The 55,325-nt window shown below is 65.9% G+C and carries 54 protein-coding genes and 1 pseudogene (1 of these 55 cut by a window edge); 30 read left to right on the plus strand and 25 right to left on the minus strand.

Translation table 11 applies throughout. The annotated features are described in order from the left end of the window. A protein-coding gene (locus tag ACFTSA_RS01535) for a hypothetical protein (protein ID WP_377948975.1) crosses the window boundary here: on the plus strand, window positions 1–619 show its 3' end. It extends 713 nt beyond the left edge of the window; only the last 619 of its 1,332 coding nucleotides appear in the window; the start codon falls outside the window, past its left edge; it ends in the stop codon at window positions 617–619. Between the two features lie 14 nt (window positions 620–633). On the opposite strand, the gene rox is transcribed toward ACFTSA_RS01535, so the two are convergent. After that, complete coding sequence (rox, locus tag ACFTSA_RS01540) at window positions 634–2,070, minus strand: rifampin monooxygenase (protein ID WP_377948977.1); 1,437 nt, start codon at window positions 2,068–2,070, stop codon at window positions 634–636. Window positions 2,071–2,224: 154 nt separating this feature from the next. Between rox and ACFTSA_RS01545 the strand changes: the two genes are divergently transcribed. The 3 genes from ACFTSA_RS01545 to ACFTSA_RS01555 all read left to right on the plus strand — a co-directional run bounded on the left by ACFTSA_RS01545 (window position 2,225) and on the right by ACFTSA_RS01555 (window position 4,173). Next, a complete protein-coding gene (locus ACFTSA_RS01545; RefSeq protein WP_377948979.1) occupies window positions 2,225–2,821 on the plus strand; it encodes a TetR/AcrR family transcriptional regulator in 597 nt (198 codons plus the stop codon). Between the two features lie 81 nt (window positions 2,822–2,902). Then, complete coding sequence (locus ACFTSA_RS01550; RefSeq protein WP_377948980.1) at window positions 2,903–3,547, plus strand: LysE family translocator; 645 nt, start codon at window positions 2,903–2,905, stop codon at window positions 3,545–3,547. Between the two features lie 137 nt (window positions 3,548–3,684). Continuing rightward, a complete protein-coding gene (locus ACFTSA_RS01555; protein ID WP_377948981.1) occupies window positions 3,685–4,173 on the plus strand; it encodes an Lrp/AsnC family transcriptional regulator in 489 nt (162 codons plus the stop codon). A gap of 81 nt (window positions 4,174–4,254) precedes the next feature. Here the strand turns inward: ACFTSA_RS01555 and ACFTSA_RS01560 are convergent, their stop codons facing one another. Both ACFTSA_RS01560 and ACFTSA_RS01565 read right to left on the minus strand, forming a co-directional pair. Next, window positions 4,255–5,676 carry an aldehyde dehydrogenase family protein gene (locus ACFTSA_RS01560; RefSeq protein WP_377948986.1) on the minus strand — a complete coding sequence of 474 codons (1,422 nt, stop codon included), beginning with the start codon at window positions 5,674–5,676 and terminating at the stop codon, window positions 4,255–4,257. After that, window positions 5,669–6,718: a homoserine dehydrogenase gene (locus ACFTSA_RS01565; protein WP_377948988.1), complete on the minus strand. Its 1,050-nt coding sequence runs from the start codon at window positions 6,716–6,718 to the stop codon at window positions 5,669–5,671. Before ACFTSA_RS01565 ends, ACFTSA_RS01560 begins: the two co-directional genes overlap by 8 nt. A gap of 301 nt (window positions 6,719–7,019) precedes the next feature. On the opposite strand from ACFTSA_RS01565, the gene ACFTSA_RS01570 reads away from it, so the two are divergent. Both ACFTSA_RS01570 and ACFTSA_RS01575 read left to right on the plus strand, forming a co-directional pair. Beyond that, window positions 7,020–8,459, plus strand: coding sequence for an amino acid permease (locus ACFTSA_RS01570; protein ID WP_377948990.1), 1,440 nt, complete (start codon window positions 7,020–7,022; stop codon window positions 8,457–8,459). A 123-nt stretch (window positions 8,460–8,582) separates the two neighbouring features. After that, a complete protein-coding gene (locus ACFTSA_RS01575; RefSeq protein WP_377948992.1) occupies window positions 8,583–9,398 on the plus strand; it encodes an IclR family transcriptional regulator in 816 nt (271 codons plus the stop codon). Here the strand turns inward: ACFTSA_RS01575 and ACFTSA_RS01580 are convergent. The 3 genes from ACFTSA_RS01580 to ACFTSA_RS01590 all read right to left on the minus strand — a co-directional run bounded on the left by ACFTSA_RS01580 (window position 9,391) and on the right by ACFTSA_RS01590 (window position 11,428). Beyond that, the gene (locus ACFTSA_RS01580; protein WP_377948995.1) at window positions 9,391–10,170 is read right to left on the minus strand and encodes an IclR family transcriptional regulator; all 780 of its coding nucleotides are present in this window, start codon (window positions 10,168–10,170) and stop codon (window positions 9,391–9,393) included. The two genes, ACFTSA_RS01575 and ACFTSA_RS01580, sit on opposite strands and share 8 nt — an antisense overlap. 71 nt (window positions 10,171–10,241) lie before the next feature. Further along, a complete protein-coding gene (locus ACFTSA_RS01585; protein ID WP_377948998.1) occupies window positions 10,242–10,994 on the minus strand; it encodes a cyclase family protein in 753 nt (250 codons plus the stop codon). Then, window positions 10,991–11,428 carry a hypothetical protein gene (locus ACFTSA_RS01590; protein ID WP_377949000.1) on the minus strand — a complete coding sequence of 146 codons (438 nt, stop codon included), beginning with the start codon at window positions 11,426–11,428 and terminating at the stop codon, window positions 10,991–10,993. Before ACFTSA_RS01590 ends, ACFTSA_RS01585 begins: the two co-directional genes overlap by 4 nt. Window positions 11,429–11,578: 150 nt before the next feature. Between ACFTSA_RS01590 and mmuM the strand changes: the two genes are divergently transcribed. Then, window positions 11,579–12,532 carry a homocysteine S-methyltransferase gene (gene mmuM, locus ACFTSA_RS01595; RefSeq protein ID WP_377949807.1) on the plus strand — a complete coding sequence of 318 codons (954 nt, stop codon included), beginning with the start codon at window positions 11,579–11,581 and terminating at the stop codon, window positions 12,530–12,532. Between the two features lie 14 nt (window positions 12,533–12,546). On the opposite strand, the gene ACFTSA_RS01600 is transcribed toward mmuM, so the two are convergent. Beyond that, entirely contained in the window at window positions 12,547–12,972 is a 426-nt protein-coding gene (locus tag ACFTSA_RS01600) for a hypothetical protein (RefSeq protein ID WP_377949001.1), read from the minus strand. Between the two features lie 160 nt (window positions 12,973–13,132). Here ACFTSA_RS01600 and ACFTSA_RS01605 point away from each other — a divergent pair, with 160 nt between their 5' ends. Beyond that, window positions 13,133–14,062 (plus strand): ABC transporter ATP-binding protein, encoded by a 930-nt coding sequence (locus ACFTSA_RS01605; protein ID WP_377949003.1) that lies wholly within the window; start codon window positions 13,133–13,135, stop codon window positions 14,060–14,062. A gap of 4 nt (window positions 14,063–14,066) precedes the next feature. Further along, window positions 14,067–15,314 (plus strand): ABC transporter permease, encoded by a 1,248-nt coding sequence (locus ACFTSA_RS01610; RefSeq protein WP_377949005.1) that lies wholly within the window; start codon window positions 14,067–14,069, stop codon window positions 15,312–15,314. Window positions 15,315–15,346: 32 nt separating this feature from the next. Here the strand turns inward: ACFTSA_RS01610 and ACFTSA_RS01615 are convergent, their stop codons facing one another. The 3 genes from ACFTSA_RS01615 to ACFTSA_RS01625 all read right to left on the minus strand — a co-directional run bounded on the left by ACFTSA_RS01615 (window position 15,347) and on the right by ACFTSA_RS01625 (window position 21,448). After that, window positions 15,347–17,536, minus strand: coding sequence for a multicopper oxidase family protein (locus ACFTSA_RS01615; RefSeq protein ID WP_377949007.1), 2,190 nt, complete (start codon window positions 17,534–17,536; stop codon window positions 15,347–15,349). A 317-nt stretch (window positions 17,537–17,853) separates the two neighbouring features. After that, entirely contained in the window at window positions 17,854–18,096 is a 243-nt protein-coding gene (locus ACFTSA_RS01620; protein ID WP_377949009.1) for a hypothetical protein, read from the minus strand. Between the two features lie 136 nt (window positions 18,097–18,232). Further along, window positions 18,233–21,448 (minus strand): bifunctional cytochrome P450/NADPH--P450 reductase, encoded by a 3,216-nt coding sequence (locus ACFTSA_RS01625; protein ID WP_377949011.1) that lies wholly within the window; start codon window positions 21,446–21,448, stop codon window positions 18,233–18,235. 539 nt (window positions 21,449–21,987) lie between these two features. Between ACFTSA_RS01625 and ACFTSA_RS01630 the strand changes: the two genes are divergently transcribed. Next, window positions 21,988–23,715: a peptidoglycan DD-metalloendopeptidase family protein gene (locus tag ACFTSA_RS01630; RefSeq protein WP_377949014.1), complete on the plus strand. Its 1,728-nt coding sequence runs from the start codon at window positions 21,988–21,990 to the stop codon at window positions 23,713–23,715. A gap of 9 nt (window positions 23,716–23,724) precedes the next feature. On the opposite strand, the gene map is transcribed toward ACFTSA_RS01630, so the two are convergent. Further along, window positions 23,725–24,501 (minus strand): type I methionyl aminopeptidase, encoded by a 777-nt coding sequence (gene map, locus ACFTSA_RS01635; RefSeq protein ID WP_377949017.1) that lies wholly within the window; start codon window positions 24,499–24,501, stop codon window positions 23,725–23,727. Between the two features lie 67 nt (window positions 24,502–24,568). Here map and ACFTSA_RS01640 point away from each other — a divergent pair, with 67 nt between their 5' ends. Beyond that, a complete protein-coding gene (locus ACFTSA_RS01640) occupies window positions 24,569–24,871 on the plus strand; it encodes a helix-turn-helix domain-containing protein (protein ID WP_377949020.1) in 303 nt (100 codons plus the stop codon). Between the two features lie 97 nt (window positions 24,872–24,968). On the opposite strand, the gene ACFTSA_RS01645 is transcribed toward ACFTSA_RS01640, so the two are convergent. The 3 genes from ACFTSA_RS01645 to ACFTSA_RS01655 form a co-directional block, all read right to left on the minus strand. Further along, window positions 24,969–25,847, minus strand: coding sequence for an IclR family transcriptional regulator (locus ACFTSA_RS01645; RefSeq protein WP_377949022.1), 879 nt, complete (start codon window positions 25,845–25,847; stop codon window positions 24,969–24,971). Between the two features lie 173 nt (window positions 25,848–26,020). Next, window positions 26,021–27,292 (minus strand): aminopeptidase P family protein, encoded by a 1,272-nt coding sequence (locus tag ACFTSA_RS01650; RefSeq protein WP_377949024.1) that lies wholly within the window; start codon window positions 27,290–27,292, stop codon window positions 26,021–26,023. A gap of 33 nt (window positions 27,293–27,325) precedes the next feature. Further along, window positions 27,326–28,681 carry an MFS transporter gene (locus ACFTSA_RS01655; protein ID WP_377949026.1) on the minus strand — a complete coding sequence of 452 codons (1,356 nt, stop codon included), beginning with the start codon at window positions 28,679–28,681 and terminating at the stop codon, window positions 27,326–27,328. Window positions 28,682–29,158: 477 nt separating this feature from the next. Here ACFTSA_RS01655 and ACFTSA_RS01660 point away from each other — a divergent pair, with 477 nt between their 5' ends. Further along, window positions 29,159–29,716: an NADPH-dependent FMN reductase gene (locus ACFTSA_RS01660; RefSeq protein WP_377949028.1), complete on the plus strand. Its 558-nt coding sequence runs from the start codon at window positions 29,159–29,161 to the stop codon at window positions 29,714–29,716. A gap of 28 nt (window positions 29,717–29,744) precedes the next feature. Here the strand turns inward: ACFTSA_RS01660 and ACFTSA_RS01665 are convergent, their stop codons facing one another. Beyond that, window positions 29,745–30,296 (minus strand): dihydrofolate reductase family protein, encoded by a 552-nt coding sequence (locus ACFTSA_RS01665; RefSeq protein ID WP_377949031.1) that lies wholly within the window; start codon window positions 30,294–30,296, stop codon window positions 29,745–29,747. Window positions 30,297–30,438: 142 nt separating this feature from the next. Here ACFTSA_RS01665 and ACFTSA_RS01670 point away from each other — a divergent pair, with 142 nt between their 5' ends. From ACFTSA_RS01670 to ACFTSA_RS01680, 3 genes are all read left to right on the plus strand, one after another. Further along, window positions 30,439–30,708, plus strand: coding sequence for a hypothetical protein (locus ACFTSA_RS01670; protein ID WP_377949033.1), 270 nt, complete (start codon window positions 30,439–30,441; stop codon window positions 30,706–30,708). A gap of 71 nt (window positions 30,709–30,779) precedes the next feature. Next, window positions 30,780–31,238, plus strand: coding sequence for a hypothetical protein (locus ACFTSA_RS01675; RefSeq protein WP_377949035.1), 459 nt, complete (start codon window positions 30,780–30,782; stop codon window positions 31,236–31,238). A 209-nt stretch (window positions 31,239–31,447) separates the two neighbouring features. Further along, on the plus strand, window positions 31,448–31,774 hold the full coding sequence (locus ACFTSA_RS01680) for a YciI family protein (protein ID WP_377949808.1): 327 nt from the start codon (window positions 31,448–31,450) through the stop codon (window positions 31,772–31,774). A gap of 192 nt (window positions 31,775–31,966) precedes the next feature. Here the strand turns inward: ACFTSA_RS01680 and ACFTSA_RS01685 are convergent, their stop codons facing one another. Next, window positions 31,967–32,224, minus strand: a complete 258-nt coding sequence (locus tag ACFTSA_RS01685; protein ID WP_377949037.1) for a hypothetical protein — start codon at window positions 32,222–32,224, stop codon at window positions 31,967–31,969. Window positions 32,225–32,349: 125 nt separating this feature from the next. On the opposite strand from ACFTSA_RS01685, the gene ACFTSA_RS01690 reads away from it, so the two are divergent. From ACFTSA_RS01690 to ACFTSA_RS01710, 5 genes are all read left to right on the plus strand, one after another. Further along, window positions 32,350–32,679 (plus strand): PadR family transcriptional regulator, encoded by a 330-nt coding sequence (locus ACFTSA_RS01690; RefSeq protein ID WP_377949040.1) that lies wholly within the window; start codon window positions 32,350–32,352, stop codon window positions 32,677–32,679. A 2-nt stretch (window positions 32,680–32,681) separates the two neighbouring features. Beyond that, window positions 32,682–33,053 carry a DUF1048 domain-containing protein gene (locus tag ACFTSA_RS01695; protein ID WP_377949042.1) on the plus strand — a complete coding sequence of 124 codons (372 nt, stop codon included), beginning with the start codon at window positions 32,682–32,684 and terminating at the stop codon, window positions 33,051–33,053. Then, window positions 33,050–33,919: an ABC transporter ATP-binding protein gene (locus tag ACFTSA_RS01700; RefSeq protein ID WP_377949045.1), complete on the plus strand. Its 870-nt coding sequence runs from the start codon at window positions 33,050–33,052 to the stop codon at window positions 33,917–33,919. The genes ACFTSA_RS01695 and ACFTSA_RS01700 overlap by 4 nt, the downstream gene beginning before the upstream one ends. After that, entirely contained in the window at window positions 33,919–34,680 is a 762-nt protein-coding gene (locus ACFTSA_RS01705) for an ABC transporter permease (protein ID WP_377949048.1), read from the plus strand. Before ACFTSA_RS01700 ends, ACFTSA_RS01705 begins: the two co-directional genes overlap by 1 nt. Window positions 34,681–34,770: 90 nt before the next feature. Beyond that, window positions 34,771–35,349 (plus strand): AAA family ATPase, encoded by a 579-nt coding sequence (locus ACFTSA_RS01710; protein ID WP_377949050.1) that lies wholly within the window; start codon window positions 34,771–34,773, stop codon window positions 35,347–35,349. Window positions 35,350–35,397: 48 nt separating this feature from the next. On the opposite strand, the gene ACFTSA_RS01715 is transcribed toward ACFTSA_RS01710, so the two are convergent. Together ACFTSA_RS01715 and ACFTSA_RS01720 are read right to left on the minus strand one after the other, a co-directional pair. Further along, a complete protein-coding gene (locus ACFTSA_RS01715) occupies window positions 35,398–36,093 on the minus strand; it encodes a maleylpyruvate isomerase family mycothiol-dependent enzyme (protein ID WP_377949053.1) in 696 nt (231 codons plus the stop codon). A 556-nt stretch (window positions 36,094–36,649) separates the two neighbouring features. Then, window positions 36,650–38,197, minus strand: coding sequence for a PucR family transcriptional regulator (locus ACFTSA_RS01720; protein ID WP_377949056.1), 1,548 nt, complete (start codon window positions 38,195–38,197; stop codon window positions 36,650–36,652). Window positions 38,198–38,331: 134 nt separating this feature from the next. On the opposite strand from ACFTSA_RS01720, the gene ACFTSA_RS01725 reads away from it, so the two are divergent. The 7 genes and pseudogenes from ACFTSA_RS01725 to ACFTSA_RS01755 all read left to right on the plus strand — a co-directional run bounded on the left by ACFTSA_RS01725 (window position 38,332) and on the right by ACFTSA_RS01755 (window position 43,453). After that, on the plus strand, window positions 38,332–39,864 hold the full coding sequence (locus tag ACFTSA_RS01725) for a purine-cytosine permease family protein (RefSeq protein ID WP_377949059.1): 1,533 nt from the start codon (window positions 38,332–38,334) through the stop codon (window positions 39,862–39,864). 47 nt (window positions 39,865–39,911) lie between these two features. Further along, a complete protein-coding gene (locus ACFTSA_RS01730) occupies window positions 39,912–40,865 on the plus strand; it encodes a polysaccharide deacetylase (RefSeq protein WP_377949062.1) in 954 nt (317 codons plus the stop codon). Window positions 40,866–41,107: 242 nt separating this feature from the next. After that, on the plus strand, window positions 41,108–41,314 hold the full coding sequence (locus ACFTSA_RS01735; protein ID WP_377949065.1) for a hypothetical protein: 207 nt from the start codon (window positions 41,108–41,110) through the stop codon (window positions 41,312–41,314). Between the two features lie 150 nt (window positions 41,315–41,464). Beyond that, window positions 41,465–42,202, plus strand: a complete 738-nt coding sequence (locus ACFTSA_RS01740) for a DedA family protein (RefSeq protein WP_377949067.1) — start codon at window positions 41,465–41,467, stop codon at window positions 42,200–42,202. A gap of 161 nt (window positions 42,203–42,363) precedes the next feature. Next, a pseudogene (locus tag ACFTSA_RS01745) lies at window positions 42,364–42,420 on the plus strand (hypothetical protein); the annotation flags it as partial. 58 nt (window positions 42,421–42,478) lie between these two features. Continuing rightward, entirely contained in the window at window positions 42,479–42,760 is a 282-nt protein-coding gene (locus ACFTSA_RS01750) for a hypothetical protein (protein WP_377949069.1), read from the plus strand. Window positions 42,761–42,778: 18 nt separating this feature from the next. Beyond that, on the plus strand, window positions 42,779–43,453 hold the full coding sequence (locus ACFTSA_RS01755; protein ID WP_377949072.1) for a DUF1345 domain-containing protein: 675 nt from the start codon (window positions 42,779–42,781) through the stop codon (window positions 43,451–43,453). Window positions 43,454–43,531: 78 nt separating this feature from the next. On the opposite strand, the gene ACFTSA_RS01760 is transcribed toward ACFTSA_RS01755, so the two are convergent. The 5 genes from ACFTSA_RS01760 to ACFTSA_RS01780 all read right to left on the minus strand — a co-directional run bounded on the left by ACFTSA_RS01760 (window position 43,532) and on the right by ACFTSA_RS01780 (window position 48,838). Further along, window positions 43,532–44,587: a glycoside hydrolase family 3 N-terminal domain-containing protein gene (locus tag ACFTSA_RS01760; RefSeq protein WP_377949075.1), complete on the minus strand. Its 1,056-nt coding sequence runs from the start codon at window positions 44,585–44,587 to the stop codon at window positions 43,532–43,534. Between the two features lie 684 nt (window positions 44,588–45,271). Further along, entirely contained in the window at window positions 45,272–45,448 is a 177-nt protein-coding gene (locus ACFTSA_RS01765; RefSeq protein ID WP_331573156.1) for a CsbD family protein, read from the minus strand. Window positions 45,449–45,552: 104 nt separating this feature from the next. Continuing rightward, window positions 45,553–47,025, minus strand: a complete 1,473-nt coding sequence (locus ACFTSA_RS01770; RefSeq protein WP_377949077.1) for a PepSY-associated TM helix domain-containing protein — start codon at window positions 47,023–47,025, stop codon at window positions 45,553–45,555. 312 nt (window positions 47,026–47,337) lie between these two features. Beyond that, a complete protein-coding gene (locus ACFTSA_RS01775) occupies window positions 47,338–48,108 on the minus strand; it encodes a YcnI family protein (protein WP_377949080.1) in 771 nt (256 codons plus the stop codon). Between the two features lie 115 nt (window positions 48,109–48,223). After that, complete coding sequence (locus tag ACFTSA_RS01780) at window positions 48,224–48,838, minus strand: hypothetical protein (RefSeq protein WP_377949083.1); 615 nt, start codon at window positions 48,836–48,838, stop codon at window positions 48,224–48,226. Window positions 48,839–49,229: 391 nt separating this feature from the next. Between ACFTSA_RS01780 and ACFTSA_RS01785 the strand changes: the two genes are divergently transcribed. Next, window positions 49,230–49,517: a hypothetical protein gene (locus tag ACFTSA_RS01785; protein WP_377949086.1), complete on the plus strand. Its 288-nt coding sequence runs from the start codon at window positions 49,230–49,232 to the stop codon at window positions 49,515–49,517. A 24-nt stretch (window positions 49,518–49,541) separates the two neighbouring features. Here ACFTSA_RS01785 and ACFTSA_RS01790 read toward each other — a convergent pair whose 3' ends face one another. Both ACFTSA_RS01790 and ACFTSA_RS01795 read right to left on the minus strand, forming a co-directional pair. Continuing rightward, entirely contained in the window at window positions 49,542–50,234 is a 693-nt protein-coding gene (locus tag ACFTSA_RS01790) for a potassium channel family protein (protein ID WP_377949088.1), read from the minus strand. Then, window positions 50,227–51,687 (minus strand): TrkH family potassium uptake protein, encoded by a 1,461-nt coding sequence (locus ACFTSA_RS01795; RefSeq protein ID WP_377949091.1) that lies wholly within the window; start codon window positions 51,685–51,687, stop codon window positions 50,227–50,229. The genes ACFTSA_RS01790 and ACFTSA_RS01795 overlap by 8 nt, the downstream gene beginning before the upstream one ends. Window positions 51,688–52,093: 406 nt before the next feature. Here ACFTSA_RS01795 and ACFTSA_RS01800 point away from each other — a divergent pair, with 406 nt between their 5' ends. After that, window positions 52,094–54,073, plus strand: coding sequence for an amino acid transporter (locus ACFTSA_RS01800; RefSeq protein ID WP_377949094.1), 1,980 nt, complete (start codon window positions 52,094–52,096; stop codon window positions 54,071–54,073). 371 nt (window positions 54,074–54,444) lie between these two features. Further along, entirely contained in the window at window positions 54,445–55,284 is an 840-nt protein-coding gene (locus tag ACFTSA_RS01805) for a phosphatidylinositol-specific phospholipase C/glycerophosphodiester phosphodiesterase family protein (protein WP_377949096.1), read from the plus strand. Window positions 55,285–55,325: the final 41 nt, after the last annotated feature.

The raw sequence follows: 55,325 nt of genomic DNA on the forward strand, positions 1-55,325 counted from the left end.
CGGCGCCATCGAAATCTTCAACGGCAACCGGAACAACATCCACCACAACATCGCACTGGACAACAACAGCTTCTCCGAAATCGGACGCTCATCCGGAACGGCCGACGGGAACACCTACCGCTACAACCTCGTCCGTTCAACCTGCGGCACCCTCTGCGCCCAGGCCAAAGGCTTCATCGCCCGCGGCCCCAGCACCAGCTTCGGACCCACCAACGGCACCGTCATCGAGTTCAACACCGTCTACCTGAACGGCCCCCAGTCGCAGGCCGTGGTCTGCCACGCCCAATGCCCCTCCTCGACAGTCATCAGGGGGAACGTCCTGGTAGGCGTCAAGAACTCACTCTGGATCAACGGCACCGGCTGGACCGAGAAAGAAAACGTGTTTACCGGGCCTGTCAACGTCACCCCGAGCCCGACGTCGCGGCGGGTGCCTTCCGTGGGTTTCGTGACCACGGGAACCGACTTCCACCTCACCGCCGGCAGCGCCGCCGTTGACCTCACGTCCTCGAGCACCGCCGCCCTGGACCTGGACGGCCGGCCTGTGCCTCAGGACGGCAACTGCAACGGCACGGCCACGGCCGACGCCGGAGCCTACGAATACGACTCGCCGAACTGCTGACGCCCCATTACGCGTCAGCTGGCGGCGCCCTCGGAGGCGGCGCCGAACCATCGCTTCAGGTGGCGGAACAGGTCTTCCTGTTCGTCGCCGATCCAGGCGACGTGGCCATCCGGCCGGAGCAGGACCGCGGGTGCGTCCAGTTCGTCGCTGCCATCCGCAACGAGATCCACGCGGTCAGTCCACCCCGCCGCGGACAGTTTGCCGGTCTGGTCAAGCAGGAGCCCTCGGCCTTCACGGGTGAGTTCGTAGAGGCGGCCCCGCGACAGCGGGATGTCGCGGAGGCGCCTGCCGAGCAGTGCTGGCCCCTCGCCGAGGTCGTACCGGACCCCGATCGAACTGATCCTTTCGGCCAGAAACCGGCTGACGTCGTCGAACTCCATCAGCTCAGCGAGCAGGCGGCGCATGGCCTGGGGGCCGGGCTCGGGTGAGATCAGTTCGCTCTGGGCGCGGGTGATGGTCAGGACATCGGCGGCGACCGGGTGGCGCTCGCTGAAGTAGGTGTCCAGCAGCCCGTCCGGCGCCCAGCCCTTGACCTCGGCGGCGAGCTTCCAGCCGAGGTTGAAGGAGTCCTGGATGCCGAGGTTCAGCCCCTGCCCTCCCAGCGGCGGGTGGATGTGCGCCGCGTCGCCGGCGAGGAACACCCGGCCTGCGCGGTATTGCTCGGCCAACCGGGTGGCGTCGCTGAACCGGGTTATCCAGCGCGGTGAGTGGACGCCGAAGTCGGTGCCGGCGTGGGCGCGCAGCTGCGTCCGGAGCTCCTCGAGGGTGGGCGGGACCGAGCGGTCCTCGGCCACGGTGGCCGCCGGCACGACGGCGCGGAACAGGCCGTTCCCGGCCGGGCCGACGCCGAACCCCCTGTGCGTCTTGCGCACTTCGTTTACGACGGCGGCCAGCTCGTCCGGGGGAGTGGTCACCTCCATCTCGCTGTGGATCCACTCAGTCGTGGCGGGGTCGCCGGGGAAGCCGATGCCGAGCTGCCGCCGCACCAGGCTGCGTCCGCCGTCGCAGCCGACCAGCCAGCTTGCGCGGAGCCGGGTGCCGTCGGCTTCGACGGTCACGCCGTCGTCGTCCTGCTCGAAGCCCGTCACCTCACAGCCGCGGCGGACTTCCGCTCCGAGTTCGACGGCGTGCTCCGCCAGCAGGCGGTCAGTGACCGGTTGCGGGATGCCGAGGATGTAGGCGTGGGCGGTGTCCAGGTCCGCCGGCAGCGGTTTGTCGATTCCGGCGAAGCGCCCGACGCCGGGATACTGCTGCCCGGCCGCGAGGAACCGGTCCAGCAGCCCGCGCTGGTCCATGATCTCGATGCTGCGCGGGTGCAGGCCGAGCGAGCGGACGGCCTGGGTCGGCTCCGCGTCCTTCTCCAGCACGAGCACGTCCACGCCGTGCAGCCGCAGCTCGCTGGCCAGCATCATCCCAGTCGGGCCGCCGCCGCTAATGATTACGTCAAACATGTGAGAACCCCAATCCAAAAGTCGCCGCGGCCAACCATTCTTGCGGAGGGGAGGGGCCTTGCGGCAAGCCCCCTGCCGACCTATATTCTGAAAATGGCAGGGCCGGACAGACCCGTCTGTCTTGTTTCCAAGCTGTTCGTTGTAATATCCGGTTGTGGACACCTCAGATTGGACCGAGCAGCCAGGGCGCCCTGCAGCGGGCAGTCCGCCGGAGAGGATCCTTGCCGTCGCCTACGAACTGTTCGCCCGGCGCGGGATCCGTGATGTGGGGGTCGACGAGCTGATCCGTGCCTCAGGGGTGGCCAAGGCCACCTTCTACAGGCACTTCCACTCCAAGGACGACGTCGTCCTGGCATTCCTCGAGCAGTGGTACCGGGAACGCACAGCCGCGATCGAGGACGCCATCGCCCGGCGCGGAAGCCGCGGAGAGGCGGCCATGCTGACTATCTTCGACGTCTTCGACGACTGGTTCCGCCAAGGCGCGGCCCAGGTCAGCTCCTTCCTGCACGTGATGATGGAAATGGGCCCCGACCACCCCCTCGGGAAAGCGAGCATCCAGTACCTGGAGAAGACCCGGGAGCAGATCGCCGACCTCGCAAAAGCTGCCGGCCTCGACAACCCATACGACTTCGCCTGGTCCATCCACATCCTGATCAAGGGAGCCATCGTGGCCGCAGCCGAAGGGGACCCCCGTGCCGCTGCCCGCGCCAAGGACATGGCCACCCTGCTCGTGGGCAGCCACCAGAAGTAGCCAGGGCTGCGCCACCGCCCATGGTTCCTCCGGGCGGACGGACTTTCGTGAAGAAAGCACCCATCAGGGATAATCGTCCCCATGACCCTCGCTTCGCTCGCTGCCTTCGCCGGACTGTGCCTCATTCTGTCCCTGACGCCCGGACCGGACACGTTCCTGGTGCTGCGCATTGCGTTGAACCGGCCCAGCGCGGGGATTGCTGCCGCTGCGGGCTCGGCGGTGGCAGCCATCGGATGGGCGGGCCTTGTCGGCGTCGGCCTGGCCGCGATCCTGGAACAGTCCGCGGAGGTGTTCCGCTGGCTCAAGATCGCGGGCGGCCTCTACCTGCTGTACCTGGGTATTTCCTCGTTCCTGAAGACCCGGAAGGCCGCCAAAAACGGCATGGCAGCGGACGGCAAAGAAGGTAGCACGCTTCGCTACAGCAACCTCGCCGGCTTCGGCGCGGGGGCGCTGTCCACGCTGCTCAACCCCAAAGTCGGCCTGTTCTACCTGGCTGTAGTTCCGCAGTTCATCCCGCAGGGCGGCGACACCATGGGCACCGCGATGATCCTCGGCGCGGTGGAGGCAGTCATCGGTTTCGCCTACCTGGCCGTCGTCGCGCTCATTGCTTACAAGGCGATGGGGTGGCTGCGGCGCCCAAAGGTGAGCACCGGCGTCGAACGCGTCAGCAGCGGCATTGTTGCCGCCCTCGGCGCCGGCGTCATCGCCTCCGGCGCGAGCAGCTAATCCCCGCCATTTAGAATCAGCGGAAGCATGGCCGCCGAGGAAGACGCGACAGCGGCCACTGGATGTGACCATCATTTTTTCTCGGGGCTTTCGGTCCTGGAACTGGATTTTGCCCGGGGTGCCCGGGACGGATTGCTTTGAAAGATGAGGATCGAGTGAATCTTGATCGGATAGATCAGCGGATCCTTGCGGAGCTCACGAGGAACGCGCGCGTGAGTCATGCCGAACTGGCGACCAAAGTCTTGCTCTCACGCAATGCCGTGCGCCAGCGGGTGGACCGGATGGAACGGCAAGGGTATATCCAGGGATATACCGTGGTCGGCGGTACGCCCGGACAAGGACCCGTTTCGGCGTTCCTGATGGTCTACAGGAAAGACCGGGTGCGGGGCTCGGACGTTATCACCGTTTTGCGGTCAATTCCGGAAGTGGTGCTGTGCGACGTCGTGAGCGGTGAATTTGATCTTCTGGTGCGTCTCGAAGCGCGGTCTTTGGAGAGGATCCAGGAGATCTGGGAGCAAATCGCTGCCCTTCCGGGAGTCACGGACACCGTGACGGCCATGACGCTGTCCAGCGTTATCAGGCGCGGCGCCGGGGCCGCCACCGAGGGCGCCAGCGCCACGGAGTAGCTGCTTCAGGAGCCCTGAGCCCTTCCTCCAAGGTTGCGGCTCTTCGTCCAAGGTTGCGGCGAAGGCAGCGAATGCGGGTCGTCATGGTTTCGTGTTCTTGATACAGACAACCTTCGGCTGTGTCATCTCCTCGTAGGCGAAATGGACGCCCTCCCTGCCCATGCTTCCGTATTTGGAACCCCCGAACGGCATGCCGTCGAAGCGGTAGTCCGAAGATTCATTGATCATGACGCCGCCTGCCTCGATTCGGCGGGCCGCTTCCATAGCGTTGCCCAGGGAATTCGTGAAGATGCCTGCGTGAAGGCTGAAGTCGATGGCGTTTGCGACGTCGATGGCATCTTCGAAGCTGTTGAAGGCATGAAGCATGACCACGGGCCCGAACACTTCCTCCTTCCACAGTCTGCTGTCCGCCGGAACTCCCTCCAGTACGGTCGGCTGAAGCACGTTTCCGTCGGTGACGTTGCCCGCGAGAAGGACGGCACCGGCGTCGATCGATTCATCCAGCTTGGACTGCAACTCGCCCAACGCCGCAGGGCTGATCATCGGCCCGACGTCTGTCCGCTCGTCCGACGGGTCGCCGACAACCAAACGTGCCGTCGCCGCCAGGAACCGCTCGCGGAACTCGCCGTACAAGGGCCTGGCCACGAGGACCCGCTGCACCCCCACGCAGTTCTGGCCGGCTGCCCAGAACGCTCCTGAGACGCAGGATTCCACGGCGTCGTCCAGGTCGGCGTCATCCAGCACAATGACAGGAGCATTCCCGCCGAGGTCCATGGACAGCTTCTTCAGGCCAGCCGAACGTGCGATGCTCTCACCTGTGGCGAACCCGCCGGTGAAGGACACCATGCGTACGTCCCTGGACCTGATGATAGTTTCGGCCACCTGCCGGTCTCCATGGACAACGGTGAGGACCCCGGGCGGAAGTCCGGCGTCGACGAGGGTGTCGGTGAGCAGTTGCGCCGACAGGGGAGTGAGCGCTGAGGGCTTGAGGACGACGGCGTTTCCTCCTGCGATGGCTGGGCCCACCTTGTGTGCCACCAGGTTGAGAGGGTCGTTGAAGGGCGTGATCGCCGCAATGATGCCGAGCGGTTCCCGCGAGTACCACCCGGTGCGGTCTTCCGAGCCTTCGTAAGAGTCAAAGGGGATGACCTCGCCGGCGTTTCTGCGAGCCTCGGCCGCGGACAAACGGAGGGTGTTGACCGCGCGCAGCACTTCCTTCCGCGCCTGCCGGATGGTCTTTCCGGACTCCGCCACGATGGTCCGGGCAAATTCTTCGCTTCGTTGCTCAATGTCCGCCGCGGCAGTGTCGAGGATTTTCCCACGTGCATTGCGGGACAAATCCCGGGCCTTCCGCGCACCGGCCCGGGCAACCTCGAGCACGGCTTCGCCGGCGAGGGCATCGGTCAGCGGAACCGCACCGACCACCCTGCCGTCGTAGGGGCTTGTCACGTCACGGAACTGCGTCAGCACCGCTTCCGCGGCGCAAAGCGTGGATTCAGACATGCGCGGCTGCCCCTGCCTTGGCTGCGTGCATCGCGATGATGTCGGAGAGCAGGGCGTAGGCGGTTTCCACACGGCCGGCTCCCGGTCCTGAGACCGTGACTGGGCCAAGGAGGTCTGTGTCGAAGGAGGCGGCGTTCGTGGCGCCTGAAATCCCGGCGAGTCCATGGTCGAGGGGGAGGGCTGTAGGTGCTACGCCGGCGGTCACGGTTCCATCAGGATTTCGCCGTGCCGAACCGACGAGCTTCCAGCGGCGTCCCTCCTGGCTTGCCTTCCGGAGATCTTCCCGAGTGACCGTCGAGATCCCCTTGCGCTGGACGTCCTTGAGCTCGATGCCCGCTTCGAGCAGTTCGTTGGCCAGGATCAGGACCTTGAGCTGGACGTCGTAGCCTTCGATGTCTGCGGCGGGGTTTGCTTCGGCGTAACCGAGTGCCTGTGCTTCCTGGATGGCTGCCTCGAAGTCAAGTCCCGCCTCCATTCGCCCGAGCACGTAGTTGCTGGTGCCGTTGAGGATGCCTTCGAACGCGTTCAGCTTCAGGCCCGCGAACATCTTCTTCGCCAAACGAATGACTGGCGTGCCGCTCATCACGGCTCCTTCAAACTCGAAGTGCACACCATTCTGTTCGGCCAGCGAAGTCAGCTCGGCCCCACGCAGGGCGACCGGGCCCTTGTTCGTGGTGCAGACGCTCTTGCCGGACTCGAGTGCCCAGCGTACGTGCGAGACTGCGGGCTCGCCGTCGTCGGGATTCGTGAAGGTGGCTTCGCAGATGATGTCGGCCGTGCAGGTGCGGATGACTGACTCATTGTTGGTGTCGGCAGACCCGCCGTGCTCGGCGAACGTTTCGCTGCCGGCCAGGTTCAGGGCCAGGGGGAGGTCAACGCCTTCGGGCCGAACGAGGGATCCGAGCCGGAGGTCGGTGATGGCAACGACCCGCAGGCCGAAGCCCAGCTCGGAATTAAGTGCCTCGCCGCGGGCCGCGATCAGTTCCGCCAGGGTCCTGTTGACGCCGCCAAAGCCGATCAGCGCAATGTCGTAGGTGGTCATGGTGCTCCTTCAATCAGTTACATCGGTCCTCCAATGTTCACCGCGTTCCATGTCAGCCAGGGCATGTGATTCCGACCGAAAAACAGGGCGAATCGACCATCCGCATGCCGATTCGACATGTAGCGGAAAAGAAGTATGCGTGCAACATATGCATGTTTAAATGTTTTTAATGACTAAATGGATCCACTTCGTGTTACCTTCATCACTACCCCGAAAGCAGCCCCGGCCATCCGGTGGCCCCGCTGCCCAATACATTGGGCCCATTTCTCATCTGACCTGACCCACCCAACTGGGAGACACCATGGAACCCTCACAGTCCGTCACGCTTGAACCACAACCCGCCGGCCCGCCGTTGGCCGAATCCGGGCTCCGCCGGTCCATGGGACCGCGGCATCTGGTCATGATTGCCATGGGCGGCGTGATCGGCTCCGGGCTCTTCCTGAGTTCGGGCTATACGATCTCCCAGGCGGGGCCGCTCGGTGCGGTGATCGCCTATCTGATCGGTTCCTTCGTTGTGTACCTCGTGATGGCTTGCCTCGGTGAACTAGCCATCGCGTACCCGGTCTCAGGCGCCTTTCACATCTACGCTGCACGGTCGATTGGCCCCGCCACGGGTTTTGCGACGGCCTGGCTCTATTGGCTCTGCTGGGCTGTGGCAATCGGCTCTGAATTCACAGCCGCCGGGCTCCTGATGCAGCGATGGTTTCCCAGCATAGACGTATGGGTCTGGTGCGTCGTTTTCGCGGCGATACTGTTCGTATCCAACGCAATTTCTTCGAGGTTCTTCGGCGAATCAGAGTTTTGGTTCTCCATCATCAAGGTCGGCACCATCATCGTCCTGATCGTGCTCGGCGGCGCTGCCCTCGTCGGTTTCCACCCCTTGGCCGCCTCGGGCAACCACCCGTTCCTGTTCGAGAATTTCAATACACCCGGCGGTCTCTTCCCGAACGGCTTCACCGGTGTCCTCATTACTGCGCTGGCCGTGTTCTACGCCTTTTCCGGTTCTGAGCTCATCGGCGTGGCTGCTGGCGAAACGGCTGATCCGGCCACCAGCATCCCGAAGGCGATGCGGACCACGGTTTTCCGCTTGCTGATCTTCTTTGTGGGCGCAATTGCCGTCATCGCCGCAACCCTCCCGTTTGACCAGGTCGGAGTGGATCAGAGCCCGTTCGTCAGCGTCTTTTCATCGATCGGTATTCCGTTCGCCGCGGACATCATGAACTTCGTCATCATTACCGCTCTCCTTTCCGCGGGCAACAGTGGCCTGTACTCCTGCGCACGGATGCTCTACTCCCTTTCGGAGGAAGGGCATGCTCCGCGGGCGTTCCGCAAACTGACCCGTCGCGGAATCCCCATGATCGCTCTGTCCGTCAGTATGCTGGGTGGACTGGCTTCGCTCATCAGCAGCGTCGTTGCGCCGGAAACGGTATACCTCGCCCTTGTCTCGGTGGCGGGATTCGCCGTCGTCGGGGTCTGGATGTCAATCACCGCCTCACACTTCTTCCACCGAAGGTCCTTCGTCAAGAACGGCGGCAACGTCGCTGCTCTTTCTTACAGGGCCCCGCTCTACCCGCTGGTGCCCATCCTGGCGTTCTCGCTCTGCGTCATTTCGCTGATCGGCATCGCCTTTGACCCCAACCAGGTGGCCGCCCTCTACTTCGGAGTTCCCTTCGTCGGTGCCTGCTACGCCTTCTTCTATTTCAAGTACGGGCGCGGGGCCCGCGCCGCCGAGCTGGCCTAGCTGCATCTTCTCGTCAGCTTCGCGGCCTGGGGGCGTTCGTCTTCCGGCCGCGAAGATGACGGATGAACCGCACTGAGGACATGTGAGAATAGGCGTGGTTATCCGGAGGAAGGAGCGATGACAATGGATTCTTCCTCGGAAGCGTCGTCCATGGCACAGGGACTTCGGATTGTGCGGCTGGTCGCGGACCGGGAGAAGCGGGGCAGGCGGCTTCTCGGCGTTTCCCAACTTGCCACCGAACTCCAGATGGAACAGAGCCGTGTATCCCGGCTGACCCAGGAACTGTGTGACTTGCGGTTGCTGGAACGGGTTGAGCGGGGACCCTTCAGAATAGGTCCACGCTTTTTCGGCCTCGCGGCATCGCTCAACACCGGCTGGGTCAGCGAATCGAGGACCGTGCTTGAGGACTTGGTTGCTTCCCTGGGCCTCAGATGCCGCCTTTCCGTCCGGGACGGCTTCCGGGTTATTCTCTTGCGGGCTTCAAGCAACGACGCCCTCCCGGGCAGCTTTGTGAAGCCCGGCATGGTGACGCCCGCATGGTGCACCGGATCGGGCCGCGCACTGCTTTGGGACCATGATCAGGCCGGCATCCAAGACCTTCTAAAGGACGTCAACTTCATAGGCGTCGGCGGCCCGGGCGCGGCGCATTCACCGCTCGAAGTCGGTGGGCTGATGGATCGGGACCGGGGGCGCGGTTTCGTGGTGGCGGCTGAAGAATTCGAGTACGGAGTCTACGAGCTCGCCGTTCCGGTCCGTAATCCCGGCGGAAGCATTCTTGCATCGCTCTGCGTTCTTGGCGGCCAGCAGGAGATCGAGCCTGGTTCGAATGACATCGCCAAAGCCTTATTTGAGGCCGCCGAGAGACTGGGGCATTGCGACAGCGGAGTGGGGCAAGCCGGCCGGAGCGACACCCCTGCTCCACATGGCCTCCCTAGCTAAGCTCTTTCCCCGGCCCTGGATAGCCCAGCGCCGACTCAAGCCACGTTCCCCACGACATAAGCGCGGCAGCGCAGGATTCCCGCCGTGGTTCGAGGCGGGTCTTGGAACCCACGACTTGCAGGGCGGCCACCACATCGCCTTTGAAATCCCGGACGGGGACCGCCAAGGAATAGAGGCCAGGTTCCGCTTCTTCGTCCACAATGCAATATCCCCGCGACCGTGCGTCACGCAAGCGTGCCAGGAAGTCCTCCACGTCGACGGGAGTATTGGGGCCGTGGCGAACAAATGATGCGTTTGCCAAGACAGTCCGGACCTCCGCATCGGACGCTTCCCATAGCAATGCCTGGCCAGCGTCGCTGCAGTAGGCCGGGTACGGCCGGCCTAGCCAGGAGCCGACCATGTTGCTGCTTGCCGGAACCCATTCGCCGATGGTCACGGTGCTGTCGGCACTGAGCACTCCGAGGAAGCATCCTTCGTCAGTCTCGCCCGCCAAGCCTTCCAATGCGGTCAGGCCATCGCTCTGCAGTCGCTGCTCTGTCAACAGCTGGGCGTCCGTAAAGAGGGACCAATTCAGTGTGTATGACCGCAAGTCGCCGCGCTGAAGGAAGCCTTCCTGTTCGGCTCCCCGCAGGCTCCGGGAAACCTGGCTGCGGTCTTTGCCCAGATCATTTGCAATATCAGCGACCGTGCCGCCCGGGAGGCCTGCTGCGTTACGGGAGCCGACGGCAAGGACGGACATGATTCCGCGGCCCATGCTGGATGTCTTGGACATGGGTTCGATTCTAGCCAGGACGGACGCCTCTTTACGGACGCCTCTTTGCGGACGGCCCCTGGCGGATGGGGCTAGTGGATAGCGAAGACCCGCGCTGGAAATCCGCTGCCTCGCAGGGGCTTTGGCCACGTCGCGATGACGGCAGCGCCCGACTCTGGAAGGTCATCCAGGTTCGCCAGGAGCTCGATCTGCCATCTGTTCTGGGCCAGGACGTAGGTTTCCAGGCTGAAGTCCTGGCGGGAAGTAGCCAACCCGGGATCGGTGTCCGTCTGTTCGTGGCCGACAGCGGTGACCGAGCGCTCCTCAATCAGGAAGGACAGGACGTCCCTGGACCAACCCGGGGTGTGGCTGACGCCCTCCCTGTCCCTGTTCGCCATGGCGTCCGCGTCCGGCCAGCGGTGGCTCCACCCGGTCCGAAGCGCCACAAAGGACCCTGCGGGGACTTCGCCGTTGCGGCGCTCCCACTCCCGAATGTCATCCATGGTGGGGGTGGCGTCGTTATTGGTGCTGACCCGCCCGGTGATGTCCAGGATCACCAGCGGGAGGATCATTTCTGTTGCGGGAATCTGGTCCAAGGTCCGTCCCCCGCGGATGAAGTGCGACGGAGGATCGACGTGCGTTCCCCACTGCCCGATGATCGAATATCGGTGCGCTGTGAACCCGTCGCCCTTCTCCACGTCGAAGACAGCCTCCCTGGTTTCGTCGGGGAACGCCGGGAAATGCGGCTGGCCAGGATGGAACGCGTGCGTCAGATCGGTAAATGTCCTTCCGGAAAGTAACTGCCCCAAGCCGTTCCAAAAAGTTGTCGTGCCGGCTTCGATCATGATGCCACCCCGCTCCCGTATGTCACCGCGGGTGCGGTGCCGGAAACGCTGATGGGTGCGGACAATTCGATGACCGGCACCTCCCAGGGGTGGATTTCCACGAGGCGACGGGTGAGCCTGTCTACTGCAGCGTTGTCCAGCGCCGCGTCGAAATACGTGGTGAAGACAAACGTGGGCGAGAAGGTCTGCTGGCCCACCTGGCCCAATGTGGGGTTGGCTCCCTCTGCCACGGTGAATCCTTCGAACCCCAGCCCGGACTCAAACACGTGCCGGTAGATTCCGAAGTCCCCCAATTCCCCGGATGCCGCCAAGGCCCGGAGCAGGGCCGCGATGCCTTGGTCGTCTTTGAATGCTGCGGCTTCACCTTTCGCAAGCCGCGAAAAAGTCTCCGAGTCAATGGGCCAGTGCACCCGCAGTTTACGTACTGCCTTCATCTCAATGTTCAAAGTGCACGCCTCTTTCGTGGATCTGCCCGGACTGCTTGAATGGCCATGGTGACACAGTGTGATGGTCATTACAAGCAAGAAAAAATGCTTATGATGATCATCAGGACTTTCGTCTCAAACCCTTGGAGCTCTGAACCCATGTCCCGCAACACCACCCTGTCCCGTTTGCTCGGCTCCGGTGCGCATCTGACACTGGACGGCGGGCTTGCCACTGAGCTTGAAGCACACGGCTGCGATCTGGGCGATCCCCTGTGGTCGGCCAAGATCCTTTTGGAGCAGCCGCAACTGATCAAGCAGGTACATCGCGACTATTTTGACGCCGGCGCCGCAATCGCCAACACCGCGAGCTATCAGGCCACGCCGCAGGGATTTGCCAGGCGCGGCATTGGCGCGGCGGAAGCCTTGGAATTGGTAGCGTTGAGCGTTCGCCTGGCCGACGAGGCACGCCGGGAGTACCTGGCCCACAACCCCGGTGCCGGCCCCTTGCTCATCGCCGGGTCCGTTGGTCCGTACGGCGCATATCTCGCGGACGGTTCCGAATATCGGGGAGACTACATCCTCAGCCGGGAAGAATTCGTGGAGTTCCACAGGCCCCGCATCGCGGCCCTGGTGGAAGCCGGTGCCGATCTTCTAGCGTGCGAGACGCTGCCCTCTTTTGCAGAGGCTGAGGCTCTTTTGGCGCTCGTGGAAGAGTTCGACGTCGAATCCTGGTTTTCCTTCACGCTGCGGGACGGCGGACACATCAGCGACGGCACGCCCCTCGCTAAGGTGGCGGCGCTTTTTGGGGCGCAGCAGCATGTGGCGGCCATCGGCGTGAATTGTGTGCCATTGGAATTGGTGTCCCCGTCCCTTGGGGCCCTGGGCGAAGCCACCGACAAGCCACTGCTCGCGTACCCGAATTCGGGCGAAAGCTATGACGCCGCCGCTAAAACCTGGAAGCCTGGCAGCGGGACCCCCGGCTCCTGGCGGCCGTCGAGCCTCGCCGAAGGGGCTGGCGCCTGGCGTGACCTTGGTGCCCTCCTCATTGGCGGGTGCTGCAGGACGACGCCGCGGGACATCGCTGCCGTCGCAAGGCTGTCAACGAAAGGTTAGCCCCGCTGCCCGAACTACTTCTGGGCCCCGCGGGGCACGCTGTCCGGGTGCACCATGTCGCCGAAGCCGTGAACCATCCACCGGCCGTGGTCGGGCCGCCACACCAGCGTGATCAGCAGCGGGTCGTCCAGCACTGAGGCCGGTGTGATGAGCGCATGTTCCTTGGCTTCCCGGATGACCCGCATGTAGCAGACGTTGAGGTCTCCTTGTGCGTAGACGGCTTCCTGCAGCATGCCGGCGTCTTCGATGGAGTCCAGCAGCGCGGCGGCCACTTCGAAGGACCCCCAGAACGGGCGGGACTCCGGGGTCACGATCATGTGCAGGTCGTCCAGGTTCTTCGCCCTGTCGTGTAGGGCGCTGAAAAACCAGTACCCAATGCGGCGCGGATCATCGGCGATTTCCTGCGATTCTTCCGCTTCGAGGTCAAAGTCTCCGGTCATGGCACAAAGCTACTCGTGGGTCGGGCTGCTGACGAGACTTTCCCGGGAACGGTTGTGTGACCGTTAGGAGAATTCCCCGCTCTTGTCCGTCTGCGAGCGCATCCGGTGCCGGCACGCCGCCCAACCCAGACACCCGAATCGGTTCCGCTAGGCTGGCTGCATGACGTTGGGGGACGCGGCCGAGCCGCTTGTGCACATTAAGAACTTCCGCATGGACTTCGGGGAGACGACGGTCGTCAAAGACCTGTCCTTCGATGTCCGGGCCGGGGAGACCTTCGGGTTCCTGGGCAGCAACGGGTCGGGGAAGACCACCACGCTGCGGGCACTGCTCGGCATCTACCAGCCCACCGCCGGGACCCTGCACATCGGCGGGAAGGTCTTCGAGCCCAAGGACGGCGCACGGCTGGGGTACCTGCCGGAGGAGCGCGGCCTGTACAAGAAGGAAAACGTCCTGGACGTGATGGTCTACTTCGGCCGGCTCAAGGGCCTGAGTAAACACCGTGCCCGCGCCTGGTCCCATAACTACCTGGAGCGCGTCGGCCTCGCCGACAAGGCAGCAGTCCGGCTGGACAAGCTCTCCGGCGGCCAGCAGCAGAAGGTCCAGCTCGGCGTCACCATCATGAACGAACCTGACCTGCTCATCCTCGACGAGCCCACCAAGGGCTTCGACCCCGTGAACCGCCGGCTGCTGATGGACATCATCGAGGAACAGAAGCTCGCCGGCGCCACGGTCATCATGGTGACCCACCAGATGGAGGAAGTGGAGCGGCTGTGCGACCGGGTCATCCTGCTCAAGGACGGCACCTCCCGCGCGTACGGGACCGTCGCCGAAGTCCAGGACCAGTTCGGCGGCACCGTGTACCGGCTGGGCTACGCCGGCGTCCTGCCCGCCTCGGACCTGTACGACGTGGTGCGCGGCGGCGACGGGCACGCCGAGCTTGCCCCGGCCGCCGGCGCCGACGAAACGGCGGTCCTGCGCGAACTGATCGGGGCTGGCGTCGCGGTCAGAAGCTTCGCCACCGCTCGGGCGTCGCTCGAGGAAATCTTCATCCAGGTGTACGGGGAACAGCACGAAATGGCAGAGGTCTAGGACGATGGCACGCACCGCATTCAAACAGCACAACCTGGGCACCGTCGTCGGGTTCGAATTCATGCGCACCATCAAGAAGCGCGGGTTCATCATCGCCACCCTGGCCATCCCGGTGGTCTTCGCGATCATCTTCGCCCTCGTCTACGCCAGCAACTCCAGCACCTCGGCCAACGCCGACGCCCAGAAGAACTCGGCACTGACCTTCACGTACACGGATGCCTCCGGGCTCATCCCTGCAGCGCTGGCCCAGGCCGTCGGCGGGACCCTGACGTCGGACCCCGGCGGCGCGCTCGCTGCCGTCAGGAACGGCAGCAGCGAGGCGTACTTCGCCTACCCGGCCAACCCCGCCACCCAGCCGGTCAAGGTCTACGGCGCGGACAAGGGCATGTTCGAGAACGGCAAGTATGAGGCCGTGGCCAAGCACCTGCTCACCACCGCGGCCCAGTCCCGGGTCAATTCGCCGGAAGTCACCGCCGCCCTGAGCGGCGGGGTGAAGTTCGACGCCGAAACGTACCTGGACGGCCGGGTCTCCGGAGGCATCGGTTCAGTCATACCGCCGCTGCTGTTTCTGGTGATTTTCTATGTCAGCATCATCCTGCTGTCGAACCAGATGCTGAACAGCACGCTGGAGGAGAAGGAAAACCGGGTCACGGAGATGATCCTGACCACCCTGAACCCCACCACCCTGATCACCGGCAAGATCGTCTCCCTGTTCGCCGTCGGGCTTCTCCAGATAGCAGTGTTCCTCACGCCGGTCGCGCTCGCCTACTTCCTGTTCCGTGACTCCGTGTCCCTGCCCGACCTTGACCTGTCCTCCCTGATGTTCGAGCCCGTCCCGATGATCACCGGCGCGCTGCTGCTGCTGGGCGGGTTCACCCTGTTCACCGGCGTGCTCGTGGCGATCGGCGCGATCATGCCCACGGCCAAGGAAGCGGGCACCATCTTCGGCCCGTTGATGGCGCTCATCTTCGTGCCCTTCTACGCGGTCAGTCTCATCATCAGTGACCCCGAGGCCCTGATCGTGCAGGTCTTCACCTACTTTCCGCTCACCGCCCCCGTGACCGCGCTGCTCCGCAACGGCTTCGGAACCCTGGGCCCTGTCGAATCGGCCATCGTCATCGCCGAGGTCTTCATCGCCGGGTTCCTCGTCCTGCGCCTGGCCGTGCACCTGTTCCGCTACGGCTCCATCGAATACGGCCGCAAGCTCTCCATCGCCGGGACGTTCCGCCGGAAGGACCTGACCGCGAAGTAGGCGGCCGCTGCGGACGGGGTCCGCGCGGCCGCTTACGGTGTGATCTCCCAGGCGAACATCATGGCGTGGTCCTCGTGGGTCAGGTTGTGGCAGTGCCCCACATAGGGTCCGGTGAAGTCCCGGAAGCCGCGGTAGATGATCACCGATTCACCCGGGTCCAGAGCCACGGTGTCTTCCCGTGAGGCGTCGTCGGGATGGCCCGGGTCCACGCTGCGGGTCACGTCCTTGCCGTTGCGCATGACGGTGCGGTGCTCCTCCTCGTGCAGGTGCATCGGATGCACCCAGCCGCCGCCGCCGTTGCGGAGCTCCCAGAGGTTGAAGCTGCCGCTCTTTTGCTGGGCGAGGGGGGTGCGGCCGGCCGGATTCTTCAGGCTCGCCAGCACGTGGGCCGGGTCGAAGGGCCTGCCGTTGATGAGCCATTCGGTCTCGCCCCCTGCGCTGCCGCGTTCCACCTCGAAGATCAGCCGGTTGTCCAGCATGGTCTGCCAGTTGCCCGGCAGCGGCGGGAGCGGGCGGAGGGCTTTGGGGATCCGGCTGTTGTCCGGCGCGCTGTCCCCGATGACGAACTTGAGCACCGGGACCTTGTACTTGGGGTCGGGGGAGAACCTTGACGACGCGGCCCACATCCTGCCGTTGGGCATCTTCATCACATTGGTGACGTAGATGACGTCGCCCTTGGTGGTGGGGGTGCCGTCCTGGTACTTCGTGAAGTCGATGATCACTTCGCGTCGCTTGGCCGGCCACAGCTCAAACGAATCGCGTTTGATCGGAAACGGCAACAGGCCGCCGTCGGTGGCGATCTCCGTGAACTGCATGCACTGCTGCCCGTCCTCGACGCGGTACTGGCCCTCCAGCTCGTCGCCCTTGAAGCCCAGGGATGCCGATGACCTGGGGCCCTTGGTGGAGCTCATCAGCTTGAACTCGTAGATCCGCGCTATGGATGCATCCAGGAACCTGAACCGGTACTTGCGGCGCTTCACCTCCATCACCGGGTAAGCGGTTCCGTTCACCGTGAAGATGTCGCCCACGAAGCCGTGGTTGGGGAAATGCTTGTAGAAGGTTTTTCCCCACCACTCCGGGTGGGTGGCCGGGTTCTTCGCCGCCGGAAACTCGCCCAGCCCGTCATGGAAGTCCTTGTGGATCGTGACGCCGTCATCCAGGCAGCAGTCGTAGAACGCCAGCGGGACGTCGTAGTTGACGTCGAACGACCCGTCGGGGTGGTTGGTCCGGACGCCGGGCAACCGAAGTCCCCGGGTCTCGTCGCCCATATCCAGGCCGCCCTTCGGATCATAAAGCGGGTAGAGGCCCACCATGCCCTTGTAGACGTTGGCGCCGGTGTGGTCCATCGTGTGGTCGTGGAGCCAGAAGAAGCTCTGCTTCTCCCGGTCATCGTTACCCGGTGCCCGGTTCAGGTACAGGTTGTCGACGAACATCCCCGGCCGGTAGCCCCTGTGCCTCGGCCCGGCCACCATCGAGTAGTGCGGGTTGCCGTCGCTCTCGGGCGCGGTATGGCCATTGTGGAGGTGGGTCAGGAAGGACCAGTCCGGTGCGCCAAAGTCCTGGCGGTCCAGGTTCAGCGGGTTCTCATTCAGGTGGTTCTCGAACCGGACCAGCACGGGTTTGCCGTATTCGGCGTTGATCCTCGCTCCCGGAAAGCCGCCGTTGAAGCCGTAGATCGTACTGGGAGGCAGGGTCCGCCTCGTGCCCGCCGGATACGTCTTGCGCTTCGCGTCGAAGGAAATCGTCGGCTTGCCGTTGGCGTCGATCGGCAGCACCAGGGACGTGGTGAACGAGTGCGCGCGGACCAGCAGGTCGATCTTGTAGACAATCGGGTCCGGAAGACCGACGTCGCTCGTCCAGACCTGGTGCCGCTGATTCCGCAGCGAGTTCTGCTGGCCCGGTCCCGGCCCGGGCGGCTGCGGCCATGAGCTGACAACGGACCTGGGCACCGGGGCCAGCGCCTTGAGCATGGGCAGCGGGTCGTTGAAGGGCGAGAGGATCAGCGGGCTCGTCGGGAATTTTTCGATGTAGAACAGGCCGTCGCTGAGTGCGGACGACGTGGCGGCGAACGCACCATCCGGCGAGAGGAGCCCCCGCTGGGCCAGCAGCGGGCCTGCCCAGCTTTGGGCGGCAGCAAGAGCCGCGGCAGCCCCTCCGGCAGCACCCAAACGCAGGAGGGTGCGGCGGGCAAATCCGCCGGTGTTCGTGGATTCTTCGGTCATGGTCGGTGCCTCCTTGGCAAGGTGCACTGGCCAAGCCGGCCGGCGCCCGTGTCAACCCCAATATGGATTCCGAGACCGATCGTCACACCACGGGGACCTCTCTGTCCCATGGGCTAGTTCTGCGGTGGTTCCCCAAGGCAACTACTTTGTGTGGCGGACCTTGGAAAAAGGTTGGCTTCAGGGCCGGGCATGGTACTGCTCTGCCGGGGCACTGTGAAGGGGCCGGACGATTCCTGGTTCGATGAGGTCTCGTCCGGACGCGGTGGATAGTGCAACCCGCGCGACGGCCCGCCGGCTGATCCGGGACGGCCGGCCGGCTACCGCTGCACTATGTCGTCCGCCACGCGGTGAAGGTCCTGAACCCAGCCTGTTGAACGGCTGGGCCCACCCGAACCAGCCTCAAAGTTCGAAAGAGCTTCCGCTATGCTTTCCAAAGCCTCCGAGATGTTGGCCTTAACGGCCTCGTAGCCTTCCTCAGAGCGGGGATCAGATGATGCCACCTTCAACAGCTCCGCACCCGCCGTGATGATCAGTGAAGCCTCGTACTCATTCACGCTCATATCTCGGGTTCTCCTGGTATTCGACGCTGCGGAACCTGCTGCCAGCACAACTGTACATCCGGGCACCCGCGACCCTGCCGGCCCACAGAGGGGCGCCGCTCCCTATCGGGAACGGCGCCCGCCTTACTCGAACCTCCTACGTGAAGATGTCCGCCACGTACCTGCCGTGGGTGCGCTCCACCTCGTCCATCCAGGCATCGGCATCCGCTTCGGAAGCGCCGGTGGCCTCCTGGTAGATGCGCTCGCACGTGTCGCGGACCTCCGGCGCCATGTTCTTCCCGTCGCCGCAGACGAACACCGTGGCACCCTGTTTGACCAGCTCCTTGACGTCGTCCCGGTCCGCCCACAGCCGGTGCTGCACGTACTTCAGCCCGTCGGTCGGCGCCTTGGAGAAGACCGGCCGCAGGTCCAGGTTGGCCTGCTCCGCCCAGGACGCCAGCTCCGCCGCGTAGAGGAAGTCGGTGTCCGGCGCCCGGCAGCCGAAGAACAGCAGCGACTTCGCCGGCCGGATCCCCTCGGCCTGGGCCTTCAGCGCCCGGTCCTGCACGAAGCCGCGGAACGGCGCCAGCCCGGTCCCGGCGCACACCATGATCACCGGCATCGCGAGGGACTCCGGCGGATGGAAGGCAGCGTTCGACGGCCGCACCGTCACCGCCACCCGCGACCCCGGCCGCGCCTGGGCCAGGTAGGTGGACGCCGCCCCTTCGAAGGTGCCGCGCCCGGACCAGGCCGGGGCCCGGACGACGGCGAACGTCAGGGTCGCGTGGTCAGGGCTCCAGAGCGGCGACGACGAGATCGAATACCGCCGCGGGGTCAGCTGGGTGAGCAGCTGCAGGAACGACGTGAAGGGCAGCTGGCACGACCGGTACATCTCCAGCAGGTCCAGCAGCGAGACGCGCTTGTCCACGATCTCCGCCGCATGCCGCACCCGGTCCTGCGCCAGCGCCTCCAGCTCGGAGCGCTCCGCGGGATCGGTGGCCACTTCGGCCAGCTGCCCCACCTGCGGCCGGGTGGCCGGAACCGCGAGTTCCACGTAGCTGCTCAGCAGCTCGCCCACGGCCACGGGCGTGCCGGTGGGCAGGAACGTGTCCCCGTGCTCCATGGCCAGCACCACGTGGGAGTCGTAGTCCAGGGCAAGCCGCGTGAGGGCCCGCTGCACCAGGTCGCTGGGGTTCAGCGGCAGCACCGCAAGGTAGTCGCCGGTCCGGTAGCTCATGCCCTCCGGCAGGGCAATCTCCACGTGCCGCTTGGACCGGGCATGCGGCTTGGTCAGGTCCACGAGTTCCCGGTTCACGACGACGGTGCCCAGCGCCAGATCGTTCTGCCGCAGCAGCGTGTCCCGGACGTTGCCCACAAACTGGACCGCCAGCTGCGGTACCCCGGTTGGAGCGCTGGTCCGCTGGCCGAGGGCGCCGTCCACCGCAGGCCAGAATCCCGCGTACCACTCCTCGAAATCGCCGAAGAAGTCGCCGCGCGCGTTGGCCTCGCCGCGCTGGTAGATCCGCTCGGCGCCAGCCGCCTCGAGCCGGGCGTCGACCGCCTTGGGCACCTCCTGGTAGGTCCGCGCCCAGTCCCTGTTGCCGTTGCCGAACACCGTGTACCGCACACCGCGGAGGCTGCCCGGCTGCAGGCCCTCGGTCCAGGCCATGAATTTCTTGGCATTATCTGGCGGCATCCCCTCATACGAGGAGGTGACGACGGCGACCAGGCCCTCCGTGGGCAGCCCGCCGGCCGCACTGTCCAGCGGACCGATCGTTGGGCTGTATCCCCGCCGCCCGGCGTCGTTCGCAATCCGCTGCGCAAAGTCCTGGGACGTGCCCGCATTGGACCCGTACAGCACCCGGACCGGAACGCCGTTGGCGGAGGCCGCCGGCGCCGGCGCTTCCTGCGTTTTTTCCACTCCGACGGCGGCACTTGCCGTTGCGTCGATACGGACGTTCCGCCGTCGGACGTGGACGTACAGGCCTTCCGGTTTCATGGTGAGCGTGTGCTTGATCTTCAGCTCATAGCCGGGATCCGCCGGGGTGATGTCGAAGCGCTGCAGAGCCTTGGCCAGGAACAGCATGGCCTCCTGCAGGGCAAACCCGCGGCCGATGCAGGAGCGCTGCCCGTTGCCGAACGGCTTCCACGCGTTGGGCGGGACGGACGCGTACCGCTCCGGGGCGAACCGGTCCGGGTTGAAGAGGTCGGCATCCTCTCCCCATGCCGTCTTATCCCGGTGCAGCTGGGGGATCAAAATCATGATGGTCTGGCCCTTGGGCACCTCATACTTGCCGCCGATCACCGTGTCCTCGTACGGCGCCACGTTGAACGCCGGGGCGGTGGGCCACAGCCGGAGCGTCTCTTTCAGGATCTGGTCCAGGTAGCCCAGCCGCGGAAGGTGATCGAACTTGGCACTCTCACTGCCCAGCACCTCGTCCACCAAGGCCTGTGCCTTCCGCAGTACTTCGGGATGGCGCATGAGTTCGTACATGGTGAAGGAGAGCAGGCCGCTGGTGGTCTCATGGCCGGCCACCAGGAATGTGACCATCTGGTTGACGACGTTGTCCTCGGGCAGGCGCTCGCCGGTCACCGGGTCCGCCGCGTTCAGCATGGTGTCCAGGATGTCCTCGCTGCCCGGAGGGCTGGGGTTGCGGCGCCGGTCGCTGATGAGCTGCTCGGCCACCTCCTGCATCAGCGCACGGTCCTCCTCCAACTGGTGCCGCTTCCGGACCATGAGCTTGTTCTGCACCGGCAGCCGCCGCGACCGGTCCCGGGACTCAACCAGGGAGCGGACCATGGCCCCGATGAAGGGGTGCATCTCGTCCCGGTAGAGGCTGTTGAACCGGTAGCTGAACGAGCACAGCGCAATGGTGTCCAGGGTCAGCCGGGTGGTGTTGTCCGGGATGTCGATCCGGGCCGTGGGGCCGAGCCGCTCCCATTTGAGCAGCAGCTGCTCGAGGATGTCGTCCATGCCGGCGAACATCCTCTTCAGGGCGGCGGGACCGAATGCCGGCATCAGGATCCGGTGCGCCATCTGCCAGTTGGGTTCCTCGGTTTCGGCCGTGAACAGGCCGTCGCCCGCAGATTCCCGCACCGAGCGCAGGGAGATCCCCAGGACTTTGCCGAACCGGGTCTCGTCGCAGACCTCGTTGACGAGCTCCTGGGACGAGATGGCGACCATATCGCGGCTGAAAACCTCGATGCGGACGATCGGGCCGTACTCTTCGGCCACGTCCACGAGGCCCAGGACGCCTTTGCTGGCGTCGATGTCGGGCAGGTTGCCTACCACCGGTTTAGTGGGAGGCTGCGGAATGGGGACGCTGCTGCTGCCGGCGGTGCTGTTGCTGCTGTTGCTGTTGGATGAAGGCATCGGGCCCCTCCTAGGCTGTCTTATTGACTCTTGTTCTTCTTGGTTCTTGGCTGTTGCTGTTGCTTCTCGCCGCATCTTGGCGCTCTGGTTGCCGGGGAGGGGGCGCGGAAGCCTGCTGCTTTATTGACGGGGCTGGCCGGGCGTCACGGGCCGGGCGCTGTTCAGAATACTCCCGTCCGGCGCCGCGGACTACGGCTTTTTTCTTGGGTTGGTCCTGTCCTGCCGGCCCCGCGCCCGCGCCACCGGCCCCGCGCCCGCGCCACCGGGACCGGCCCGCGCCCGCGGGACCGGCCCGCGTCCGCACGACCGGCCCGGGCCGCGGCCGCGCATGAGGGTTAGGGCCGGTTTCGGTGCGGGCGCCGCGGGGGGTTCCTCAACTTCAGCTGAGGATTTCCGCAGTTAGGGGTAGGTCCCGGTCAAGATTTTCTGAGCTTATCCACATATGGGTCCGTAGCGGTTTCCGTGGCCTGCACGGCATGCTCCCATAGTAGGGAGCCAACGCATTCACCAGCACTGGCGCCTTCATGGGGGAGATCCAATTGCCAAAGCATCTTGCACCTGCCGTTGCCCGGCGCACGTCGCAGCACCTGCGTTCCGGCGCCAATCACAACGTTCTGAGCCGGGCCGTTCGGGTCGGCGCAGGTGCGGCTTTCCTGGCCGTCTACGCCTTTGGATTCCAGGGCGCTGCTCCAGTTGTCTCGTCGGGGCAGGCACCTACCGAGCGGGCCGGCGACATCGCCATTAACATGCCCCTCGTCTCCGCTGCTGTGGCCGAGGCCGCCCAGGGATCTGTTTCGAGCGCCGGCGTTGCAAGCACCGGCGCCACGGGTACCGGCGCTTCGAGTACTGGCGCTTCAGGCACCGGCGTTGCAAGCACCGGTGCGGTCTCGGCCTCCGCGGACGCATTCGTTTCCTACAGCCGCACCGTGGTCTTCACCGGAGCAAAGCCAGTGCACGAAAAACTCGATGTGGTCTCAACAAAGGTGCGGCGACCCGCGGCGGGAACCCTGATGGCGCCGTTGGATGTGCTGGTTCCCACCTCGCACTTCGGGCTGCGGACAAGTCCCATCTCCGGCGCAGCAGGGGAGTTCCACTGGGGCCAGGATTTTGCCACCGCCTGCGGTACCAACGTCTTCGCCGCGGATGCGGGCGTGGTGCGGGCAGTGGGATGGCACCCCTGGGGCGGCGGCAACCGGGTGGAAATCGACCACGGCAACGGCCTGATCACCACTTACAACCACCTTGAGGGCATCGGCGTGAAGAAGGGCCAGTCGGTCCAGGTGGGGCAACTCATCGCCAAGGTCGGGACCACGGGTTCATCAACCGGATGCCACCTGCACTTCGAAACCGTTTTGAACGGCAGACACACGGACCCCGACAACTGGACCCTCGTCCGGCTCCGCCACACGGGGCCTGTTTCCAACATCAAGATGACCGACTACCGGAAGTCCGGCACCGCGACGGAGACGCCAAACTGGGCCGTTCCGGTCGGCGCCAGCGCCCAACAGAGTGAGGTGCACGATGAGCATGACGCGTCGGCCCACAGCGTTGCATCACTGAAGTCTTCCTCCCGTGCCAAGGCGTCTGTTGCCGCAGCGAAGCCTTCGGGCAGGCGGGCAGCGGCTCCGGCTACGAAGGCGGCCGCAAAGAAGGCGGCTGCGCCGAAGGTGACCGCGCCTAAGCCGGCTCACCGGGCGCCCGCCCGTAGGCCGGCAACCCCGGCGCCTGCACCTAAGGTCACGCCCCAGCCGGTAGCTCCCGCTCCGGTCACGCCGAAGCCCGCTCCAACACCGGCCGCCACGCCCAAGCCGACAACGCCCGCTCCGACGCAGACTCCGACGCCGACCGCCACGCCTGCTCCCAAGTCGACCGTGCCAACGCCCGCACCGACGCAGACTCCGGTACCGGCGGTCACGCCGGCTCCGGCGGCTACGCAAACTCCTGCACCCGCCGTCACGCCAGCTCCCTCAGCTGCGCCGACGCCGGCTCCTTCGCCAAGCGCCTCCGCGGCACCGAAGGTCCCCGCACCCAGGCCGGTAACGGCGGCTCCGGCTCCGGCTGCCGCACCGGCCTCCGCGGCAACCCCCGCTCCTGTGGCCACGCCATCGGCGGCTCCTGCTTCTGCTGCCGGTGCTGGCGCGACCTCCACCCCGGGTCCCGTCCAGGCCCCGGCTCAGCAGCTCACCCGCAAGGCGGCCAAAGAAGCCGAGTCAGCAAGGAAATCGAAGGCAGCTGCAGCGGCTGCCACTGAGACGGCAGCTCCGTAGCGAGGGTCCCTAGTTGCCCGTCGGCAGGGTGAGGATTTCGGCGCCGTCATCCGTGATGGCGATGGTGTGCTCACTGTGGGCCGTTCGGCAGCCCGTCGCACTTCGGAGCGTCCACCCGTCGGCATCAGTAACGAGCCGGGCCGTGTCCAACATGACCCACGGCTCCAGCGCGAGCATCAGCCCAGGGCGCAGTTTGAACCCCCGGCCTGGGCGCCCGTTGTTTGGAACGTGCGGGTCCTGGTGCATTGTTGAACCGATGCCGTGGCCGCCGAATTCGGTGTTGATCGGGTAGCCCGCCTCGCCGAGAACAGAGCCGATGGCATGGGAAATATCGCCAATGCGTGCCCCGGGCCCGGCGGCGGCTATGCCCGCGCTCAATGCCCGTTCGGTCGCATCGATCATCGCGACGCTCTCCGCGGGCTTTGATTCGCCCACGATGAAGCTGATGGCGGCGTCCGCAGCCACTCCGTCCTTGGAGACGGCGAGGTCGAGAGTCAGCAGATCGCCGTCGGCAAGCGCGTAGTCGCGGGGCAGCCCGTGGAGTACGGCATCGTTGACACCCGTGCAGATGTAATGGCCGAACGGGCCGCGTCCGAACGACGGCGCATAGTCGACGTAGCAAGAATCGGCCCCGGCCTCCAGGATCATTGCCTGGGCCCACCTGTCGATCTCCAACAGGTTCGTGCCCACCGCGCTGCGGCTCTTCAGCGTATGCAGGATGTCCGCGACCAGGGCGCCTGTCACCTTTGCTCGGGTCAGTTCGGAGGGGTTCAGGATCTCGATCATGCGGCGCCCTTTCTTCTGCGTCCAATAACTATACCGGCCATATTATCCCGGTATTAGAATTGGATCCATGGTCAGGTTGCCCCTCACATCTGAAGAAGTCGAGCGCGGACAGCGACTCGGCGCCCTGTTGCGACGCGCCAGGGGAGGGCGTTCGATGCTCGAGACCGCGCTCGATGCCCGTGTCTCACCGGAGACCCTGCGGAAGATCGAGTCGGGCCGGGTGGCGACTCCTGCCTTTCCGACCATCGCGGCCATCGCCGATGTCCTCGGCCTTTCCCTCGACACAGTGTGGGCCGAGATGAATCAGCCCGAACACGGCGTTGAATCGGCCAACTCCCGGCGCGCCCCGGGTGAGCGGTTGGCTTCCTAAACGCCGTGCCGCAAGGGCGTTGCCCGGCTCGACAAGCGGCGGCCTCGGGCCGGCTCCCGGGCTACGGGCTCCGCCATTTGCGTGCGCGACGCGCCGCCTATGCGCTCCGGCGCTCCTTCGGTGCCACGCCGCCGAGGCGCTGCGTGACCTGCCGGGCCGCGCTGGCGCAGGCGTCGCCGAGGCTTTGCAGGGTGTCGGGGGAGACCCGGAACTTGGGTGCGGGGATGAGGACGGCGGCGGCGATGTCGCCGCGGTGGTCGTAGACGGGTGCGGCGATGCCGACTTCCTCGATGGATGTCTCGCCGTAGTTGCCGGCCCAGCCGCGCTTGGTGACTTCCTCGAGCCGCTGCAGGTATTCCTCGACGGAGTGGTCGTCGAGGGCGGGCAGGGTGATGGTGCCGCTGCGGAGCAGGATGGCTACGCGTTCGGGCTGTTCGCCGGCGAGGAAGACCTGGACCGAGGCGCTGAGGGCGTCGTTGTAGCGGGCGCCCAAAGGAGTGGTGTGCTTGACCTGCTGGCGGCTGGCGATCTGCTCCACGCACATCGACTCGGTGCCGTTCCACACCATGAGGGCGCTGGTTTCGCCGGTGCGTTCGGTGAGTTCGCGCAGTACGGGGTAGGCCACCCGGCGTTCCTCGAGTTCTGCCAGCAGCGGTCCGGCGACGGCGATCAGGCCGAGCCCCAGCCGGAAGCGGCGGGTGTCCGGGTCCCGCTCCACCAGATGCTCCTGCTCAAACGTTGCAAGGATCCGGGACACCGTGCTCTTGTGCAGGCCCACCCGGCTGGCGATCTCGGTGACTCCCAGCATGGGCTCGTCCGCGGTGAAGCTGCGGAGCACGGCGATGGCGTTGACGATGACAGAGGCGCCGCGCGCGTCGCCGTTGCCGGGCTCTTTGCTGTCGCCTTTGCCAGCGTCCTTGCCCGTATCTTTGCCTGCGTCGGGAGCTGGGTTCGCGGGTGTTGCGGGGGGAGTCATGGTGTTCACTATATTTCTTCGCTGTCGTGCTTCCGGCCTTTGTCGCCTGCCGGAAGCGGGGGCGGGCATGCCCTCCCTCCCAGCCGGCCGCCGTCGTACTTAACCCAAGGCTGCTAAATCAAAAGCCTTGCTGACAACGGCCGGCCGGGGAGGGCACACCCCTAACCGTGGCGCTAGGCGCTGATGATGTTGTGCTCAGGGCCGAACGGGAACTTGGTGATGTTCTCGGCGCCGTCCTCGCCCACCACCAGGATGTCGTGCTCGCGGTAGCCACCGGCGCCGGGCTGGCCGTCGAGGACGGTGATCATCGGTTCCATGGAGACCACCATGCCGGGTTCGAGCACGGTGTCGATGTCCTCGCGCAGTTCGAGTCCGGCTTCGCGGCCGTAATAGTGGCTGAGCACGCCGAAGGAGTGGCCGTAGCCGAACGTGCGGTTCGCGAGCAGGCCGTGCGACACGTAGATCTCGTTGAGCTCGGCGGCGATGTCCTTGCAGACGGCTCCGGGCTTGATGAGTTCCAGGCCGCGGCGGTGGACCTCGACGTTGATGTTCCACAGCTCGAGGGAACGGGCATCCGGTTCTCCGAAGAACAGCGTCCGCTCCAGCGCCGTGTAGTAGCCGGAGGTCATGGGGAAGCAGTTCAGGGACAGGATGTCGTGTTCCTGGATCTTCCGGGTGGTGGCCCAGTTGTGCGCGCCGTCGGTGTTGATGCCGGACTGGAACCAGACCCAGGTGTCGCGGATCTCCGAGTTGGGGAAGGTGCGGGCGATCTCGTGCACCATGGCCTCGGTGCCGATCAGGGCCACCTCGTACTCGGTGATGCCGGCGGTGATGGCGTTGCGGATGGCTTCGCCGCCGAGGTCGCCGATGCGGGCGCCGTGCTTGATGACCTCGATTTCCTCGGCGGACTTGATCATGCGCTGGCGCATCGCAGCCTGAGCCACGTCCACCAGGGCCGCCGATTCGAACGCGGCCTGGATCTTGTTCCGGTTGTCCAGCGGCAGCGAGTCGTCTTCGACGCCGAGCCGGCGGACCTTGATGCCGCGGGTGCGCAGGACTTCCTGGATTCCGTGGATGAAGTTGTCCCGGCGCCAGTCGGTGTACACCAGGTTCTCGCCGTAGCTGCGGCGCCAGGGCATCCCGGCGTCGATGTTTGCGGTGACGGTGACCGTGTCCTCCTTGGTGACCACCATGGCGTAGGAGCGGCCGAAGTAGGTGAACAGGAAGTCGGAGTAGTACTTGATCGAGTGGTAGCTGGTCAGGACGACGGCGTCCAGGTCCTTCTCGGCCATGATGCTGCGCAGGCCGGCGAGGCGGCGCTCGAACTCCGCGTCCGAGAAGGTCAGGGTGACCTTCTCGCCGTTGTTGAGGACCTTGAGGCGCTCGAGCTTGGCGACGTCGTTGACAGCGTTGCCGCGACGGGGGAGATTCTCGGTGATGGTCATGCTTGTTCCTTTTCTTTCTTGGGTGGGTGTTTGTCAGTGCTGCTGCAGGGGCTTCTTGGAAGTCTCCACGGCGAACAGGACTGCGATGAGGGAAACCAGTGAGGCGGCCACGAGGTACCAGCCGGGGGCCAGCTTGTTGTGTGTGAGGCCGATGAGGAGGGTGGCCATGAACGGGGCGGTGCCGCCGAACAGGGCGTTGGAGAGGTTGAAGCTGACGGCGAAGCCGCTGTACCGGGTCTTCGTGGGGAAGAGCTCGGCCAGGAAGCTGGGCAGCGTGCCGTCGTTGAGGGTGAGCATGCCACCCAGGAGGATCTGGACGAGCACGATCACCAGGAAATTGCCCGTATCCAGGAGCATGAACGCCGGCACGGTCAGCACCATGAACAGTATGGACGCGGTGATCAGCATGCGCTTCCGGCCGAACCTGTCCGAGGCGATGCCGGTGAGGAAGATGAAGCCGATGTAGCTGGCCAGTGCGATGGTGGTGGCCAGGAACGATTCGCCGGCGCCGAAGCCCAGTTCCTCCGCGAGGTAGGTGGGCATGTAGCTGAGGATCACGTAGAAGCCGACGGCGTTCAGCAGCACCGCGCCGGTGGCGATGATGAGCTGCCTCCTGTTGTTCCGGAACATGTCCCGGGCCGGAGCCTTGGTCTTGTTTTCGTCCTCGGCGAGGGCGCGGAAGGCCGGGGTGTCCTCGAGCTTGGTGCGGATGTACCGGCCGATCAGGCCCATCGGCGCCGCGAGCAGGAACGGCAGGCGCCAGCCCCAGTCGTGCAGCTGGCTTTCGCTGAGGACGCTGGTGAGCAGCGCGGCAAGGAGACTGCCCAGCAGCAGACCCGCCGCGGTGCTTGCGGGTACGACGGCGGCATAGAGTCCGCGCCGATGTGCGGGCGCGTACTCCACCAGGAAGGCGGAGGCGCCGGCGTACTCGCCGGAGGCGGAGAACCCCTGGACAACGCGGACCAGCAGGAGCAGGACCGGGGCCAGGATGCCGACGGTGCCGTAGCCGGGGATTAGGGCAATGCAGAACGTGGCCACGGACATGATGACGATCGACAGGGACAGTGCTTTCCGCCGTCCCAGCCGGTCGCCGATGTGGCCCCAGAAGAAGCCGCCCAGGGGACGGACGAAGAAGGAGATGGCGAAGACGCCGAAGGTTGCCAGGAGTGCCGTCTGGCGGTCGGCCTCCGGAAAGAAGACCGTGGAGATGATGCCGGCCAGGTAGCCATAGACGGCGTAGTCGAACCATTCGACGAAGTTGCCGATGAAGCTCGCGGTGATGACCCGGCGCCGGGTGTCCTTGCTGACCTCGTCGCCGGTGTGGGGTGCGGTGCTGGCCTGGCCAATCAGCGGCTCTGCTGCTCCGGCCTGGGTTATTGGCTGTTCCATGTGTCCACCAATGAGAACTTGGGGTTGCTTGTGTCGCAACGCTGTTGCACCAGACTAGGCGTGACGCGGTTCACCCGTCAATGGGTATTCTCAGGTTTGCTTCGTGGCGCCCCACCGGGCGGCTATCTGGGTTAGTGCCTTTGTTGGTGCCTCGGTGGGTGCTCGTGAGTGGAATTAGCGTAAGAGGCGTGGCGTCCGCCGGGGCCTGAAGATGTTGCAGCGAAGCCAACGCTGTTGTGGTCTCAGGCGCGTTGCGGGCTTGTCGGGATGAAACGCTCTCTCACTTTTCGCAGGGTTTTCCCGAACGCTCTATCACGTCCTGCAGGGTTTTCCCCGACGCTCTATCACGTCCTGCAGGGTTTTCCCCGACGCTCTATCACGTCCTGCAGGGTTTTCCCCGACGCTCTCTCGCCCGGCTATGGCGTCCAGACCGGCGCCGCTGTATCAAGGAATTACCGCAATGAACGGGAGCGAATCATGGTGAAGATAGCGGTGGTCATTGGCAGCACGCGTCCGCAGCGCCGCAGCAGGCAGGTTGCGGAGTGGGTGTACTCCCGGGCGAGTGCCCGGGGCGGCGCGGACTTCGAATTGCTTGACCTGGCGGACTTCGGCCTTCCGCTGCTGGATGAGCCCATACCGCCTTCGATGGGTCAATACAAACATGAGCACACGAAGGTCTGGGCCGAGGCAGTCTCCCGCTTCGACGGCTTCATCTTCGTGACCGCCGAATACAACCATTCCGTCCCCGGCGCCCTGAAGAACGCGCTGGATTTCCTCTACGCCGAGTGGAACAACAAGGCCGCGGGATTTGTCAGCTACGGAAGCGCCGGGGGAGTGCGGGCCGTCGAAAATCTCCGCCTGATTACCGCAGAACTGCAAATGGCAGGCGTCCGCGCCCAAGTGGCTTTGCCGTTCGCATCGGAGTTCGAGAACTACACCGTCTTCACGCCCAGCGACGACGCCGAAGAGGCCCTGAAACCGTTGCTCGACCAGCTCATCTCCTGGTCCACCGCATTAAAAACCGTCAGGAGCTGACAGGGCCGGGCCAAAAGCCGGCCAAACGTCAGGCGTTGCGCACGCTGTAGGTGCTGACGACGTTTCCTTTGCTGGTCCTGTACTCGTCCTTGAGGTCGAGCCTGGTCAGCGGATCGCCGTCCTCGAACAGCCGGCGTCCGCTGCCGGCCACGACGGGATGCGTCATCAGGGTCAATTCGTCGAGGAGGCCGCCGAACAGCAGTTGCCGCGTGACGGAAATGCTGCCGCACACGGCGATCTCGCCGCCGTCGCGCTTTTTGAGGTCGGCAACGAACTCTTCCAGCGGCGCCCCGATGAGGTGCGAATTCTGCCATTCGAGGGGCTCCGAGAGGGTACGCGATGCGACGAACTTTTCCACCGGATTGATGAAGGCGGCGAAATCCTCGTCCTGCGACGCGTTGGGCCAGTAGCCCGCCCATTCCTGATAACTGACCCGCCCGAGGACCACAGTGTCCACGGTGTTGATCATCTTGGTCAGTCCCTTGCCAAGGTCCTCATCGAAGCTGTCGAACTGGAAATTGAATGGGTCCTGCACTACGCCATCCACGGAGTGGAACAGTCCGGCGGTCACCTTGCGCATCGGTTCCTCCTAATCGGGTCGTCAGGCCTTACGGTATTCGGCCACGGCCGGCGTGGGAAGGTTTTGAAGCACTGGCGTCGCGACGGTTTGACATGCCGTCGCCGGGCGGATGAACTGTGTGAACGTGCAATGATGCAGCCCGTTGCCCGGCATTACGTTTACGCTGCCGTGGGGAACCACGCCAGGAATGATGGGCTGGGCTGTAATCATCAAGAAGATCATGGACAACAAAGTCCGCCTCAAGAGCGTACGGGCCGGTGAGACCGTGAAGTTCGGCGGGATCCCGTTGCGTGTCCTGTCAAGGCATCATGACGCCGGCCTCGTGACATTGAAGCTTGAGGATAAGCCGGAAAGACCTATGACCTTCGTCGGAGTGGCGGATATGGCGGTTCATCGCGTCGAAGCACCTTGATGCTGCCGGCGCGAGCCGCCTGGGCTTCTATGCTGGCCTAGGAATCGGCGTCGAATTCTAGGGGGATACAGATGACTCACCGCGCTGCTTTCGGTATTGCCGCGATCATCGCACTTTTGCTTTCGGCATGCTCGGCGCCGCAGGCCGGTCCCGCTCCCACGTCCGCTGTGCCCTCCGTTCAGCAGGAAATGCCGACGGCGGTGGTACAGAGCCCGGGAGGCAAGAAGGCCGTCGTGCACGCCGGAGTTTCGTCCGCTCCCGAGGAAAGCGGCCAACTGGTCGGCAGTCTTGCCGCGGATGCGGCCGGATGCCTTGTGGTGCGGACCGGCGACGGGCAGTCAACCACGCTGGTCTTCCCGGAAGGCACTGTTTTCAAGGGCGAAGCGCTGGCATTGCCGGATGGCTCATCCCTGTCCGATGGCGCCAAGGTGACCCTGGACGGTGCACGTGTTCCAGCTGACGAGAAATTGAGCGTATGCCCGAATTACTCCAGGCTTTTCTCAGTGGTGACGGCCACCGTCACCCCCTAGCGCCAGCTAGCGCTGCCGGCGACACTCTACGTCGGGTTTTTCCAAACGCATCCTGACATTTCGTCGGCTTACCCAAACTCGCCCTCATCTTTGGTCGTCATTCCCTGGACGAGGACAAACTTTGGCGAGTGGCGTCGTTTGGACTTCCCGGTGGGGTATCTTGCGGGTATCCGACCGGACCCGGCCAACAAGGAGTCATCGTGGAATACATGCTTTTCATCTGTACCGATCCCACCGCGCCGAAATATGTGGCCGCCGAGGACAATATTGAGGAATGGGTTGCCGAAATGGAAGCCCGCGGCGTTGCCCAGCACGGGGACAGGCTGCGTCCCGTTGAGGATGCGACCACTGTGACGGTCCGCGGCGGCGAAGTGGTGGTCTCGAATGGGCCGTTTGCGGAGACGCAGGGGTGGATTGCGGGCTACGACATCATCAAGTGCGCCGATCTGGACGAGGCGGTCGAGGTGGCGTCCAAGCACCCGATGGCGAAATTCGGCAAGATCGAGATCAGGCCGGTGTGGCCGTTCGGCGAGTAGCTTTCGCGCGTCAATAATCCGTCAACATTCGCGGCCGGACGAGGGTCCGGTCATCTGCATCGCTCCGGTATGCGGACGCCGCCGAGGTTGCGGGCAGGATTCCTCGCGCGTCCGGATATTTCGCTTAAGGTGAGCGGCCGCCGTCGTCCACTCTGTCCTCAAGGTGAGCGGCCGCCGTCGTCCCGTCCGGCGTTAACTTTCCAGCTCGGTCAGAACGTCTGCAGCGTCCCTGCTGCCGCTGGCGGCGAGCCGCCGGAGTTCTTCGACGTCGCCCTTTTCGGCGGCTAGCTCAACGAGCTGGTCCATGGCGTCCCTGCTGCCGTTTGCGGCCAGGCGCCGAAGCACTTCGAAGTCCTCCCGTTCAGCGGCGAGTTCAATCAGCTCGCCGACGGCATCGGCCTCGCCACTGGCGGCCCGGTCCTGGAGTGCGGAGTATTCAGATTCTGACATTGGGGGACCTCCCTTATGGCGGTAACGGTACCTCCATCAGGTGCCTACCAGCACTTGCGCTTTATCTACCTAGCGTTACTATGTACTGGTAGCTAGTAATACTAAGTAGCTGGAGGAGGTGTCCGGTGGGCAAGCAAATGACGGAGATGCTCAAGGGGACGCTGGAGGGCATCGTTCTTGCCCTTCTGACCGGGAAGCCGGCGTACGGATACGAGATCACGACGCTGCTGAGGGATAAGGGCTTTGCCGATATCGCCGAGGGCACGGTCTATGCGCTGCTGGTGAGGATCGAGCAAAAGGGGCTCGTCGACGTCGAGAAGCGGCCGTCGGAGAAGGGCCCCCCGCGCAAGGTGTACACGCTCAACGCCCACGGCGATGAGTACCTGGAGGAGTTCTGGAAAACATGGAGCTTTCTTGCCGAGCGGCTCGAACAGCTCCGAGATGGAGGGAAATAGACATGGCCATGGGATGGATTGAGCAGGTCACCGGCTCGCTCGAACAGAAGAAGCAGTACCGGCAGTACAAGGCACGCGCCAAGCAGCTGCCCGCGAATTACCGCACGGCGCTCGAGGCGCTGGAGCGGTACCTGACGTACTTCGGTGCGATCACGAAGGGGGACACCCTGGTGAAGATGCTCGAGGATCTCGCGGACCTCTTCGAACAGAGCGCGGCCAGCGAAACACCGATCCGGGAAGTGGTTGGGGAGGACCCTGTGGAGTTCGCGGAGACGTTCCTCCAGAACTACGCGGAGGGCCAGTGGATCAACAAGGAACGGAAGCGGCTCACCCAAGCGATCGAGGGCATCACGAAAGAGGAGGAAGTCCCATGAGCGTGAACGCGCCGGCTCCCGCCCGCGACGGCGAACCCGCGATCCGTGTGCGGGGCATGGAGAAGTCGTACAAGTCCTTGCAGGTGCTGCGCGGTGTGGACTTTGACGTAGCACCGGGCAGCATCTTCGCTTTGCTCGGATCGAACGGGGCCGGGAAGACCACAATGGTGCGGATCCTCTCCACACTGTTAAAGCCCGACGCCGGCACGGCCACCGTGAATGGGTTCGACATTGGTGCCCGGTCGGTCCAAGTCCGGGAATCCATTAGTCTCACCGGACAGTTCGCAGCGGTGGACGAGATCCTGACCGGCCGGGAGAACCTGGTGCTCGTCGCCAGGTTGCGGCACCTGAAGGACCCCGGCACGGTGGCGGACGACCTGCTGGCGCGCTTCAACCTGGCGGACGCGGGATCGCGGAAAGTGTCCGAGTATTCCGGAGGCATGCGCCGCCGGCTCGACATCGCCATGAGCCTGATCGGCGAGCCGAAGGTGATCTTCCTGGACGAGCCGACGACGGGCCTCGACCCTGAGGCGCGGATCGAAGTCTGGCAGGTCGTTAAGGATCTCTCGGAGCAGGGGACCACCGTCCTGCTCACCACGCAATATCTCGATGAGGCTGAGCAGCTCGCAGACCGGATCGCCATTCTTCATGACGGGCGGATCATCGCGAATGGAACCCTCGCGGAGCTGAAGCAACTGCTCCCGCCGGCGGAGATCGAGTATGTCGAGAAGCAGCCAACCCTGGAGGACATCTTCCTCGCGCTGGTGGGGAAGGACGGCAAGGCCGGGCCGGGTGCCCCATCCAGTGACGGCTCCGGTGCCGAACCACGCGCCGCGTCAGGTGTCGCAACTAGTAAGGAGCGGTGATGAGCAAACATTTCTTCGGGGACACGGCCATTCTGCTGGGCCGCTCCATGCGCCACATCTTCCGCAGCGTGGACACCCTCATCACCACAGCAATCACGCCGATCGCACTCATGCTGCTGTTCGTCTACGTGTTCGGCGGCGCCATCAGGACGGATACCGGCAACTACATCAACTACCTGCTGCCCGGAATCATGCTGATCGCGATCGCGTCGGGCATCGCGTACACCGCCGTTCGCCTGTTCACCGACATGAAGAGCGGCATTTTCGAGCGGTTCCAGTCCATGCCGATCGCCCGGTCGTCCGTGCTGTGGGCCCATGTCCTGACGTCGCTCGCCGCCAACGGTCTGTCGCTCGTAATCATCGTCCTGGTGGCGCTGCTGATGGGTTTCCGGACGTCGGCCGGCCTGGTGGAGTGGCTCGCCGTCGTCGGAATCCTCACGCTGTTCACCCTGGCACTCACCTGGATCGCGGTTATTGCCGGGCTGTCGGCGAAGTCCGTGGACGGCGCTGGCGGGTTCTCCTACCCGCTGATCTTCCTGCCGTTCATCAGCTCGGCGTTCGTCCCCACGGCCACCATGCCGGGTCCGGTGCGGGCGTTCGCCGAGAACCAGCCGGTCACTTCGATCGTTAACACGATCCAGGACCTGTTTGCGCAACGGCCGGTCGGCGTCGACATTTGGATTGCCCTGGCCTGGTGCCTGGGGATCCTCGTCCTCGCCTACGTCTTCGCCATGGCTGCGTACCGGAGGAAGATCAGCTAGGCGTTTATCGGGGAAGGGCCCTGCCGCGCCGAGCGCCGCCGGGCATTCCCGTGCCACGCTTCCTCACCTTTCGTCGCTAGCATCAGTAATGTGCTGACCCACGAGGAGCCCCTGCCGCGCCGCCCGTTCCGCGTTGCGGTCGCCGGCGTATCCGGGACGGGCAAGACGACGCTTGCCAGCCGCATCGCCGTCGTCATCGGTGCACCGCTCTTTGAGATCGATGCCCTGTATCACGGCCCGAATTGGGTGCCGCGTGAGTCTTTCCTCGACGACGTTCGCTCGATGGTCGCCCAGGACTTGTGGACAACGGAGTGGCAGTACAAGGCCGCCCGCCCACTCATGACCGAGCGCGCCGACATGGTTGTGTGGCTGGATCTGCCATTCTGGACAACGACGCTGCCGCGCCTGGTCCGTCGAACGCTGCACCGTCGTCTTAAACGCGAAGTCCTCTGGAACGGCAACCTCGAGCCGCCATTGCGCACGTTCTTTACCGACCCCGACCACATTGTCCGATGGGCGATCTCCACGCGCTTCCAGTACCGCACCAAGATTCAGGCCCTCGAGACGGCATCGCCGCACGTGACGGTGGTCAGGCTGCGCTCCCAGCAACAGGTGGAGCAGTGGCTTGCTGGGCCCCTCCGCTGCGCGTTGGACGGCAGCGCCCGGTAGGGTGCGTCCGCCCTTGTATCGCTGACACCTTGGAGCCCTGCGATGCTGTTACGGCGTGAGCGGACCGCGGATGACACGCAGCGCGAGGCCGGTGTCGCCGTCGAGCATTGCCGTGTCTGAAAGGCTGGAGCGGCCCCAGAGGCCGAAGTACATGTCCCGAGGCGCTGCCGTGACCGACGCCGCGATGTCGCCGGTGCCGAATGTCCAGGCCGTCCCGTCGGGCACTTGGAAGGTAACCGCTCTTTCCGGGTCGGCCATCCGCTGGAGCCGGATCTGCCGCGGGGCGAACATCGCCAGGGCCTCGTCGACGCCGTCGAGCATGAAATCCTCGGCGAAATCCGGGTCCGGCAGGCCGGCAGCCTGGCGGGCGTCGACGAGGTGGATGGCGTGTTCGTGTGCCTGCCGGCGCAGCCAGAAACCGGCCGTGCGCGGGGGAGGGCCGAAGTTCCAGCACGGCGCCGCGGGGTCAAGGGAGGTCATGGCGGCGAGGAATCCGGGCGCTCCTTCGAGGAACCACTCTGCTGCGTTCTCTGCTGGTGGGGGCTGTTCCTCGACGTACTCGCCGGCACGGACAACAGCGGCTGCCCACCGTTCGATCGAGCCGACATGGCCGAAGAGGGCATCCAGGGTCCATCCAGGGCAGGCCGGAACCGGATTTTCCAGCACGCTCTCCGACTGGCGCGCAAGCGTTTCGAGGGCGCCGAGGCTGTGCGTGAGTTCGGCAAGGTAGCGTTCGGGCGACATGGGTCGAGCCTATCCGGACCACCTGCCGGCTCGGGCCGGTTCAGTGCCGCCAGGGGGCCCTCTTGGAAGGGGCCACCCGCAACGGAAAGCGGAGCATTGTGACTGCCCGCCGGCCGTTGCGCTGGATCGACTACCCGATTTTCGACCTCCATAGCGAGGTTTGGCTCGCGGTCACTCGACCTGCTCCGTGGGATCGAGCACGACATCTCCGGGCCCTCGGATTCCGCGGGATTTTGGTCGCCCACGAGACGGCAGCAGGTACGCGAGCGCTGCACTATTACTCGGACTCGGAGGACCGGAACGGCCGCGACGCCCTCGAGACAGCCGCGCGGGCCGCCGGCGGGACCACCCGGCTCGACCCCGGGTGGAAACGGGTGTGCCACTTCTCCTGAGCGGGATGTGAGAGAGGGTCGGGTGGAAAACGGCGGGATGTGAGAGAGGGTCGGGTGGAAAACGGCGGGATGTGAGAGAGGGTCGGGTGGAAAACGGCAGGATGTGAGAGAGGGTTTGGTTCCAAAAACGCTCTGTCAGGTTTCGCCGGTTTGTCCGAATGCTCTTAGGGGAGTGGGGCGAGGCGGGTTGCCAGGTGCAGGCCGACGAGGCAGCCGGTTCCCCGGGGGTCGCCGCCGACGAGGTCGAAGATGCGCTGCAGGCGGTGGTACATCGACTGCCGTTCCAGGTGCAGTTCGCGTGCGGCCTGCGCCGTGTTGCAGCCGGAGTCGAGCCACACGGTCAGCGTGTGCAGGAGTTGGGAGTTCCGCTGCTCGTCGTGCTCGAGAATGGGCCCCAGTGTCCGTCGGACGAACTCGCGTCGGGCATTGGCGTCGATGCTCTCGGCGGCAAGGCGCTCGGCACCAAACGCGTCCGCGTCGTGCACCTGCCGGCCGGCGCGCCCAGTCCGGGGCGCCAGGTCCAGCGTCCGCCGGGCCTCCGTCATGGACCAGGCGGCCTCGCCGATACCCTGGCCCAGAGGTCCGACGGCGGTCGCGGAACCTTCCGGGGCATCGAGCCCGCCGAGCGCCTCGATCAGGGACGCCCGCGCGGCCCGGGTTCCCTCGCGGGGGAGGCCGGCGAGCGCGATGAGCTCGAGTTTGTCGGCGTAGCTCGCGGCATGCGGAACCGACGCCGCCAGTACCGCATCGAGCGCCGGGCGCAGCCGGCCCGACGCGGCGGAGCGGATCATCACGGCGGCCACCGGACCGTCGACGGCGAACCCTGCCGCCGCGCCCAGCTGCTCCAGCCGCCACGGCTGGGCACCGGAATGGACGGCCCGCATCAGCTCCGCACCGGCCAGTTCCTTCAGGCCGGGCGGCATCCGCTGCAGCAGGGCAAGGCCAAGAATGTCGATGGACCGCTCGCCGGCGACGCGAACAAACGTCGGGTCGACGCCCTCGGGCACCTCCAGCTCGAGGCGCGCGGCCAGCACACCGCGCACCGGAACGTCGACCGCCGTCGTACTCACCGCCGTCGTACTTACTGTCCCGGTACTGACCCCGGAACCGGTTCCCGAACCGCCGGCAGAACCACTGCCGCCGGCAGAACCACCGGAACCGGCACTCCCCAGCGTCAGCCCCGCCGGCGACACCAGGCGGACGCTGGTCCCGGTCTGCCCGGCGAGCACGGCGAGCACCTCGTCCAGCCCGCCGCCGTGGGCGAGTTCGGCGGCCATGGCGTGGCTGATCTCATCCCCGCGCTGCAGCAGCTCCACGGACTGGCCCACCAGGATCGAGTTGATCTCCTGCATGATGCCCACGAACGGCGCCACCTTGCGCAGCTCGAACAGCGGGAGCCCCTGGGATTCGGCGGTGACCAGCATCGACTCGGGGATCTCGGGCAGGACAGGGCCGGTCTCGATCGCAAGGGCAGCCACGCCACGGCCCGCCAGCTCGCGGACGTAATCAACCCGCCGCTGATCGGACGCGGTGGCCAGGGCCTGCCCGCCGCTGAGCAGGAGCTCGCCGCCGCGCAGCAGGGGAGCGATGTCCAGGACCTCGCTCGAGTGCACCCACCGCACCTGCCGGCCGGCCACGGCGGAGGCGCCGGCGCGCAGCAGCGGGTCAGCCGCCTGGACGCTCCGGCGCTTCAGGACGTCTTCAAGGAACACCGATCTTACACTCCGTCATAGGCAAGGGAATTCTGCTAGACAGATCGTACCTTGTTGCTGTGATGGGGCCCACATACGCTTGATTCAGTCCCTTCTTCCCGGAGGCTCTTCTTCCTCACACGGAGGCTTTTCCGATGCACAACTCCTCAACACCGCAGTCCGGGCCCGCAATGGAGCAGGCCGAGGACTTCGAAGCCTGGCTCCAGCCCATTCCGGAAACCGCACGCACCCGCAAAGTGTCCGGCCAGTTCTGGATCTGGGCGGGCGCAAACCTCGCCCCGATCAACTGGGTCCTCGGCGCCCTCGGCATCAACCTGGGCCTTGGCTTCGCCGACACCGTCACGGTCCTGGTCCTCGGCAACCTGATCGGCATGCTGCTCTTCGGCTGCTTCGTCCTGCTCGGCCAGAAGACCGGCGCCACAGGCATGGTCCTGGCCCGCGCCGCATTCGGCCGCCGCGGCAACTACCTCCCCGCAGCCATCCAGGCCCTGCTCGTCGTCGGCTGGTGCGCCGTCAACACCTGGATCATCCTGGACCTGGTCATGGCGCTCTTCGGCACCCTCGGCTGGGTGGACCCCACCGCCCACAACTACGCCTGGAAGATCGGCATCGCCACATTCATCATGGCCGCCCAGGTCGCCATCGCCTGGTTCGGCTACAAGGCCATCGCCGCGTTCGAAAAATGGACCGTGCCGCCCACCATCATCATCCTGGCGGTCATGTCAGCCGTCGCCTGGTTCGGCCTCAAGATCGACTGGTCCTACGCCGGCCCCGCAGGCCACATCCTCGAAGGCTCGGAACGGATCGCCGCCATGAGCGCCGTGATGACGGCCATCGGCATCGGCTGGGGCATCACCTGGTTCACGTACGCCGCCGACTACTCCCGCTTCGTCAGCACCAGCGTCCCCAAGAAAAAGGTCTACCTGGCCTCCGTCCTGGGCCAGTTCATCCCCGTCGTCTGGCTCGGCGTCCTCGGCGCCAGCCTCGCCACCAACAGCGGCGAGGTCGACCCCGGCAAGCTCATCGTGCAGAACTTCGGCGCCATGGCGCTGCCCGTTCTCCTGATGGTGCTGCACGGGCCCATCGCCACGAACATCCTCAACATCTACACCTTCTCGGTGGCCACGCAGGCACTCGACATCACCATCAGCCGCCGCAAGCTCAACCTGTTCGTCGGCGTCTTCTCGCTCCTCGCCGTCGTCTTCTTCATCTTCCAGGAGGACTTCGCCTCGGTGCTGGACGCCTGGCTGATCGGCCTGGTGGCGTGGGTGGCCGCGTGGGGCGGCGTGATGCTGGTGCACTTCTTCTGGCTGGAGAAGCGCTGGCCCGGCAACGTGGAACGGCTGTTCGACGGCGTCGGCACACGCCGCCTGCCCGTGGTCAACTGGGCCGGGGTGACGTCGCTGCTCGCCGGCATCGTGGCCACCTGGCTGTTCATGTACGGACTGATCCCCATCATGCAGGGCCCCATCGCGGTTGCCCTGGGCGGCTGGGACCTCTCCTGGCTCGCCGGCGGCCTCACCAGCGCCGCGGTGTACGCGGTTCTCGGCCCCCGGCTGCACCGGCCGTACGTGACGGTGACGTCCGACGGCGGCACGGCAGCTTCCGCCGCCGGCGCACCTGACGCTGCGGAGGCACCCCAGCCGGTTCCCGCCGTCGAACTCTGAATCCTTCCCCCCTCTCCACTTCGCCCTCTGACGAAAGGAACTCCGGCATGAGCACCAGCGCCTTCGCGGATTCCCAGCACCCCATCACCTGGCCGGCCGGCTTCACCGCCGCAGCGTCCTTCACCTTCGATGTCGACGCCGAATCCTGCGTCATTGCCCATGACCCCGCCAGCACCCGGCGCATGTCGCTCATGAGCCACCAGTCGTACGGGCCGAAGGTGGCGGTGCCGCGGCTGCTGCAGATCCTGGCGCGCCAGGAGGTCCGCGGGACGTTCTTCATTCCCGGGTTCACGGCGGAAAGCTACCCGGACGTGGTGCGGCAGATCGTCGACGGCGGCCACGAGGTTGCGCACCACGGCTACCTGCACGAGCCGATGCAGGGGATCGATGCCTCGACCGAGGCGGGCTACATCGACCGCGGGCTTGAGGCGCTGGAGAAGGTCGCCGGGGTCCGGCCGGTCGGGTACCGGGCGCCGTGGTGGGAGCTGAACTGGCACTCGCCGGCGTTGCTCGCGGACCGTGGCTTCCTCTACGACTCCAGCCTGCTCGACGGGGATGCGCCGTACCGGATGTCGGTCTCGCAGGATGGGGGCGACAGCCGCGACATCGTGGAGATCCCCGTGGACTGGACGCTGGACGACTGGGAGCAGTACGCGTTCTACCCGGGCGTGACAGGCAGCGGCGTGATCGAAAGCCCGGCCAAGGTGCTGGAGATGTGGACGCTCGAGGCGGAGGCGCACCACTCGCAGGGAAGCTGCTTCGTCCTGACGAACCACCCGTTCATCTCGGGCCGGCCGTCCAAGGCTGTGGCTTTGGAGCAGCTGATTGAGCGGGTCAAGGGCATGGACGGCATGTGGGTGACAACGCTGGAGCAGATCGCGGAGCACACCAGGGCGACCGTCACCGAGGTCCACACCCACGCGCGGATCGACATGCCCACGTACCCCGGCGCCGGAGCCCGCTTCAAGCCCGGCCAGGTGCAGGTGCCCGCGCTCAGCTAACGCTTCCCAGCCTTGTGCACGCAGGACATTTCGCCAAAAAAGGCCGCCTCGGGTCCACTCCGAGCGGCCTTTTTTGGCGAAAGGACGGGCGACGGGCCGCGGCGGCCGCCCACACCAAGCCGGTGAGCGCTGTGAATCCAGGATGAGGTCTCGACGGGGACCGCGGAGGGTGCTTTTCTTGACGTTAGGCGACCGCCTGCCGGGCTTTGGTCCGGGTTTCACTTGAGCAAAGGAGCTTCAAAGTGGCTGGCCTCAGTAATAAGTTCGACTCTGAATTCGAAAGCAAGAGCGTCGAGGAATTGGCCAAGGCACCGGTGGGTGCTCTCCAGGGCCTGTCCGAATCTGACGCGCAGAAGCTCCAGGAAGCCCTTGGCATCAAGACCATCAAGGACCTGGGCACGAACAAGTACTTCCTGTGGGCGCAGGCGGTTGCAAAACTGGCCGAGTAGTACGCCCAGCCCGCGCCGGCCCGACGTCAGCGACGGCGGGCCGGCGTAGTGCGTGTTCGCCGTGCTGGCCGCAGAGGCACGCCGGCCCAGGCGGCATCCGCCGTCGTAATTCTTAGGGTTTTCTTTTAAGCGCCACGGGACATTGGTTCCATGCTTTCTCTTCATACCGTGGCGATCTCCCCTGCCTTGGCGTCTTCCGCCGGGATGCCCCCGCTGCTCGATCCCGCTTCGCTGCTCCAAGGACTGGGGCCGGCCACGGTGGTGGTGATCGCGGCTATGGTTTTCATCGAGTCGGGCGTGCTGTTTCCGTTCCTGCCCGGCGACTCGCTGCTTTTCACGGCGGGGCTCCTGCACCAGCAGCTGCAGCTCGCTCTGCCCGTGCTAATCGGTGTGATCACTGCTGCGGCTGTGGCCGGGGACCAGGTGGGCTACATGCTGGGGCGGAAATTCGGGCGGCGGTGGTTCAAGGATGACGCCAAAATCCTGAAGACATCGCATCTGGACAAGACCGAGGACTTCTTCCGAAGGCACGGCGGTCCTGCCCTGGTGCTGGCCAGATTCGCGCCGATCATCAGGACCTACGCGCCGCTCAGCGCAGGCATGGTGCGCTACAACTACAAGTCCTTCACGCTCTGGAACATTGTTGGTGCTCTGGCGTGGGCGACCACCGTCACCCTGCTGGGTACGTGGCTGGGGCATTACGAGGTCGTGGCCAAGAATATCGACGTCATCGCTGTCATTCTGGTGCTGGTCTCCGTCATTCCGTGGGGAGTGGAATGGCTCAGGCGGCGCCGCAGCACCAAGGCCGAGGCGGCCGACCGGGCCGCGGACGGCCGGGCCATTGGTGACGCCGAGCCCGCCCGGGACGCCGAGGAGTGGCGCAAATGACCCGCACTGAGATCGGCCCCGCCCCGGGTGGCGCGGCCAACGGAGCCGTAACCATCCCGGTTGAGCCGGCGGCAGGTCCATGGGCGCCCGGCCGCCCGGAACTGTCCAAAGTCCCGGAAATCACGGCGTGGTTCTGGGTAGTCAAGGTCCTCACCACGGGCATGGGCGAAACCGCCTCGGACTTCCTGCTGCATCAGTTGGTACCTGAAGTTGCCCTGGCTGTGGGCACGGCAGCCCTCGCGGCGTCGCTGGCCCTGCAGTTCAAAGTCCGCCGATATGTTCTCTGGTGCCGTGTTCGCTGGGATCATCGCCGTGCCTGCGCTCGCATATTGGTGCAGGCTGCTTCCCGAGGTCCCGGCATTCTGGTTCGCCTACATCCTGACCCGGCCGCTCGGCGCGTCCTTCGCGGACTGGTCGGCCGTGTCCCCCGCGCGCGGCGGACTCGGCTGGGGGACCGGACCCGTCAGCCTGGGCCTGGCCGTGCTCATCACGGCTTGCGTCGTGCGCCTGAACCTCCTGCAGCGCCGGTCTGCGCGTTCCGAAACACCCGCGGGCTAAAACTGTAATGATCAGACCATGAGCAGACTGGACGGCGCAGGACGCCAGGCATCGAGGTTCGACAGGCCGGCGCATCATTCGCGGCTCCGGTTGCTGGTGATGGCCGTCGTCGGACTGGCCACGGCCGCTGCGGTGGGGCTCCTGCAGTCGTGGACCTATGCGCCCGCCATGGGGTGGGCGGCGGCGTCCGCCACTTATCTGCTGTGGGTGTGGGCTGTCATCGGGCGCCTGCCGGCGGGGGCCACGGCCGCCCACGCCCGGCGCGACGACCCCGGCCGGGCCGCATCCGACGCCCTGGTGCTGGCCGCTACCGTGGCCAGCTTCGGTGGCGTGGCCATGATCCTCCTCGACGCCTCCAACAGCCAAGGGGGAACCAAATCGGGCATCATCGCGCTCGGGCTGGGGACCTCAACATTGTCCTGGTTCCTGGTGCACACGCTCTATACACTGCGCTACGCCTCCATCTACTACGGCGACAGGACCGGAGTCGACTTCAACCAGGACGAGCCGCCGCGCTACACGGACTTCGCTTACCTGGCCTTCACCGTGGGCATGGCGTACCAGGTCTCGGACACCAATCTCAAGACCGAAGCCATGCGCGGCACGGTGCTCCGCCACGGACTGCTGTCCTACCTGCTGGGCGCGATCGTGCTGGCCACCACCATCAACCTGGTCTCCGGTCTGGTCGCCTGACGGGTTCGCGACCTTTGCCGCGTGGCCTAAATGGGGCCCAAGTGCCGTTCGCGCTTCCCGGGCCGACCAGCCTCACCCCTAGCGACCGGCCTTCACCGTGAGCACCTTCAGGGCGGCGGCGTTGACTGCTGCGGCGAACGCGGGACTGCGCTGGGCGAGCTGCAGCACCGCGGTGTACATGGTGGGAATGGCGCGGGGGTTCGCGCAGAGCAGCATGGTCCCGCCGGCGTTGATGAAGTTCGTGGCCCGGGTGCCCCAAGCCCAGGGGGCCAGTTGCGCCGCGTTGCATAGGTCATCGGACAGAACGACGCCAGAGAAGTGCAGGTCGTTACGCAGCATTGTCCGCATGATCAGCGGCGAGAACGGCGCGATGTGCGCGGCATCGATCCGTGTGTAGTAGGCGCTCGAGACCATGACCCACCGGGTGCCCGCCTGGATCGCTGTCCGGAACGGCAGCAGGTACGGGTCGGTGCGTGTGGTGGCGGTGTCCTTCACGTTCCGGCTGACGTCGGTGTTCAGCGTGACACGGCCCAGGCCGGGGAAGTGCTTGACCACGGGCGCGATGCCTGCTTGACGCATACCGGCCGCGAAGGCGCCGCCGTGGGCAGAGACGGTCTGCGGCGTGAACCCATATTCGCGGCCAAAGAAACCGATGGGCGCGTTCCGCGGGGCAAACTGTCGGCTCGGCACGGTGTCCATCACCGGCGCCAGGTTCATGGTGAGCCCCGCCGCGCGGAGCTGGCTGCCCCAGACGCGCGCGCTAGCCTGGAGGGCCGCCGTCGCCTGCGTTCCCTGGGTCAGAGCTGTGGGGATCGCCGAGAAGCCGGGACCGCTGAGGACCTGGACGAAGCCGCCCTCCTGGTCGGTCGCCACCGCGAGGCGGATCCCGCCGGTGGTTGCCGTCGATACGGTGGCCGTCATCCGGCGAACGACGGCGGCGGTCGCGGCGGTGCCCGCCCGGCTGCGCCCCGCAAGATACACATTGCCCACATGGAACCTGGTCAGGTCGGACATGGTGTTGGCGTCGGCTCCGGTTGCCGCCGCCGCCACCATGAACAGTTGGCCTACCCGCTGCGCCATCGTGAGTCGGGCGAGCTGCTGCGCCGGAGTGGGTGGTGCCGCTGCCTTCACCACCGCCACATGCTGAACGACGGCGTGCTGGCCTGTTCGGGGGACTGCTGCGCGAAGGCTTGCTGGCGGCCGGGATGTTGCGGCCGGTTTCTGGGTGGGCAAGGCCTTCGCATGCAGGAACTCGGCCGTAGTCGCCGACAGCGGCTGACTTGTGGACCGGGACTGGGGCGGGCCGCCCGCTGCAGACAGAGCGAGCAAAAGCGCTGCTCCCAGAACTGCCAATTTACTCAGATGATGCATGTTCACACGGCTTTTGCTGGGGCACTCATATATCAATGAGAGTACGCCCTTTTTTCATCGCCGCGCCGTTGGGGTCAGCCACCCGGAGGTGCGCGACAGTGCGGGCGCGTGGTTTTGCCAAAAGTGGCCGCTTCGAAGCAGCTCAGGCGGCCCTTTTTGGTAAAAACGTAAGCGGCGAGGCGGGTCCAGCCACAATCACGGCTGGAATCGCGGGCCGGCTTGCGGGCATGAAAGTGCCGCCCTGCGGTGTTGGGGGCCATCGCAGGACGGCATGCAACCAAGGTACTTCGCCGCACGAAGCCGCAACAGCCTTTCTTCCGGGGAGGCGGGAATCTTAACGTTTTTTTAACGCCGTTCGCGTTTGAGATGCCGAAGCGTTGCGCAGGGAGACGCGGCGGGGCCCTGTCCGCTCTTACCGGACAGGGCCCCGAGCTCTACTGCGGAACCTTAGTGCCTCCTGAAGGCGTCCTTAATCTTTTCGCCGGCCTGCTTGAGGTCGGCCCTCATATGGCGCGCCCTGCCTTCGGACCGGAGCCGTTCGTTTCCGGTCGCGCGGCCGGCCGCTTCCTTGCTTCTGCCGTGGAGTTTTTCGGCGGCGTTGTGGATCTTGTCACCCAAACCCATCGTGACCTCCTGTTCGGGAAAGCCGGGGCGGCCTGCTGCCGCGGCGGCCATTCCCAGTCTATCGATGGCGGGCCGGGGCGGCCATGCCCACTTTGGCCCCGGGACTACCGCTCCGGTGATGGCGCCCGTTCCGCTGACGGTTCCAATGAACGACGACGGCGCCTGGCTTCCGCTACCGCCGTGTCCAGGAGGATGAAGGCGAGCAGGCTCCAACCGAGGAGCGGCAGGAATATGCCCACGAGCACCATCGCCGTGATCGCCGCCAGGACTCCAGCCCAGTGTCCGCGCAGGAAGGCTCCCCGCGGGGCGGGCCGCCCCATGGCCCAGGCACTGCCGCGGGTGGGGCGGCGCCTCCACCACATCACGTAACCCCAGACCACCATCGCGGCCAGGCCCGCGGCCACTACGAGCAAGACCAGCTGGTTGGGCAGGCCGAACAGCAGGCCCATGTGCGCAGCGATGGCCCAGCGGGTCAGCTTCGCCGCCAGGCCGAAGTCCTTGAAGTCGGCGCGGCTGGTGACTTTCTCGGAAGCCGGGTCGACGGCCACCGCGCTGGCCGAAGCGGGCCATTCCCTGCCGGCCTCGGTCACGGTCCAGGCCTTGCCCTCCGCGGCGGGCGGCTTGATGTCGACCATGGGGGCCGTGATGATGTCCGCCCGGGCGATCCGCTGGACGGCGTCGTAGACGGCCGGATCCGCTGCCTCGCTGACGGGTGCCGACGCCGACCCGTGGCCGGAGTGGTCGCTGGCCGGTGCTGACGCCGGCCCGCTTAGGGAGGTCGAAACGGTCGGGGTCAGCCAGCCGAGACTAGTGCGCAGCGCGGTGATGTTTTCGCCTGCGCCGGCGGACCAAGTCAGGCCGGAAGCGGAGAGGAACAGGAAGGCGGCGAGCATGACGGTGCCGGTGGTGCCGTGGAGCCAGACCGTTCTGGCCCGGCCGGAAGCCGGGCGGGCCTTCGGGGGTGCCGTTCGGCGTCGGCGGATCCTGTCGATCCACAGAACCAGTCCGCCAAGGGCCACCACCCACAGCCAGGACGCGGCCAGTTCACTGTAGACGCGTCCGGGCTCGCCGAGGTTCAGGGATCGGTGGAGGTTGGAGATCCACGTCCGCATCGGCAGCGCGCCACTGCTGCCGTAAGTGGTGAGGTCGCCGCGGATTTCGCCGGTGCCGGGATTCACGAAGATGGTCCGGTATTCGGACTCACCCAGCAAGGGGTCCGCGAACAGGACACGGGTGGTGTCCCCGGCGCCGGGTGCCGGGCGGACGGAGACAGGTGTGGCGCCACCGGTGGAGTCGATGGCGGCCTTCACCTGGGCCGAGAGCGGCAGGGGGTTCACGACCGCGGGGACGTGAAGTTCGCTGGCGTAGACAGCCTGTTCCAGCTGGGGCGTGATGGCGTAGAGGCCGCCGCTGAGGGCGGCGACGAGCAGGAAGGGCCCGGCGAGGATGCCCGCGTAGAAATGGAGCCGGAGCAGGAACGCACGGAACCAGCCGCGGCCCTCCGGGGCGTTGCCAGCGGGAGGGTTGGCTGGCGGGGCTGGCTGTGTGGATGTTTGGGGGTTGGCTAATACAGTCATGGTTTTGTCTTTCGAGTCTTTTGGTGCGCTGCAGTGCACACGGGACACCGCTGAGCCGGCCAGGCCGCACCGCGGCGGAGCGCAATGGAACCTGCGCGCGGCGTCCCGAGCTGCGGCCCCGAAGCCGGGCCGAACGAGGCTGTAGCGAACGAGGCTGGGCACTACGAATCAGGGCAGTACGAACCAGCGCAGGGCGAATCAGCGCAGGGCGAATCAGCGCAGCGCGAAGCGTTTTGGGGGCGCGCGAAACAACCTCTCGCCCGGTCAGCGGGCGTGAGGCGCTCGGCGAGAAAGTGTTGGAGCGCCGGCCGGCTACCGCTTGCTGGGGCGGGTACGGGCCAGCGCGGTCACGCCCGCGGCGAGGCCGATCAGTCCTGCGGCCAGCCCGACCCATCCCGCGGTATCGCTACCGGAGGAGGAAGTCGACGAGGCCGGCGCAACTGCCGAAGCCTGAGTGGCCGCCGGGGTCGCCTCTGCGTGGGCCCCTTCGCTTTCGGCTGCAGTGGTGACGAAGGACGGTGCCGGGTGGGACTCTTCAGCTTCCGAGGCTGGCGCGGTTGACGTCGCGGACGCGTGGTGGTGCTCCGCTTCCGCGGCATCGGCCCAGTTGACGGTGGTCCCGTCGGTGTAGCCCTGCGCCGCGGGCAGGGTCACCGTGGTGCCCGCTGCAGGAAGGCGCCCGACGGACAGGGTGAACGTCTGGAACTGGTTCTGCCCGATCTGGTGCGCGGCGTCAGCTGTCCAGACCACGCTGGTGGGTGCCTTGGTCACCGTTGCCCCGGCCACCTCGACCGGCTTGGGCAGCGTGGTGCTGATGACCTGGGCCTTCCATCCGTCGATGGGCAGGACCGAGACGGAGGTCAGCGGCGTGTCGGTGGGGAGTTTCACCTCGAGCCGGTTGGTCTTGGCGGTATCGGACTCGTTGGGGACGCTGAACGTCAGCTTGGTGAAGCCGCCCTCCGAGGTGGCGGAGGGGTCGACCGTGACGTGGGCGGAAGCGGCGGCCGCGCCGGCGGCCAGGAACCCGGCCGCCAGTGCGCCGGCTGCGGTGGTTTTGAGGGTACGGCGAAGGGAGGTATTCATGGCAGGAGTGCCTTTCACAGGTTTTTGGGGTCAGGAAAAGCAGGCCGGAGGGGCCTGTCCGGAAAGCGGAAGAACCGCCGTCGGAAGTTCCTGCCAGGTGTGAAAGGAACTGTCTCTACACGGCGGCCGCAAGCAGCGGAGGACCGCGCCGGGAAGGCAGCCGCAGCGAGTGGTGCTTGGGCGGAAGAACCGCAGCAGCGGCGCGTGTGAAGGGGGCACGGACCGGAACGACGACGGACGGCTCGGCGTCCCGGAACAGCGGGCTCAGCCAGTCGGCCAGCGCCGCGAGGGCCCGTTCGCCGTGGGCGAGGAGCAGCGCCGTGGCCAGGGTGGCGACGGCGTGGGCGGCGAACATGAGTCCGTCAGGTGCAGCCCCGTGCGCCGGGGCGGACATCATCAGCGCCGCGTGGTTCAGCGGCGCCGGCGTGTGCCCGGCGTGCCCGGACAACGTGGCCGTGGAAACCGCCGCTGAAGTTCCTGCAGACATGGCGCCGAACGCCCAGTGAAGCCAGGCCTGTCCGCCGCCCACGAGCCCGATCAGAACCGGCAGTGACAGCTTGAAACGGGTCAGGGCCGCGACCGGAACCATGGTCACCGCGCACAGGGCCGCGAGGACTGCCGGCATGGGCAGCTGGCCTCCGCCGGCAAGGTGCCCGCCGGCGGCCAGGCCCAGGACGATGGATCCGATCAGCCCGGAGCGGAACAGGCGGAAGGACGCATGCGGCTTCACGGGCTGTCCTTTCTCCTGGGCGACGACGTTGGCTTCAGCAGTAAAACCTACTGTACGGCTTCTTTTGTGACGGGCACCACAAATCGCCGTTCATGACGCAGCATTGCCGGACCCGATGCCAGCTTATGCAGAGGACCGGACGCCGGACTGGGGCGCGTGCAGCTGAGAGGTGCGTTCGCGGGCGGAGTCGGAAACCGCGACGACTCACAGTAAACACCGGCCCGAAACGTCACCGAAAACATCTTGGGGCAGGCTGGTCCCATCAACATTTCGACGGAGGGGACCGGCTGTGAACGACGATGTGACGCTTGAAGTACAGTCCAGTGCCGAGTTGGCCATAGGTGACCAGGTCGAGGCCTGGCACCGCGGAAGACTGGCGCACCAGGGAACCGTGAGCAGTACCATCCAGGACATCGACCTGTTCTGGATCATCGACGCCCGGACCGGCACCCGCCGGCTGCTGGATCTTGAGCAGCTCAGCGTGCGGCGGGTGCCGGCCGGAAAGGCGGCATCCGCCGTCGGGCTCTCCGGGGGTGCCGGGCAAGCTCCGGGTGGCGGGCAACTGAAGTCCGACGGCGGGAAGCCGGCTAACGCCCTCGGCACGCCTGCCGTCCGGAGGCGGCGGCCGGTCCGAAGCCTGAGCCAGGTGGTCTTTATCGAGGCGCCTGCCACACGGTAAGCGGCCCCACCAGGGCCAAAAGACTTACGGCATGTTGCTGAACCGCTCCGCCTGGATCTTGCTGCCCTGCACGATGATCTGGTCGTCGTCGTACAGGACGGTCTGCGCCGTGGTGTGGCCCCAGATGCCGCCGGGGCGCTTGACCGCCACGATGGTGATGCCGTATTTGTCGCGCAGGCCCAGCACCCCGAGCGGGCGGTCGCGGGCCTCGGCAGGCGGGCTGGTGCGGATCATCACAAAGTCGTCCTCGAACTCGACGTAGTCCAGCAGCGAGCCCCGGACCAGGTGGGCCACGCGCTTGCCCATGTCGTGCTCGGGGCGGATCACGTGGTCCACGCCGAGCTGGTTGAGGATCTCGGCGTGCGGTTCGCTGATGGCCTTCGCCCAGATCTGCGGCTTCTTGAACATGAGCAGCCGCGAGGTGGTGAGGATGCTCGCCTCGATGTCGCTGCCGATGCCCACCACGGCCCGGTCGAACTCGTGGACGGAGAGCTGGCGCAGCACCTCCTCCTTGGTGGAGTCGGCACGGACCACGTGGGTGAGCCGGCCGTTGTAGGACTGGACGGTGTCCTCGCTGGAGTCGATGCCCAGCACCTCGGTGCCCTGTGCCTCGAGCTCCAGCGCCAGCGACCCGCCGAAGCGGCCCAGCCCGATGACCACCACTGTGTCAGCCTGCGCCCCGGAATCGGATGAACGGGAGAAGAGGTTCTTAGCCAATGAGGGGCCTTTCCTTCGGGTATTCGTAGAGAAGCGGGTGTTCGCGGAGCGCCAGCGCGGCACCGAGAGTCACCGGGCCGAGGCGGCCGATGAACATCAGTAGGATCAGGACCACCTGGCCGGCCGGCGGCATGGCGGCCGTGATGCCGGTGGACAGCCCCACCGTGGCGAACGCGGAGATCACCTCAAACAGGATCCGCTCCTGGCCGAAGTCGGTGATGATCATGAGGAACATCGTGGAGCCCACCACCAGACCGATGGCCAGCAGCACCACGGTGATGGCCTGCCGGTGCACGGCGCGGGAGAGGCGCTTGCCGAAGATGTTCACGGCCGTGCCGCCCTGCAGCTCGGTCAGCAGGATGAAGAACAGCACGCTGAAGGTGGTGATCTTCAGGCCGCCCGCGGTGCCGGCCGGGCCGCCGCCGATGAACATCAGGATGTCCATGCCCAGCCAGGACACCTCGTGCATGTGCCCAATGTCGATGCTGTTAAAACCGGCCGTGCGGGTGATGACTGACTGGAAGAATCCGGCCAGGATGCGTTCGCCCGGCTTGAGCGCCCCGAGGGTGGCCGGGTTGGACCATTCGACGGCGGTGAGGAAGACGGTGCCTGCGGCCAGGAGAACGGCCGTGCCCACCAGGACCAGCTTGGTGTTCATGCTCCAGTGGATGGGCCGCTGGTACTGCCGGCGCAGTTCGAACAGCACCGGGAAGCCGAGGCCGCCGATGATCACCGCGGCCGCGATGGGCAGGCAGATCCAGGGGTCGCCCGCGAAGCCGATGAGGTTGTCCGTGTGCAGCGCGAACCCGGCATTATTAAAGGAGGACACCGAGTGGAAGATGCCGTGCCACAGTGCCCGGCCGGGCTCGTAGCCGTAGCCCGCCACGAGCCTGGCCGCCAGGATCCCGGCGAGCACAATCTCCACGGTGAGGCTGATGGCCAGTACGCCGAGCAGCACGCGCCGCACGTCGCCGAAGCCGGTGCTCTTGATTTCCGCGGCCGCCGAGAGCCGTGAGCGCAGGCCCAGCCTCCGGGCCATGAGCACCCCCAGCAGGGTGCCGAAGGACATGACCCCGAACCCGCCGACCTGGATCAGGCTCATGATCACCACCTTGCCGAAGCCGCTCCAGTACACCGGAGTGTCCACGGTGATCAGCCCGGTGACGCACACCGACGACGTGGACGTGAAGAGGGCGTCGAGGAAGGGTGCGCCGCCGGGACCGTTCCGTGCGGCGGGCAGCATGAGCAGCCCCGTGCCGACGGCGACGGCGGCGGCGAACCCGAGCACGATCACCTGCGCCGGGTGCTGGGGTGCGAAGACGTTGAGGATGCGCGGGAAGACCCTGGAGCCGCCGGGCCAGAGGCCGCTCTTGGCATTCGGAAGGGGCTCATTGCCGGGAGGGCGGGCGTTCCTGCCCGCAGGCCGGGCCTTCGGGTCAGGAACGTCGCGCATACGCGTCACGCTACCACCGCGGAATTCCCGGGGACCGGTGTGAAGGGCGAGGCGTTAAGAAAGCGTTAAGATCCCCGGTTTTGGCGCTTTTCGGATTCCGGCCGGTGCTAGGCTCCCGTGGTCATCAGCAAACTGCCCATGTGAATCGAAGGACCCCGTGGCCACCTCACGCACGCAAGGCCGTGTCCTGCCATGCTGACCCAAAGTGCCCCGTTGCTGTGGCTGATCCTAGGGATCGGCGTAACCGGCTACATGATCTACCGGCTCATCAGAGCAACGAAGTAGCCCCCGCCGTCGGACGACTCTCCCGCTGTCCGGCGGCGGGTATGCCGCTCCCGGCCCGCCCTCCCGCCGCCCTCCAGCGGCCCGACGGCGGACCTTCCCCGAAAATCCAGAAAGACACTCCATGACCGCACCAGCCCAATACTCCGTTCCGGCCAGCGTGCCCAACCCAGAGCGGGAGAACGGCCCCGGCGGCGCGTTCACGCGCTGGCTGCTGGAGCACAAGGTGCACCAGCCGGTGGGTCCGGAGTCCGCGGAGGGCTCGGGACACGAGCAGAGCTGGTGGAAGGTCATGTGCCTGACCGGCGTGGACTACTTCTCCACGCTGTCCTACCTCCCCGGCATCGCCGCGCTCGCAGCGGGGGCGCTGTCGCCGCTGGCCACGCTGCTGATCGTGGCCCTGACGCTGCTGGGCATGCTGCCGATGTACCGGCGGGTGGCGCAGGAGAGCCCGCACGGACAGGGGTCGGTGGCCATGCTTGAGAACCTGCTGCCGTTCTGGCGCGGCAAGGTGTTCGTGCTGGTGCTGCTCGGGTTCGTGGCGACGTCGTGGATCATCACCATCACGCTGTCCGCCGCCGACGCCACGGTGCACATGCTGGAGAACCCGTACCTGCCGCCGTTCCTGGAAGGCCAGGCGGTGCCCATCACCGTGGTGATGCTGCTGATCCTGGGCGGGGTGTTCCTGCTGGGCTTCTCTGAGGCGGTGGCCGTGGCCATTCCGCTGGTGGCCGTCTTTCTGCTGCTGAACGCCGTCATCATCGGCACCGGAATTTACGACGCCGTCACCCAGCCGGGTGCCGTCGCCGCCTGGATGGCACAACTCGGCTCTTTTGGCGGCATCGGGAACGTCGCCGGACCCGCGATCCTGGCCTTCCCGCTGCTGGTGCTGGGCCTTTCCGGCTTCGAGACGGGCGTCAGCATGATGCCCCTGGTCAAGGCTTCCGGTGCGACGCCGGAAGAGAAGCTGCGGAACCGGATCCGCAACACCCGGAAGCTCCTCACGACGGCTGCCGTGGTGATGAGCGTGTACCTGATCGGCAGCAGCTTCGTGACCACCGTGCTGATCCCGGCCGAGGCGTTCCAGGAGGGCGGACCGGCGAACGGCCGTGCGCTCGCATACCTGGCGCACGAGCGGCTGGGCAACGGCTTCGGCTCCGTCTACGACATCAGCAGCATCCTGATCCTGTGGTTCGCCGGCGCCTCCGCCATGGCCGGGCTCATTAACATCGTGCCCCGGTACCTGCCCTCCTACGGCATGGCGCCGGACTGGTCCCGGGCGGTGCGGCCCGTGGTCCTCGTGTACACGGCCATCAGCATCCTCATCACCCTCGGCTTCAAGGCCGACGTCAACGCCCAGGCCGGCGCCTACGCCACCGGGATCCTGTTCATGATGGTCTCCGGCGCGGTGGCCGTGAGCATTTCCGCGGCGCGCAAAAAGCAGCGCGGGGCCGCCGTCGGCTTCACCGTCCTGACCCTCGTGCTGCTCTACGCGCTGGTGGAGAACGTGATCGAGAAGCCCGACGGCCTTGCGATCTCCGGGTTCTTCATCCTGGGCATCGTCGTGGTGTCGCTGGTGTCCCGTGTTTCGCGCACCACCGAGCTGCGGGTGGACCGGATCGAGTTCGACGAGGCCGCGCGCCGCTTCGTGACGGACACGATTGACTACGACGGCCGGATCAACATCATTGCCAACCGCCCGCAGGCCAGGGACGCCAAGGAGTACGCGGAGAAGGAGAAGGCGCAGCGGGAGAACAACCCGGTGCCCGGCACGGCCGACGTGATGTTCCTGGAGATCGACGTTACGGACCCGTCGGGCTTCAGCGACGTGCTCACGGTGCGCGGCGTGGAAGTGGACGGGCACCGCGTCCTTCGCGCGACCAGCCCGGCCGCGCCCAACGCCATCGCCGCGATCCTGCTGGCCCTGCAGGCCGCCACCGGAGTCAAGCCGCACGCATACTTCGAGTGGGCCGAGGGCAACCCGCTGGCCCACCTGATGCGGTACCTGCTCCTGGGCCGCGGCGACACCGCCCCCGTGGTCCGCGAGATCATCCGAGAAAACGAGCCCGACCCCGCCCGCCGCCCCGGCATCCACGTAGGCTAGCGTATTAGCGCGCCGGGACCGCCCTCCCGCTGGTCGAGCCTGCCGGGATCAGACCCTCCCGACGCTCTATCACTTCCTGCCGCTTTCCCCCGACGCTCCATCACTTCCTGCGGCTTTCCCCTCGACGCTCTATCACTTCCTGCCGGTTTCCCCTCGACGCGTCCTCACCGCTGATCGAGCGTGTCGAGATCAGGGTCCCCGCTGGGTTTCGACAAGCTCACCAGCGGCTCGTGACATGTCCTGTTCACCGCGGTGTCAGGCGGCGGTGGGGAAGTGTTAGCCGCCTGCGGGCAGGGTGGTGGGGCGCGCCGTCGGACTTTCCCAATCCGGGAAGCGGCGGCCGCGTCCCAACCGCACTGAAGGAGAACCCTGTGCTGCTCAAAAGCACCGTCACTGCCCTCGTCACCCTAACGGCGCTCGCCGGAATCGCCGCCCCGTCCACCGCGGCGCCGGATGCCGCCGTCGTACTGGGAAAGCCGCATGCCGCAGCGCACGCGCACAACGACTACGAACACGAACGCCCGCTGCTGGATGCGCTGGAACACGGGTTCACGAGTGTGGAGGCGGACGTCTGGCTGGTGGATGGCGAGCTGCGCGTGGCGCACGACCTCGCGGATGCGCGCGCCGGCGTCACCCTCGAAAGCCTCTACCTGGACCCGCTGGACAAGCTCGTGCGTCAGCAGGGCCACAGCGTTTACCCGGGTTGGGACGGCAGCCTGCAGCTGCTCATCGATATTAAGAGCGACGGCGAACCCACCTACGCGGCCGTCGAAAAGGAACTGGCGGAGCACCCAGCGCTGTTGACGCGGTACGCCAACGGCAAGGTTTCGACCGGGCCGGTCACCGCCGTCATCAGCGGCAACCGCCCGCTGGCGACGATGCAGGCTGCGGATAAGAGGTTCGGCTTCTATGACGGACGCTCGGCAGATCTGGCTTCCGGGATGCCTGCTTCACTGATGCCGCTGGTCAGTGACAACTGGACCAAGCTGTTTACATGGCAGGGTGTCGGGCCGATGCCGGAGGCCGAGCGCGCCAGGCTGCGTACGTTCGTGGAAACGGCCCACGTGAAGGGGTACCGCGTGCGGTTCTGGGCGACGCCGGACCAGCCGGGGCCGGCACGCGATGCCATGTGGACCGAGCTGCTCAATGCCGGCGTCGACCACATCAACACGGACGACCTCCCCGCACTGGACGGTTTTCTGAGCAAGTAGCTCGTCTTTTCCGGCCGTGTCCGGAGATGGGGGCCGGGAGC

Origin of the sequence: Arthrobacter sp. NPDC057013 (genome assembly GCF_042674585.1) — a bacterium.
Lineage (GTDB): Bacteria > Actinomycetota > Actinomycetes > Actinomycetales > Micrococcaceae > Arthrobacter.

Excerpts from the sequence above, each read along its gene's own strand:
- ACFTSA_RS01650 (WP_377949024.1), bottom strand. The coding sequence starts at position 27,292 with ATGACCATCACCGAGAATCTCCCCCGTCGCGGCAACGCTGTCAACGAC.
- ACFTSA_RS01675 (WP_377949035.1), top strand. The coding sequence starts at position 30,780 with ATGACTCACCGCGCTGCTTTCGGTATTGCCGCGATCATCGCACTTTTG.
- ACFTSA_RS01680 (WP_377949808.1), top strand. The coding sequence starts at position 31,448 with ATGCTTTTCATCTGTACCGATCCCACCGCGCCGAAATATGTGGCCGCC.
- ACFTSA_RS01770 (WP_377949077.1), bottom strand. The coding sequence starts at position 47,025 with ATGACTGTATTAGCCAACCCCCAAACATCCACACAGCCAGCCCCGCCA.
- ACFTSA_RS01665 (WP_377949031.1), bottom strand. The coding sequence starts at position 30,296 with ATGCGCAAGGTGACCGCCGGACTGTTCCACTCCGTGGATGGCGTAGTG.
- ACFTSA_RS01615 (WP_377949007.1), bottom strand. The coding sequence starts at position 17,536 with ATGACCGAAGAATCCACGAACACCGGCGGATTTGCCCGCCGCACCCTC.
- ACFTSA_RS01620 (WP_377949009.1), bottom strand. The coding sequence starts at position 18,096 with ATGAGCGTGAATGAGTACGAGGCTTCACTGATCATCACGGCGGGTGCG.
- ACFTSA_RS01730 (WP_377949062.1), top strand. The coding sequence starts at position 39,912 with ATGAGCACCAGCGCCTTCGCGGATTCCCAGCACCCCATCACCTGGCCG.
- ACFTSA_RS01565 (WP_377948988.1), bottom strand. The coding sequence starts at position 6,718 with ATGACCACCTACGACATTGCGCTGATCGGCTTTGGCGGCGTCAACAGG.
- ACFTSA_RS01610 (WP_377949005.1), top strand. The coding sequence starts at position 14,067 with ATGGCACGCACCGCATTCAAACAGCACAACCTGGGCACCGTCGTCGGG.
- ACFTSA_RS01695 (WP_377949042.1), top strand. The coding sequence starts at position 32,682 with ATGGCCATGGGATGGATTGAGCAGGTCACCGGCTCGCTCGAACAGAAG.
- ACFTSA_RS01765 (WP_331573156.1), bottom strand. The coding sequence starts at position 45,448 with ATGGGTTTGGGTGACAAGATCCACAACGCCGCCGAAAAACTCCACGGC.
- ACFTSA_RS01575 (WP_377948992.1), top strand. The coding sequence starts at position 8,583 with ATGGATTCTTCCTCGGAAGCGTCGTCCATGGCACAGGGACTTCGGATT.
- ACFTSA_RS01740 (WP_377949067.1), top strand. The coding sequence starts at position 41,465 with ATGCTTTCTCTTCATACCGTGGCGATCTCCCCTGCCTTGGCGTCTTCC.
- ACFTSA_RS01570 (WP_377948990.1), top strand. The coding sequence starts at position 7,020 with ATGGAACCCTCACAGTCCGTCACGCTTGAACCACAACCCGCCGGCCCG.
- map (WP_377949017.1), bottom strand. The coding sequence starts at position 24,501 with ATGATCGAGATCCTGAACCCCTCCGAACTGACCCGAGCAAAGGTGACA.
- rox (WP_377948977.1), bottom strand. The coding sequence starts at position 2,070 with ATGTTTGACGTAATCATTAGCGGCGGCGGCCCGACTGGGATGATGCTG.
- ACFTSA_RS01775 (WP_377949080.1), bottom strand. The coding sequence starts at position 48,108 with ATGAATACCTCCCTTCGCCGTACCCTCAAAACCACCGCAGCCGGCGCA.
- ACFTSA_RS01600 (WP_377949001.1), bottom strand. The coding sequence starts at position 12,972 with ATGACCGGAGACTTTGACCTCGAAGCGGAAGAATCGCAGGAAATCGCC.
- ACFTSA_RS01795 (WP_377949091.1), bottom strand. The coding sequence starts at position 51,687 with ATGCGCGACGTTCCTGACCCGAAGGCCCGGCCTGCGGGCAGGAACGCC.
- ACFTSA_RS01705 (WP_377949048.1), top strand. The coding sequence starts at position 33,919 with ATGAGCAAACATTTCTTCGGGGACACGGCCATTCTGCTGGGCCGCTCC.
- ACFTSA_RS01750 (WP_377949069.1), top strand. The coding sequence starts at position 42,479 with ATGTTCTCTGGTGCCGTGTTCGCTGGGATCATCGCCGTGCCTGCGCTC.
- ACFTSA_RS01585 (WP_377948998.1), bottom strand. The coding sequence starts at position 10,994 with ATGATCGAAGCCGGCACGACAACTTTTTGGAACGGCTTGGGGCAGTTA.
- ACFTSA_RS01550 (WP_377948980.1), top strand. The coding sequence starts at position 2,903 with ATGACCCTCGCTTCGCTCGCTGCCTTCGCCGGACTGTGCCTCATTCTG.
- ACFTSA_RS01625 (WP_377949011.1), bottom strand. The coding sequence starts at position 21,448 with ATGCCTTCATCCAACAGCAACAGCAGCAACAGCACCGCCGGCAGCAGC.
- ACFTSA_RS01645 (WP_377949022.1), bottom strand. The coding sequence starts at position 25,847 with ATGACTCCCCCCGCAACACCCGCGAACCCAGCTCCCGACGCAGGCAAA.
- ACFTSA_RS01725 (WP_377949059.1), top strand. The coding sequence starts at position 38,332 with ATGCACAACTCCTCAACACCGCAGTCCGGGCCCGCAATGGAGCAGGCC.
- ACFTSA_RS01655 (WP_377949026.1), bottom strand. The coding sequence starts at position 28,681 with ATGGAACAGCCAATAACCCAGGCCGGAGCAGCAGAGCCGCTGATTGGC.
- ACFTSA_RS01605 (WP_377949003.1), top strand. The coding sequence starts at position 13,133 with ATGACGTTGGGGGACGCGGCCGAGCCGCTTGTGCACATTAAGAACTTC.
- ACFTSA_RS01640 (WP_377949020.1), top strand. The coding sequence starts at position 24,569 with ATGGTCAGGTTGCCCCTCACATCTGAAGAAGTCGAGCGCGGACAGCGA.
- ACFTSA_RS01660 (WP_377949028.1), top strand. The coding sequence starts at position 29,159 with ATGGTGAAGATAGCGGTGGTCATTGGCAGCACGCGTCCGCAGCGCCGC.
- ACFTSA_RS01590 (WP_377949000.1), bottom strand. The coding sequence starts at position 11,428 with ATGAAGGCAGTACGTAAACTGCGGGTGCACTGGCCCATTGACTCGGAG.
- mmuM (WP_377949807.1), top strand. The coding sequence starts at position 11,579 with ATGTCCCGCAACACCACCCTGTCCCGTTTGCTCGGCTCCGGTGCGCAT.
- ACFTSA_RS01560 (WP_377948986.1), bottom strand. The coding sequence starts at position 5,676 with ATGTCTGAATCCACGCTTTGCGCCGCGGAAGCGGTGCTGACGCAGTTC.
- ACFTSA_RS01715 (WP_377949053.1), bottom strand. The coding sequence starts at position 36,093 with ATGTCGCCCGAACGCTACCTTGCCGAACTCACGCACAGCCTCGGCGCC.
- ACFTSA_RS01580 (WP_377948995.1), bottom strand. The coding sequence starts at position 10,170 with ATGTCCAAGACATCCAGCATGGGCCGCGGAATCATGTCCGTCCTTGCC.
- ACFTSA_RS01755 (WP_377949072.1), top strand. The coding sequence starts at position 42,779 with ATGAGCAGACTGGACGGCGCAGGACGCCAGGCATCGAGGTTCGACAGG.
- ACFTSA_RS01685 (WP_377949037.1), bottom strand. The coding sequence starts at position 32,224 with ATGTCAGAATCTGAATACTCCGCACTCCAGGACCGGGCCGCCAGTGGC.
- ACFTSA_RS01800 (WP_377949094.1), top strand. The coding sequence starts at position 52,094 with ATGACCGCACCAGCCCAATACTCCGTTCCGGCCAGCGTGCCCAACCCA.
- ACFTSA_RS01700 (WP_377949045.1), top strand. The coding sequence starts at position 33,050 with ATGAGCGTGAACGCGCCGGCTCCCGCCCGCGACGGCGAACCCGCGATC.